Here is a 56,024-nt window from a genome sequence, read left to right on the forward strand (position 1 = left end):
TCATGAGCCGGCCGCAGATCCAGGAAGAGGCGGTGAGCCAGATCGCCAACCTGCTCGAGCAGCGGCTCAAGCCCGATGGCCTGGCGGTGGTGATGGAAGCCGACCACTACTGCATGCACTGGCGCGGAGTGAAGGACGACGGCTCGAAAATGACCAACAGCGTGATGCGCGGCAAGTTCCTCAGCGACCCGGCCCTGCGCCGCGAGTTCCTGTCGCTGCGCCACCAGCACTGAGCCACGCCTCAGCGCCGCAAACGCAAACGGCCCGCCGGAATACTTACGGCGGGCCGTTCTGATTGGTGTGTCGGCCCGGTTACAGCCCGACCATCGGCTGCATCTTGCGCGCCAGCCAGCCGTTGAACTTCAGCGGGCCATCCAGCGCGGCCACGCAGATGCAGGGCACCCCGGGCGAGACGATCGGCTGGTGCTCGATCTCGCTGTCCAGGTCGGCCATGTCGCCCGGGCCGAAGTGGCCCAGCGCATCGTCGTAGGCGCCCTGCAGGATCTGGGTCAGTTCGCTGCCTTCGTGGCTGTGCAGCGGCAGGCTCTTGCCGGGGGCAATCTTGAGCAGCACCAGCGTATCGGAGGCGATTTGCGGCGCCCGGATCATGTGTACGCCAGGCGCCACCCAGCGCCAGCGCAGCGCCTTCCAGGTGCGGCCGAAATACGGTTGCAATGGCCGCGGCAATGCCTCGGTGGAGGGGTGCGCCGGCAACGGCAGCGGTTCGCTGGGCCGCGGGGGCAACGGTTCACGCAGCCGGCCGAGGATGTCCTCGCGCAATTGCGCCTCGCGTGGCGAGGCAGCGGGTGGCTGCTGCTGCAACAGCAGCGCCCCGCCGACATGCTCGGCCTGGGTCAACAGACGGCGGCAATGCGCACAGGTATCCAGATGGGTGGCCGCCACAGCCGCCATCGCCGGGGACAATGCACCGGCGGCGTGGCTGACCAGCGTGGCCGAATCCAGGTGATGACGCGGAATCATGCGGCCCCCTGCATGCTGGACTGCAGTTGCTGGAAGGCGCGCCGGATGTGCGACTTGACCGTGCCCAGCGGCATACCGACCTCCTCGGAAATCTGCTGGTGTGACTTGGCTTCGAAATAGGACATGCGGATCAGGCGTGCTTGAAGGGCCGACAGGCGTTCGATACGTTCATTGAGGTCGGCGTGGGCCGCGTAGCTCTCTGCTGAAGAGAAGTCCGGATTCTCGGTTTCCTGCTTGAACTCCATTCCCTCATCGGCATCCATTTCCACTGCCAGCCCGGGGCTTTCACGGCGCAGACGATCGATATGCAGATTGCGTGCGACCCGGAACAGCCAGGTCGACAGCGTGCTGCGTGCCGGGTCGTAGCTCTCGGCACGTTGCCACAGCCGCAGCAGGGCTTCCTGTGCGAGCTCCTCGGCCACCATTTCCGGCGCGCCCAGTCCCCGCAGGTACAGCCGTACACGTGGTGCGAAATGGTCATAGATACGCAGGAAGCAACGCTGGTCACGCTGCACGGCGACGGCCTGCATCTGCCCGGACCAGTAACCGGGATTGCCCGGACCTGCTTCAGTGATCGACATGGCTCTGGCCGCCTCGAAGGGCGACAGATCTCCGTGATGGGCTTCCGGGCACATGGTAGGGCAGTTCGCGAAGGTACGGGATTTACCCGTTGTACGTGCACCGTTGCAGTTTGGATGCAGGCAGACGGCCCGTTCACCTGCATCCAATGCCCTGACAATACCGTACAACCCACCGAACCACGCGGATTGCCAGTAATGCCTTTGGACCACGCTCCTCCCGACATGTCGACACCTCCCCCAGCTTCCGCCCCCCTGGTACGCATCCTGCGCCTGTGGTTTGACAGCAGCGCCGCGCCGCCCCCGGACGAGGCCGATGCCGACCGCGTCGACTGGATGCGGGTGGTGCCGTTCCTGCTGCTGCACCTGGGCTGCGCGGCGGTGATCTGGGTCGGGGTCTCGCCGGTGGCACTGCTGGTGGCCGGCCTGCTGTATGCCGTGCGGATGTTCGCCATCACCGGCTTCTACCACCGTTATTTTTCCCACCGCAGCTTCCGCACCTCGCGCGTGCTGCAGTTCGTGTTTGCTTTGATCGGCGCAGCCAGCGTGCAGCGCGGGCCGCTGTGGTGGGCCGCGCACCACCGCCACCACCACCGTTACGCCGACCAGCCGCAGGACCCGCATTCGCCGCGGCACGGCTTCTGGCGCAGCCATATGGGCTGGTTCATGACCCGGGGAGCATTTGCCACCGACCTGAGCCGGGTGCAGGACCTGGCCCGCTACCCGGAGCTGCGCTGGCTGGATCGCTATGACGTGGCGGTGCCTGCGGCCATGGCCGTGGGCCTGTACGCGCTGGGCGCGCTGCTGGAGCACTTCTGGCCGGCGCTGGGTACCAGTGGCTGGCAACTGCTGGTATGGGGGTTCTTCATCTCCACCGTGGTCCTATTCCACGCCACGGTGACCATCAACTCGCTGTCACACCGCTTCGGCACCCGCCGTTTCCAGACCAACGACGACAGCCGCAACAACTTCCTGCTGGCCCTGCTCACTTTCGGCGAGGGCTGGCACAACAACCACCATTTCTATTCCAGCAGCGCCCGCCAGGGTTTCCGCTGGTGGGAAGTGGACCTGACCTGGTACGGCCTGCGCCTGCTGGCCCTGTTCGGGCTGGTACGTGACCTCAAGCCCGTGCCCGCGTGGGTGTTCAACCAGGAGCGCCACTGAGATGCGGATTGCCGTCATCGGCTCGGGCATCGCCGGGCTGGCCAGTGCCTGGCTGCTGTCACACGCACACGACGTGGTGCTGTTTGAAGCCAACGATTACCTCGGCGGGCACACCCACACCCACGACATCACCCTGGGCGGACGCACCTACGCGGTGGACACCGGCTTCATCGTCCACAACCCGGAGCACTACCCGCTGCTGACCCGGCTGTTCCAGACCTTGGGTGTGGAAACCCAGCCCACCACCATGAGCTTTTCGGTGCACAACGGCCGCAGCGGGCTGGAATACAACGCCACCTCGCTGGATGCGCTGTTCTGCCAGCGCCGCAACCTGGTCTCGCCACGCTTCCTGGGCATGGTGCGCGACCTGTTCCGTTTCTACCGCCAGGCTCACAGCCTGCTCCAGGGCGAGGGCCCCGGCCCCGGCCTAGGCGAGTGGCTGCAGGCCAATGGCTATGGCGAGGCCTTCCGTGACGATCACCTGGTGCCGATGGCCTCGGCGCTGTGGTCTTCGCCGCCGGAGCAGATCCTGCAGTTCCCGGCGCGCTATCTGGTCCAGTTCATGGCCAACCACCAGATGCTGCAGGTCAGCGACCGCCCGCAGTGGCGGGTGGTACGCGGCGGCTCGGCACGCTATGTCGACGCGCTGCGTGCACGCTGGCAGGTGGAAGAACGCCTGGCCTGCCCGGTGCAGGCGGTGCACCGCGACGGTGACGGCGTGCGCGTGGACAGCGCGGCCGGCAGCGAGCGCTTTGACCAAGTCGTACTGGCCTGCCACAGCGACCAGGCGCTGGCCCTGCTGGCCGATGCCAGTGGCGACGAGCAGGCGGTGCTCGGCGCGATCGGCTACCAGCCCAACGAGGTGGTGCTGCATACCGATGCCTCGCTGCTGCCGCGCCAGCGCAAGGCATGGGCGGCGTGGAACGCGTTCGTGCCCGGCACCCCGGATGCGCCGTGCACGGTGAGCTACTGCATGAACCTGCTGCAGGGCATCGACGCGCCCGAGCCGCTGGTGGTCACCCTCAACCGCAGCGAGGCGATCGACCCGGCCAAGGTGCTGCGCCGGCTCAACTACCACCATCCGGTCTATACCCCGCAGTCGGTGGCCGCGCAGCAGCAGCGCGGACAGATCCAGGGCGTGAACCGCACCTGGTTTGCCGGCGCCTACTGGGGCTGGGGCTTCCATGAAGACGGCATGCGCAGCGCGGTCGAAGTGGCCAGCGCGCTGGGCGAGGACTGGCCCGCTGGCCCCGCCGGGCACGGCGCATGAGCGGCCCACTGCACAGCGCGGTCTACGAGGGGGTGGTGCATCACCACCGCCACCACCCGCGCGTGCACGCCTTCGGCTACCGGATGGCCCAGCTCTACCTGGACCTGGACGAACTGGAGCAGGTGTTTGCCGGGCGCTGGCTGTGGTCGGTCGGCCGCCGCAACCTGGCCCGCTTCGAGCGCGCCGATTTCCTCGGCCCGGCCACCCGGCCGCTGAAGGAGGCGGTCAAGGACCGGGTCCAGGCCGCCACCGGCCAGCGCCCGGACGGCCCGGTGCGCCTGCTCACCCACCTGCGCTATGCCGGGCTGAGCTTCAACCCGGTCAGCTTCTACTACTGCTTCCAGGCCGACGGCCAGACCCTGCACAGCATCGTGGCCGAGATCACCAACACCCCGTGGCGCGAGCGCCATGCCTACGTGCTGCCGCTGGCCGAGGCCAGCCAGCAGGGCCGGCTGCTGCGCTGGGAGTTCGACAAGACCTTCCACGTCTCCCCGTTCATGGGCATGCAGCGCGGCTACGACTGGCGCTTCAGCCTGCCCGACGAACACCTGCTGGTGCAGATGGCGGTGTCCGAGGGCGACCGGCGCGAGTTCGATGCCCGGCTCTCCTTGCGCCGGCTGCCGTTGACCGGCGGCTCGCTGGCGCGGGTGCTGTGGCGCTACCCGCTGATGACCACCCAGGTGGTGGTCGCGATCTACTGGCATGCGCTGCGCCTGTGGCTCAAGCGCACCCCCTTCCACACCCATCCCCGAGTTTCCGGAGACACCCCTTGAACAGCATCGTGCAGACCGGCACCGCGCCCCGCTTCGGCGCCCTCGACCGCTTCCTGCGCCAGCGCATGCACCAGCAGCTGGCCGGCTTCGGCCACGGCCAGCTGGTGATCCAGGACACACTGGGAACGCTGCAGGTCGGCCAGGCCGACAGCGGCCCAAGCATCACCCTGCAGATCCACGACCCGGGCTTCTACCGTGCACTGGCCACACACGGCAGCGTCGGCGCCGGCCAGGCCTACATGGACGGGCTGTGGCAGTGCAGCGACCTGGTCGGGCTGATCCAGCTGCTGGTGCGCAACCGCGACCTGCTCGACGGCATGGAAACCGGCAGCGCGCGCCTGGGCGGGCTGGCGATGAAGGCCCTGCATGCGCTGCGCCGCAATACCCGGGAAGGCAGCCGGCGCAACATCGCCGCCCACTACGACCTGGGCAACGAGTTCTTCGGCCTCTTCCTGTCGCCGGACCTGATGTACTCCTCGGCCTGCTGGGAAGGCGCCGAGGACACGCTGGAAGCGGCCTCGACCCGCAAGCTGGACCTGATCTGCCGCAAGCTGAAGCTCGGGCCGAATGACCATGTGCTGGAGATCGGCACCGGCTGGGGGGGCTTTGCCCTGCATGCGGCACGCCACTACGGCTGCCGGGTCACCACTACCACCATCTCGCGCGAACAGCACGACCTAGCCGCCCAGCGCATCGCCGAGGCCGGGCTGGGCGCGCGCATCACCCTGCTGCAGTCGGACTACCGCGACCTCACCGGCCAGTACGACAAGCTGGTCTCGATCGAGATGATCGAGGCGGTCGGCGCCGATTTCCAGGACAGCTACTTCGGCCAGATCGGCCGCCTGCTCAAGCCCGACGGCCTGGCCCTGGTGCAGGCGATCACCATCGAGGACCACCGCTACGAGCAGGCGCTGAAGTCGGTGGACTTCATCAAGCGCCACGTGTTCCCGGGCTGTTTCATTCCTTCCGTCAACGCGATGCTGGCCTCCAAGACCCGCAGCAGCGACCTGGCGCTGATCGCGCTGGAGGATTTCGGCCTGTCCTACGCCCGCACCCTGCAGGCCTGGCGCGAGCGCTTCCTGGCCCAGCTGCCGGCGGTGCGCGCGCAGGGCTTTGACGAGCGTTTCATCCGGCTGTGGGAGTTCTACCTGGCTTACTGCGAGGGTGGCTTCCGCGAGCGTTCGATCGGCGTGTCGCACCTGGTGATGGCCAAGCCGGGCTGGCGCCCGGCCGCGGTGGAGCCGGCATGAACAACCTGGCCATCCTGCTGGTTTACCAAGCCACCTGGTTTGCCGCGGTGATCGGCGCCGGGCACGGGCTGTGGTGGCCGGGCGTGCTGTGCGCGGTGCTGTTCGCGCTGTGGCGGCTGGCGGTCTCGCCGCAGCGTGCGCTGGAGACCCGGCTGGTGCTGGCGGCGCTGGCCATCGGCCTGGTGCTGGAAAACCTGTGGACCGGCAGCGGCCTGCTGACCTATGCCGCGCCTTGGCCGTGGGCCGGCTCGCCGGCCTGGATCCTGGCGCTGTGGCTGGCCTTCGCGCTGGTGATCGTGCCGCTGCTGGGCTACCTGCACCGGCGGCTGTGGCTGGCCGCGCTGCTGGGCGCCATCGGCGGCCCGCTGGCCTACCTGGGCGCAGCACGTGGCTGGCAGGCGGTGCAGTTCAGCGAGCCGGACTGGCACGGCCTGCTCGCGCTGGGCGCCGGCTGGGCGCTGGCGATGCCACTGCTGGCGGCACTGGCCGCACGTGGCCTGGCACCTGATCAATCCGGAGGACCGACCCGATGAATCTTGCTACCCAACTGCTCTTGATCTGGGCCTTTGCCGTCGTGCTGATGTTGCTGGGCTGGCAATGGCAGCGCCGGCGCAGCAATGCCGGCATCGTCGATGTGCTGTGGGCCTTCGGCCTGGCCTGCTCGGCCCTGTGGCTGGCGTTGAGCGGCAGCGGCGCCTGGACCGCGCGCGCCCTGGTCGGTGGCCTGGCCGCTGCCTGGGGCCTGCGCCTGGCCTGGCACCTGTGGCGGCGTGTGCGCAGCGAGGCCGAGGACGGCCGTTACCTGGCCCTGCGCCAGTACTGGCACGGCGACCAGCGCAAGTTCCTGGCCTTCTTCCAGTTCCAAGCCCTGCTGGTGGTGCTGTTCTCGCTGCCGCTGGCCGCCGTGGTCGCCCACCCGGACCCGTCACCGCTGCAGCTGGCCGGCGCCGCTGCGCTGTGGCTGGTCTCGGTACTGGGCGAATCACTGGCCGATGCCCAGCTGGCCCGTTTCCGCGCCAATCCGGCCAACCGCGGCCGCACTTGTGACCGTGGCCTGTGGCGCTACTCGCGCCACCCGAACTACTTCTTCGAATGGCTGCACTGGTGCGCCTGGGCCGTGGCCGCGCTCGGCGGACCGCTGGTCTGGCTCGGCCTGCTCGGCCCGGTCCTGATGTACCTGTTCCTGCGCTTCATCAGCGGCATCCCGTTCACCGAACAACAGGCCCTGCGCACGCGGGGCGACGACTACCGGGAGTACCAGCGGCGCACGCCGATGTTCTTCCCCTGGTTCCCCAAACCCTGACCGTATTGCCGAGGACCGCGCCATGACCACCACCACCCTGGACCGCAACGAACTCTCGCCCGACCGGGCGGCCCCCGGCCTGCTCGGCCTGGCCGAACGTGGCCTGCTGCCCGATGCGCTGGTGCGCGCCGGCATCCGCCGCCTGTGCGAGCAGCGGCTGAGCGAGGAACTGGAGGGCGGCGTGGAGGCGCAGTCGCTGCGCCAGCGCCAGCGCCTGGAGGAGCTGCGCCAGAGCCCGCTGGCGATCGAGACCGAGGCAGCCAACAGCCAGCACTACGAGCTGCCGCCGGCCTTCTTCACCCACTGCCTGGGGCCGCGGCTGAAGTATTCGTGCTGCTACTACCCCAATGGCGACGAAACCCTGGCCCAGGCCGAGGAAGCGATGCTGGCGCTGTACTGCGAGCGCGCCGGGCTGGCCGATGGCCAGGACATCCTCGAGCTGGGCTGCGGCTGGGGTTCGCTGACCCTGTGGATGGCCGAGCACTACCCGAACGCGCGCATCACCGCGGTATCCAACTCCAACGGCCAGCGCGCCTTCATCGAGGCGCGTTGCCAGGAGCGCGGCCTGCACAACGTGCAGGTGCTCACCCGCGACGTGAACCACCTGGCCCTGCCCGAGGCCGCGTATGACCGCTGCGTCTCGGTGGAGATGTTCGAGCACATGCGCAACTACGACACCCTGCTTGGCCGCATCGCCAGCTGGCTGCGCCCGGGTGGCCAGCTGTTCGTGCACATCTTCGTGCACCGCACCCTGCTCTACCCGTTCGAGACCGCCGGTTCGGACAACTGGATGGGCCGCCACTTCTTCACCGGCGGGCTGATGCCCGCGGCCGATACCCTGCTGCACTTCCAGGACGCGCTGACGATCAAGCAGCAGTGGCTGGTCGAGGGCACCCACTACGAGCGCACCGCCAACCAGTGGCTGGAGCACCAGGATGCCAACCGCGAAGCGGTGATGACGATCCTGCGCCAGGCCTATGGCGAGGCTGCCGGGCTGTGGTTCCAGCGCTGGCGGATGTTCTGGATGGCCTGCGCTGAGCTGTTCGGGCATACCGACGGCCAGGAGTGGATGGTCTCGCACTACCTGTTCCAGCGCCGCTGAGTTCCGCGCCGGGATGACGTGGCGGGTATCGGCGTCTTCCAGCCACATACCCCGGGCACGCCGCCGTGACGCCTTGCGGCGGCCCACCGGATGGCCATCACCGACACCGCCGAACCGGACCGGCGGTGGGCCTAGCTGTAGGCCGCAGGCGCCACCGCACTGCGTATTTCACCGATCACCGCGGTGGGTTCTAGGGCTATCGCGTGTGTACGCCGCGTCAACGCCAACCCCGCAACTTCTATCCGATGGATTTTCCGGCTTCGATCGCGATTGGCGTGCATCCAAGCGTGTGCGTGCTGCGTATTGGAAGACGCATGACCCTGTGCACTTCCCTTTCAGCCTGGAGAGCCCCAATGAAGTCTGCCTTTGTCGTTCTCGCTGCCGGTCTGGCTGCATCCGTTACTGCCCACGCATCCGGCGTTGAAGCCGGCAAGTGGAGTTTTTCCGCCTTCGGTGGCGTTGACATGCCGACCAGCGGCGACGTGCACGGCGGTGCCACCGCGCCCGTGCCCGACCTCGGACCGCTCAACCCTGCGCTGGCAGGGGTCAGTGCCGAGCTGCGTATCCAGTCGCGCAGCCATGACCGCATCTATGGCCTGGCCGACACCTACGGCCTGGAAATGGGCTATGGCCTGAGCGACAGCGCCGAGCTGTTCGGACAGGTGCGTTACAGCTATGCCTCGCCCGGTCGCGTGCAGGTGGGCGGCGCCTTCGTGCCGGCGCTGGACACCGAGCTGCCGGTGTACGGCCGTTTCAGCGCCTACAAGAGCTACGGCGCCGAGTTCGGCTACCGCCGTTTCTTCATGCAGCCGGGCGCTGCGCGTCCTTTCCTTGCCGCCCGCATCGGCGCGACGCACACCGACGCCATCAACGCCTCGTTCGATATTCCGGATGCCGCCATTTCCATTCCGGATGCACGCTTCACCAAGAAGACCTGGTCCGCGTCCGGTGGTCTGGATGTGGGCGTGATCATTCCGGTCGGCGAGACCTTCAGCTTTACCGCGCAGGCCGGCGTTCGCTACGTCGACAAGCTCAGCGGTGATGACGCCGATATCGGTGGGCTCGGCCTGGGCAGCATCAACAACGATGCCAAGCGGATTTCGGTGCCGATGAGCGTCGCCGCCCGCTGGGACTTCTGATCCGGACGCTGTTTCAACGGCTGCACCGTTAACGCTGCCACGTGGTGCACGGACGGTGCGGTTGCCGATCGACAACAACCGCAGCCAAGGCTGCGTTTTCCCCCTGCCTCCGACCGGAGGCGATATCCATGAGGACTTGAACATGCGTATCCAGATCCAGCGTCTTGCCATCGCCGCCGGCCTCGCGCTCGCCGGTGCCACCGTTCCTTCCGCTTTCGCCGCCGGCAATCCGGCCACGGGTGGCGCAGCGATGGGTGCACAGAAGACCATCGTCGAGACCGCTTCCAACACCAGTGAACTCAGCACCCTGGTAGCTGCGTTGAAGGCCGCCGGGCTGGTGGACACGCTCGCCGGAAAGGGCCCGTTCACCGTGTTCGCTCCCACCAACGAGGCGTTCGCCAAGCTCCCGCAGGGCACGGTCGATACCCTGCTCAAGCCCGAAAACAAGGGCACGCTGACCGGCATCCTGACCTATCACGTGGTACCGGGCACGCACCCTTCCAGCCAGCTGGTCGCCGCCGCAAGCAGCCAGGGCGGCAGCAGCACCTTGAAGACGGTGCAGGGTGAGGAACTGACCGTCGAACTGAAAGACGGGAAAGTCTGGGTGGTAGATGCCAAGGGTGGCAAATCCGCGGTCACTACCGCCGATGTCATGCAGTCCAACGGCGTGGTGCACGTGGTCGACAGCGTGCTGATGCCGAAGTAAGCGCGTGGTCAACCGTGGCCTGCGACTGTCGCTGGCCACGGTTGCTGGATGCCGATCCCGGTGTCCTGCAGGGGCGAGGTTATCAGGCAGGAGATCGGACGCTGGCCGAGTAGCCGCACCGCGAAACCCGCTTGGACCTGTGCAACCCGTCGAAGACTGCAGCGTCTTTCGCAATCGCCCCCCGGTGCTGCATAAACAAAAACGCCCCAAGTCGTTGTCGACGAGGGGCGTTTTACATGCTTGGTGCCGAAGGTGGGACTCGAACCCACACGCTTTTAAGGGCGGCGGATTTTGAATCCGCTGCGTCTACCGATTCCGCCACTTCGGCTGGCTGGCCGGCGATTATAGCTGAGCTTTTCCGCTTGGGCAGCAAGATTTCACTTAAATCCTGAAAAATCTCCCGGTGACTCCTGCCTTGTCACCGTGCTGCCGCCCCGCTGTGGTGCGGGGACTGTCTGCGTGGGGAGACTCTCGGCGGCCAATCTGCTGCAATCAGCCACCGCGCCGGGCCCGGGCGAACGCATCGGCAAGCGCGTTGTTGGCAGGGGCGGAAGTGACGCCCGGACGACTTCCGGTGTTGCTTCCGCGGCCGGCTCCGCCGCGGTTGCCGTTATCGCGACGCGGGCCGGCGCCTTGCCCATCGCGGCGCGGCGCCCGCTCTTCAGGCCGGGCCGGGCCGGTGGCATCGTCCAGCCGGCGGGTCAACGCGATGCGTTTGCGCGGCACATCCACTTCCAGCACCTTGACCTTGACGATATCGCCGGCCTTGACCACATCGCGCGGATCTTTGACGAAGGTGTCCGACAGTGCGGAGATATGGATCAACCCATCCTGGTGCACGCCGATGTCGACGAATGCGCCAAACGCGGCGACATTGCTGACCACGCCTTCCAGAATCATGCCCTCACGCAGGTCCTTGATGTCTTCCACGCCCTCGGCAAAGCGCGCCGCCTTGAATTCCGGACGCGGATCGCGGCCGGGCTTTTCCAGTTCCCTGAGGATGTCGCGCACGGTTGGCACACCGAATTTGTCGTCGGTGAACTGCTCGGGTTTCAGGCTGCGCAGATAGCTGCCATCACCAAGCAGGGCCTTGATCGGCCGGTCAGCGGCGGAGACGATGCGCTCGACCACCGGATAGGCTTCCGGATGCACCGCCGACGCATCCAGCGGTTCATCACCATCGGCGATACGCAGGAATCCAGCGCACTGTTCGAACGTCTTGTCGCCCAGGCGCGGCACCTTGAGCAGTTCCTTGCGGCGCTTGAACGGGCCATTTTCGTCACGATGGCGCACGATATTTTCCGCCACGCTGGGCGACAGGCCCGACACACGCGACAGCAATGCCGCCGAGGCGGTGTTGACGAATACGCCCACGGCATTCACGCAGTCTTCCACCCGTGCATCCAGTGCCTTGGCCAGCCGGTACTGGTCCACGTCATGCTGGTACTGGCCCACGCCAATGGCCTTGGGCTCGATCTTGACCAGTTCGGCCAACGGATCCTGCAGGCGCCGGGCGATGGAAACGGCGCCGCGCAGCGACACGTCCAGCTCAGGGAACTCCTTGGCGGCGAACTCCGACGCCGAATAGACCGATGCACCGGCTTCGCTGACCACCACCTTCTGCAGTCTGGGATTGGCACAGGCCGCGATGACCTCACCCGCGAGCTTGTCGGTTTCGCGGCTGGCGGTACCGTTGCCGATCGCGATCAGCTCGACGTTGTGCTTGGCGCACAGGTGCTTGAGCGTCTGCAGCGACTGCTCCCACTGCCGGCGCGGCTCGTGCGGATAGATGGTCTCGGTCGCGACCAGCTTGCCGGTGGCATCGACCACGGCGATCTTGCAGCCGGTACGGATGCCGGGGTCAAGCCCCAGGACTGTCTTGGGTCCGGCCGGAGCGGCCAGCAGCAGATCCTTGAGGTTGTCACCGAACACCGCGATTGCTTCCGCTTCGGCCTTCTCGCGCGCCTGGTTGAACAGATCCAGCAGCAGGTGCATGTGCAGCTTGGCGCGCCAGGTCAGGCGACAGGCGTCGAGCAGCCAGCGATCGGCAGCCCGCCCCTTGTCGGCGATGCCGGCGTTGTAGGCCACGCGTCCTTCGGCGTACTGGTGCCCGGCTTCGGCATCGCCGCCCGGGTCCAGTTCGAGAAACAGGAATTCCTCGCGGCGCGCGCGGAACAGCGCCAGCAGGCGATGCGAGGGAATCTTCGCCAGCGATTCGGCATGGTCGAAGTAGTCACGGTATTTGGCGCCGTCGGCCTCCTTGCCCTCGACCACGCGGGCGCGGATGACGCCGGTTTCAGCCAGCCACTGGCGCAATTCACCGACCAGTGCCGCATCCTCGCCCCACCGTTCCATCAGGATGGCGCGTGCGCCTTCCAGCGCCGCCTTGGTATCGGCCACCCCCTTGTCGGCATCAACGAATCCAGCGGCGAAAACCTGTGGGTCCAGTGCAGGATCGGACAGCAGGCCATCGGCCAGTGGCTCCAGCCCGGCTTCGCGGGCGATCTGGGCACGGGTGCGGCGCTTGGGCTTGTACGGCAGATACAGGTCTTCCAGTCGGGACTTGGTATCGGCCCCGGCAATCTCGCTGCGCAACTCGTCGGTCAGCTTGCCTTGTTCCTGGATGCTGGCCAGCACCGCGGCACGACGATCCTCCAGCTCGCGCAGATAGGTCAGGCGTACTTCCAGATTGCGCAGCTGTGTGTCATCCAGGCCACCGGTAGCTTCCTTGCGGTAGCGCGCGATGAACGGAACGCTCGCCCCCTCGTCCAGCAGGGCGATGGCGGCCTTGGCCTGTGACGGATCTGCGCCGATCTCGGCAGCGATGGTCTGCGCAATGTGCTGCGCGAGCTTGATGTCTTGCATTGCTTGATGCGGAAACCACGATGACAGGTGAGCCATTCTGGCAACGCATGGCTGTCAGCGGAAGCCGTTGACAGCAGGCTCCGGACCTGTTGCCCGGCGCGCGGCAAGCTCACTCACCCCAGGTACTGGCTCAGCCGTTGGATGGCGATTTCGTCGCGCAGATCCTCCAGCACCATCACACGCACCCGCCCTCTACCGTTCACATCCATCATCCGCTCCACATAGAACTCCGGACCTTGCTCCGTGTCCGCGCGGGTCTTGCTGAAACCGTAGGGCACCACGCCCTTGTCGCCATCCTTGCTGCCACCGATATAAAGAACAACCGCCATGGTGGTTGGTACTCCTCCAGAAACCAGAACCCAGCCACCTTACTCGGCGGCACGTTAGAAGGATGTACAGATCGCGTTGACGCTTCATGACCGTGGTGTTGCCGTATCAAAACAGGGCGAACCTTCACATAAGTTCAGTGACGCCCCGGCCACCAGCCGCGGCCGCTGAGTGCATAGCGATCCGCCGCACGTTCGAAAGGATTGCGCACACTGACACCACCGCAAAGCAGATAGAGCGGCAGGAACAGCGGCCCCAGCACCATGTACTGGAATACATGTGCACGTTCATGGTCTCCCAGTCGCACGCGGGGATGCTCGCAGTGTCCGGCCCGATGTTCATAGGTCGCGCACAGCCCGTCGAGATTGTCACCGGTATGCAGGATCACCATGCCGAAGGTGATTGCACCCCCCGGCCCCCAGGGCCAGTGGCTGAACACCAGTGCACAGTCGCGCGGACTCCAGTAGGCGCGCGCGCCGGCAACGCATCCGGCCAGGCCCGCAGCCAGGCCGAGAAGGGAATTAGGGAGCGTCCACAACGCGCCAAGCCCCTGCAAGGCACGCAATCCCCACCGCAAGGACGGCGTGTGACCGGTCATCACGCCCTCGCCCCGCAATCACCGCGCGCCCGAATGCCGGCCATCAGGGTGACGGTGCGCGCAACTGCCGCAGCGTGTGCTGGAACCATGCCGCCGCGTCCTGCTCGGGAGCATCCGGACACGCAACCCGGTAAGGCCGGCCACTCAGGCTGCTGCGGCTGGCCGCGCGTTCGATGAACTGCTCGCTACTGCCCACCAGGTCACGTTTGAGCAGGTAGTCGTATTTGCGCTGCAGATGCGCGCGTGCCTCGCCGGGGCCATACCAGCTGCCATTGCGTTGGAAGCGGCAGCCGGAATTTTCCAGCGCCTGCATCAGTCCTGCGATTTCGCGTTGCGTGGTTGCAGTGGGGGCGGCCTGCGCGCGCATTGGCGTGGCCATCAGGACCGCGCATATCCACAGCACCGTCCAACGGTTCATGCGCGTTCGCTCAGCCATTGATGGATCGCGCCAGGAACCTCGCGTTGTGCCCGGCCTGACACATAGATGCCGATATGCCCCCCGCGAAACCCCAGTTCCGTGTAGTCGCGGCTACCCACCCGATCCCGCATCGCCCGTGATGCGGCGGGCGGCACCAGATGGTCCTGCTCGGCATAGATGTTCAGCAACGGCATCTGCAGCTGGGCCAGGTCCACCGCTTCCTCGCCGATGAGGATGCTTCCTTCCATCAATCCATTGGCCTGGTAGAACTGTTTGACGAACTGGCGGAACGCTTCGCCGGCAAGGTCCGGTGAATCGAAGATCCATTTTTCCATGCGCAGGAAATCCTCCAGCGCCTGCTTGTCGTCCAGGATGTCCATCAGCCCCACGTACTTCTGCACGTTCAGGCGGAAGGGCTTGAGCATCAGGTAGCTGGCATTCATCAGATCTGCCGGGATGTTGCCCAGCGTATCGACGAAAAGATCCACATCCACGTGGCGCGCCCAATGCGACAGCATGTTGTCGGGCGTATGGAAATCCACCGGCGTCACCATCGTGATCAGATTGCGCACTTTGTGCGGCCGCAGCGCGCTGTAACACAGCGAGAACACGCCACCCTGACAGATGCCGAGCAGGTTCACCGGCGCGCCGCGCTGCTGCGCGCGAAGGTGATCCACCGCGCCGTCGATGTAGCGCAGCAGGTAATCTTCTAAGGTGAGAAAACGTTCGGAGCGGTCCGGGTACCCCCAGTCCAGCACATAGACGTCCTGCCCCAAGGCGAGCAGCTTCTGCACCAGCGAACGGCCATCCTGCAGATCGACCATGTACGGGCGATTGACCAGGGCATAGACGATCAGCAGCGGGGGCAGGTCCCCTTTGGGGTGTTCTCCCAGGAACCGGTACAGTTTGACCTTGCCGTCACTCCATACTTCCTGGCGCTCGGTGACACCGTAATTGACGTCTTCCACCTGTGGCAGCAGCTTCAGGCCATCCAGCAGTTTGCGCTGCCATTGCAGGGTCTCCTGCAGCAGGTCATCGCTGCCAAATCCCAGTGGCCCTTTCATGCCTTGCCCTCACCGCGGGCCGGCGGCTGTTTCCTGGTCGCGCCCACCTTCTCCCGCGGTTTGGCCTGCGGCGATTCGACCTTTGCCGGCGTTGCTTTTGCTGCCGCTTTTTTGGAGGCTTTCGGGGCTTTCGGTGCGGCCTTCGCTGCGGATGTGCTGCGCGATCGGGCTGCCGGTGCCACCGAAGCCGGGGCCTCAGTGGTACGCGCGGTTGCCTCCAGCAAACGCCGGAGCTGGCGCTCCAGCTCGGTGATGCGGCGGTGCGCGGTATCCATCTCGCTGCGCGTGGGCACGCCCATCGCCTCGCAGGCGCGCTCAAGTTCGCTTTGCGATGCCGCACGCAGGCGCATTTGCGCGTTGGCCAGTTCCCCGTAAATACGCTGGAACTCTTCCGACAGCGCCATTTTTGCGTACGCGTCCTCGGCGGCATCGATCCACAGATCGAACATCGCCCGGGCGCTGGTCAGCTGGCTTCCGGAAGATTCGTGCTCGGCGAGCTTGGCCTCGAAGCGCTTGAATGCGTCGTCCAGAACCGTGCGGATCAAATCGATATAAGCCTCGGCCCGCGCCTGATAGTCCTGCTGGATTTTCAGCAGCGCCTGCCAGCGCGCCTGGTGCTCGCGGGCCGGGCCGAACAAGGGAGAATTGAGCCATTCGCCACCGAAGCCGGTTTGCGCCGCGCGCGCGAACTCGCGAACCCATGGCTGGTCGTTGAGTGCGCTGCCTCCCCGGGCGGCCTCCAGCATCCAGCGCAGCAGATCATCGCCCTGCCCTTGCACCGCGTCGCGCCAGGCGCCAGCCACCTCGGCGGCACTGGTATCACGGCCGGCGAAGCGTGCCGCCACCTGCTGCATCGCCGCCAGCCAGTCACCAGCCTGGTGCTGGAAACGCGCACCCAGTTCCTGGACCTCCGCCGGAGTGTCAGTGGTAACCAGCCGGGTCCACTGCTCGATGCTTTCGCGCCACGGGAAGTCGGCGGTGGCTGCGGCGCCCTGGCCCTGCATGGCCTGGGTCCAGGCCTCCCAATGGCGGCGCATACCCTCCTCGAAACCCTTGCTGTCGTTGTTGCCTGGCGCTGCCATCGATCCACTCCCGGAGTATCCGGGGATCATAACAATGCCACCCGGCGGCCGTGTCAGGGCTTGGGGATACGCAGTGTCTTGCTGATCATCAGCGAACCCGACAGCGCGAACAGCAGCACCAGAGGATGCAGCTGCCACGGCCCCAGCTGCCAGCTGCCGCCCCAGAGCGCCGGGCCGATGGCCTGGAAGTGCGCGGCAACCGCCAGCAAGATCACCAGAGCCAGACTGGTGGGAATCGGCGTACCTTCGAAATAAGGGACCTTGTCCGAATCCCCGGACAAGGCCTCGGCGGTGACGTTGTAGCGGGCCAGCCGGCTGACACCGCAACAGACGAAATAGCTCAGCACCATCCAGTCCCAGCCGCCCTGCATGCCGCAGGCATAAGCCAGTGCGGCCGGTGCGACGCCGAAGGAGATGACATCAGCCAGCGAATCCAGTTCGCGCCCGAGCGTGGACGAGGACTGGCGCCAGCGGGCCACGCGTCCATCCAAGGCGTCGAAGATGAAAGCCAGCGGAATCAGCGCCATGCCGAACATCAAAAAGCCACGCTGCCCGTCCTGCAAGAAGCGCATCGCGGCGAACACCGCGCCAGTGCCGCAGAAGGCATTGCCGAGCGTGAACCAATCGGCGAGCTGGAATTCACGGAGCATCGAAAAGTGGCGCTTCATATCGGATCTTTTGGCCGGAACCGCATCAGCCTAACGCGAATTTCGCGAATTTCGCGAATGCGCGCTTCGCTATTTGCACGAACAGTCGTCATGGACCGCGGCGCTGCCACTCAAAGCCGGGTGTAGTTCCATGACTGCATACGTCCATCGCGGTAGGGCATCACGCCATGGAATGGGCGCGGGTCAGTATCGAACACCAGTGGCAGGAAGTGGCGGTCGCCCTCCCACAGCGGCAGCGATTCGAGCTGGTCGACCGGCACCCATTCCAGCGTGCCTTCCGGATTGGCGTCCAGCGGCGTACCGGTGTAATCGTCGATGACGAAAATGAAAGCAAACCAGTCCTCACCCTGCTTGCCGAAGCCCGGCCAGCTGATGGTCCCGCGCAGGCGCGTGGTGCCGCACTCGATACCCGCTTCCTCGCGGATCTCACGGTGCATGCAGGCCAGGATGTCCTCATCAGGCTCCATCTTGCCGCCCAGCCCGTTGTACTTGCCCAGGTGGATGTCGCCGGGGCGCGTGTTGCGATGGATCATCAATGCCTGGCGGCCATCTGCCGACAGCACATAACCAAGCGTGGCGAGAATCGGGGTGTAAGGCATCAGCAGAGTCACGACCGGCAGGGTCGACCATTATGACCGATCCACTCCCGCGACTCAGCGGTGCTGCAGAGCGTGGCTGGATCGCGCGCCGCGTGCGGGGTGCCGGGGAAGCATTGCAACGTCGCCACCCCATGACCGCGCTCGGCCAGGTACTCCAGCCATTTGCCCAGAAAGGTGTTCATGCGCAGGCGATGGCTGATCAGCTCATCGGCTGGCGGATACATCCCCATCACGTCCTGCCAGCGACGGCCAACATAGCAATGCGTGGTCTCGGCCTGGCGCGCGTCCCGATACAGCCGCAGATAGGCCGAAGGATCGGGCTCGCCGGTCAGCGGGTCGCAGATGTCATAGGTCATGCGCAGCTCGACCGTATAGCGGTGGCACTCGATGACATCCAGCCGCACATCCAGCCCATCGCCAATGGATGACACATGGCAGCCGGGCTGCAGGTGATCCGGTGCAAACAGGCGCATCAGGTGGACATAGTTTTCCGCATACAGCCCCATCAGCCAGCCAAGACGGCTCAGCTTGGGAATGCGGTCGATGCGGGACAGTGCGCGGGTCATGTTTCGATCCTACACGCTGTGCCGCGAACCGGGCAGCATGGCGCTGCCCGGCGGGGGCTTCAGAACATTTCCCGTTGCAGTCCCAGCGTGCCCAGCACTTTGCTGGAGATTTCCTCGATCGAGGTATGGGTGGTGCTCAACGTCGGAATCCGTTCGGCGCGGAACATCTTCTCGGCCATGGCGACCTCGCGTTTGCACGTCTCCGCACTGGCATACCGCGAATTGGGCCGGCGCTCCTGGCGGATCTGCTGCAGCCGTTCCGGATCGATGGTCAGGCCGAACAACTTGCTGCGATAAGGACGCAGCCGCGGTGGCAGCCGGTCATGCTCCAGATCCTCGTCGGTCAACGGGTAGTTCGCCGCCCGGATGCCGTAGTGCATTGCCAGATAGATGCAGGTCGGCGTCTTGCCGGCGCGCGATACCGCCACCAGGATCACGTCGGCCTCATCGTAGTTCACCGCGATGCCATCGTCGTGGCTGAGCGCGTAGTTCATCGCGTTGATACGCCGGTGGTAGGTGTCGAAATCGACCATGCCGTGCGCCTGTCCCACCCGCGAATGGCGGGTGGCGTCGAGCTCGCTTTCCAGCAGGCCGATAAAGGGCGCAAACACATCCAGCACCAGCGCGCCGCTCTCGTTCAGGATCGCGCCGAGGTCGGAATCCACGCAGGAACTGATCACGATCGGCCGCACCTGGTAGCGCTCTCCCGCGGCCCGGATGCGCGCGGCGGCGTCGTGCGCCTTGTCGACATCGTCGACGAACGACATGCGATCCGTGACGAAACTGAAGCCTGTGAACTGGGTCAACAGACTGTGCCCCACCGTCTCGGCGGTGATGCCGGTGCCGTCGGAAACATAGAAAACCGGCCGAATCGCCGCCATATCCGCTCCTCAAAGTTGTGATGATGACCCCGGGTCAGGCCGGCAGCCATCGCCTGTCCCGGAAAAGACAAGCACAAGACAAAGCGCTGTCACAAGCTTGTGCCGCCCAGGTGTGCGCTGCATCATATTGGCTTCTTCCTACGGACGTGGCCATCCAAGCCCGCCTCGGGCGATGGCCTCAACGGAGCATCGCGCTTGAACGAGAATATCCTGTGGTTGCATGAGCTGCGCCTGGCCGACCTGGCCCGCGTGGGTGGCAAGAATTCCTCGCTCGGCGAGATGATCGGCAACCTGGCCGGCTTGGGTGTCTCGGTGCCCGGTGGTTATGCCACGACGTCCGAAGCGTTCAAGGACTTCATCGCCCATAACGACCTGTCCAAGCGCATCTTCGACAAGCTGGCAACGCTGGACGTCGAGGATGTCAATGCGCTGACCGCCGCCGGCAAGGAGATCCGCGGCTGGGTCATCGATGCCCCGCTGCAGCCGCAGCTGGACACCGACATCCGCGACGCCTACGCCAAACTGTGCGCCGACAACGGCGGCGGTGAGGTGGCCGTGGCCGTGCGCTCCTCGGCCACCGCCGAAGACCTGCCCGACGCGTCCTTCGCCGGCCAACAGGAAACCTTCCTGAACGTGACCGGGGCCGACGACGTCGTGCACAAGGTCAAGGAAGTGTTCGCCTCGCTGTACAACGACCGCGCCATCGCCTACCGCGTCCACCACGGCTTCAAGCACGAGGACGTGTTCCTCTCCGCCGGTGTGCAGCTGATGGTGCGCTCGGGCGTTGGCGCTTCCGGCGTGCTGTTCACCCTGGACACCGAGTCCGGTTTCCGTGACGTGGTGTTTGTGACCTCGTCCTTCGGTCTGGGTGAAATGGTCGTGCAAGGCGCGGTCAACCCGGACGAGTTCTACGTCTACAAGCCCACCCTGACGGCCGGCAAGCCGGCGATCCTGCGCCGCTCGCTGGGCTCCAAGGCCATCCGCATGGTTTATTCGGACGTCCCGGGCGAGCGCGTCAAGATCGAGGACACCCCGGCCGAACTGCGCGGCACGTTCTCGATCAGCGATGAAGATGTCCAGGAGCTGTCCAAGCAGGCACTGGTCATCGAAAAGCACTACGGCCGCCCGATGGATATCGAGTGGGCCAAGGACGGGGTATCCGGCAAGCTGTTCATCGTCCAGGCCCGCCCGGAAACCGTGAAATCGCGTGCCAAGGCCACCCAGATGGAGCGTTATGCGCTGCAGGCCAAGGGTGAGGTGATTGCTGAAGGCCGTGCCATCGGCCAGAAGATCGGCGCCGGCGTCGCCCGCGTGGTCCGTTCGCTGGATGACATGAACCGCGTGCAGCCCGGCGACGTACTGGTCGCCGACATGACCGACCCCGACTGGGAGCCGGTGATGAAGCGCGCCTCGGCCATCGTCACCAACCGCGGCGGCCGCACCTGCCATGCGGCGATCATCGCCCGCGAGCTGGGCGTTCCGGCCGTGGTCGGGACCGGCAATGCGCTGAGCCTGATCCAGGACGGCCAGGAAGTGACGGTGAGCTGCGCCGAAGGCGATACCGGCTTCATCTACGCCGGCAAGCTGGCCTTCGAGCGCACCACCACCGACCTTGAGAACATGCCGCCGGCACCGCTCAAGATCATGATGAACGTGGCCAACCCGGAACGGGCCTTCGACTTCGGTCAGCTGCCCAATGCCGGCATCGGCCTGGCCCGCCTGGAAATGATCATCGCCAGCCACATCGGCATCCACCCGAATGCGCTGCTGGAATACGACCGTCAGGATGCGGCCACCCGCAAGAAGATCGACGAGAAGATTGCCGGCTACAAGGATCCGGTGAGCTTCTATGTGGACCGCCTGGCCGAGGGTATCGCTACCCTCACCGCCTCGGTCGCACCGAATCCAGTGATCGTGCGCCTGTCGGACTTCAAGTCCAACGAGTACGCCAACCTGATCGGCGGCAGCAACTACGAGCCGCACGAAGAGAACCCGATGATCGGCTTCCGCGGCGCCAGCCGCTACGTCGACCCGAGCTTCTCCAAGGCCTTCGCGCTGGAATGCCAGGCCGTGTTGCGCGTGCGCAACGAGATGGGCCTGGAGAACCTGTGGGTGATGATCCCGTTCGTGCGCACCCTGGAAGAAGGCCGCAAGGTGGTGGAAGTGCTCGCCGCCAATGGCCTGAAGCAGGGCGAGAACGGCCTGAAGATCATCATGATGTGCGAAGTGCCGTCCAACGCGCTGCTGGCCGATGAATTCCTGGAGATCTTCGACGGCTTCTCGATCGGCTCCAATGACCTGACCCAGCTCACCCTGGGCCTGGACCGCGATTCCTCGATCGTCGCCCACCTGTTCGACGAGCGGAACCCGGCGGTCAAGAAGCTGCTGTCGATGGCCATCAAGAGCGCACGCGCCAAGGGCAAGTACGTCGGCATCTGCGGCCAGGGGCCGTCCGACCATCCGGATCTGGCCGAATGGCTGATGCAGGAAGGCATCGAGTCGGTGTCGCTGAACCCGGACACGGTGGTCGACACCTGGTTGCGCCTGGCCAAGCTCAAGGCCAACAGCTGACCTCCCCGGCCCTGACAGACAAAACCCCGCTCCGGCGGGGTTTTGTTTTGGCCTGCCGTCCGCCGATGCGGTGTTGCAGGGGCGCCATTTTCCAGTACCGGCTGCCAATGCAGGCCTGTATTGCCGGCTTCAGCCCGTCATGTAACCAGCCAGCGCCTGATAGCTCAGCCGTACCGGTTCAAAACCGTATTCGCGCTCCAGCCGCCTGACGATGAAGTGGCCGCGCGCCATATCCTGGTAGTAACTGGTGAACATGGTGTTCAAGGTCGCGCCAGCGACCGCGCCGATGATCGGCACCGCCTGTGCGGCGAATTTCTCCGTGACCACAACCCCGAAACGGGTGGCGATCTTCTCCACGATCTTTGCCAGCCACTTGCCCGCCTCCTTCGGAGCGAGGCCGAGGATTACACCGTGGCCGCCGCCAACCGCCGTGCCGGCAAGCTCCGCCGACAGATGCCGCATCACTTCGGTGGTGAAGCCGCGCGCCAGGTAATAGCCGGTTTCGCTGGCGTCATCCCTGCCGGTATTGCCGCCCAATGCGAACACCTCCAGACAGGCCTGACGGGTGGCGAAATCGTTCAGGTCGAACCCTTCGCTGCGGGCGATATCGGCCACCGCACGCATGATGATCGTCGTCGACAGGGGCAATTCCACCGCCAATGCAGGCAGCCCGCCCAATCCCCCCAACGCGCCGGACGCAGCGGCCGCCAGTTTGTGCAGGCGCGGCGATGCCGTTTTTCCCGGTTGCTCGCGATCCATGCTCCACAGCGCCGTTTGCGCGGCTTTGTACAGGGCCGCCTCGGTGACACTGTGGATCCGGGAAGACACCGATGCCGGCAGCTTGCGTACGGCAAATTCCAACGGCGAGCCTACCAGATTGGCCACCTTGGCCGTCAGGGTGGGCGCTTCCAGCAACGCCACCGCACGCTGCAGGTCGGCCCAGTCGTGGACGTCATCCTGCAGGCGGATCGCGGGGACATTCATGCCAATCAGCCTGCGGCCGGCAACCCCGCCAGCGCGCCCATGAACTGCCGGTAGTGGCGCAGCTCGGCGATGGAGTCCTTCACATCACTCAGCGCGGTATGGCTGGAGGTCTTGCTCACCCCGGCGGCCACTGCAGGGGCCCAGCGCTTGGCGAGCTCCTTGATCGTGGACACATCCAGATTACGGTAGTGGAAATATTTCTCCAGTCGCGGCATCTGCCGGTGCAGGAAGCGCCGGTCCTGGCAGATCGAGTTGCCACACATCGGGGAAGCACCGGCCTTGATCCACTCCTGCAGGAACACGATGGTCTGCGCCTCGGCCTGTCCCAGGGTCAGGGTGCTGTCCAGTACGCGTTGCCACAGGCCCGAGCGCTGGTGCTGGTTGCGGTTCCACTCGTCCATCGCTTCCAGCGTCGCCAGCGGGTGCGAGATGGCGAACTCCGGCCCTTCAGCCAGCACATTCAACTGGGCGTCGGTGACGACGGTGGCGATCTCGATGATCGAATCGTTGTCGGTATCGAGCCCGGTCATTTCCAGATCAATCCAGATCAACCGGTCGTTGCCTGCGCTGTTGTCCGCCATGTAATACCTCGTGCAGTGGGCCGGACAATATCTTTGCCGGGCCGGAATATCCAGGCGCACATGATACGCCGGCCGCCACGCACCGCTGCGTCAAATATCGTCCGGCGACAGCAACGGACGCCCGCGCTTGGCGCGGAAATAATTGGTCAGGCGCAAGCTGGCGTCTTTGGCCAGAACCCCGCCGCAGACCTGTACGCGATGGTTGTGGCGCGGATCGGCGACCAGGTCGAACACGCTGCCGCACGCGCCCGTCTTCGGGTCGGTGGCCGCGAACACCACGCGCGCGACCCGTGCATGCACCAGCGCCATCGCACACATCGCGCATGGCTCGAGCGTGACGTAAAGGGTGCAGCCAATCAGACGGTGATTGCCCAGCCGCTTGCCGGCCTCGCGCATGGCCATGATCTCGGCGTGGGCGCTGGGGTCGTGATTGATGATGTTGAGGTTCCAGCCCTCGCCCAGCAGCTGGCCATCACTGCCGACCAGCACCGCGCCCACCGGGATCTCATCGAACTCGCGTTGCGCACGATCCGCCAGCGCCAGCGCATGGCGCATCCAGTGCTCGTCCACCGGGGCGGTGCTGAGATCGTCGGTCATCGCAGAAGTCACGGTGCCTGGCTCCGGACGCCAGAGGGTCCGAACCCCGCAAGAAACGGAGGGCGGGAAGGTTATGGCGGGCAGAGTGGGATTCGAACCCACGGAAGGTTTGACCCTTCGCCGGTTTTCAAGACCGGTGCCTTAAACCGCTCGGCCATCTGCCCGTGTCGTCCGGCGCGATCCAGCCGCGCCGATCCGGGTGCGCATTCTCGCATGCCTGCACCGTTTTTGTTCAACCCGCGTCCACGGCGAGCGCGCCGATTGTCGAGGCGCGGATCTTTTCCTTGGCCCGCTCGCAGGCGCCACCGCAATCCAGCCGCGAGGCCTCCAGTTCCGGCGGCAGGTGTTCGGCGAGGAAGTCGATGAACACGCGCACTGCCGGCAGCAGGCCGCGGCGCGAGGCGAACACCGCATGGCAGATGCCCTGCGGCAGCGACCAGTCCGGCAGCACCACCTCCAGCTCGCCGTTGCGCACGGCCTCGGCGCACACGGTTTCCGGCAGCATGGTGATTCCGAAGCCGTCTTTCACCATCGACTGCAGCAGCGGGAAATCAAAGCCGGCCACCCGCGGCTGCAGGTCCACGCGGCTGACCGCCCCGTTGGGGCCATGCAGTTCCCAGCGTTGGCGCGCCTCGTCCTCGCTGATGCTCAGGGTGACATGGCTGGCCAGCTCCTCCGGGGTGGCCGGGCGACCGGCGCGATCCAGATAGGCGGGACTTGCGACCAGCAGCTCCTGCACCTGGCCGAAGCTGCGCATCACCAGGCTGCCATCGTCATCCAGCCGCGAACGCACGCGCAGGGCGACGTCATAGCCCTCGTTGATGATGTCCACCCGGCGGTTGCTGATATTGAGCTGCAGTCGCACCTTCGGGTATTGCTCGAGGAATCTAGGCAGCAGGCGCGGCAGTTGCATCTGCGCCAGCGACACCGGAACGCTGGCACGGACCAGCCCGCGCGGCTCGGCACTGAGCCGATCCACCACCTCGCGTGCGGCCTGCGCCTCGGCCAGCATGGTCTGCGCATGGCGATGCACGCTCATGCCGACATCGGTGACGGCGAAGCGGCGGGTGGAGCGCTGCAGCAGGCGCACGCCCAGTTCGGTTTCCAGCTGGCTGATGCGCCGGCTCAGGCGGGATTTGGGGATACCCAACGCGCGCTCCGCCGCGGCGAAACCGCCGTGGTCCACGACCATCGCGAAGTAGTAGAGGTCGTTGAGATCCTGCATGGGGTAATTCCACAAATAGAACGAGTGGTGGAATTCAAACACCTTTGTCCCGAATCTGCAAATCAATCCTCAAACGGTCCTGTATTTGGCGGATTGACCGCCATCCTCCAGCGAGTGGTCTCGAGCCCGAAGCTGGCGGTCACAAAAAAGCCCGCATCACGGCGGGCTCTTTGTTAATTCGGGCCGATACGGCGGGCTCAGCCGATGCGCTCGATTCCGCCCATGTACGCACGCAGCACGTCCGGAACCGTGATGGAGCCGTCCGCGTTCTGGTAGTTCTCCATCACCGCGATCATCGCCCGCCCCACCGCCACACCCGAGCCGTTCAGGGTGTGTGCCAGCTCCGGCTTGCCGGCGGCATTGCGCCAGCGTGCCTGCATGCGGCGGGCCTGGAAATCACCGCAGTTGGAGCACGAGGAAATCTCGCGATAGGTCTGCTGCGACGGCAGCCAGACTTCCAGGTCATAGGTCTTGATCGCCGAGAAACCCATGTCGCCGGTGCACAGCAGCACCTTGCGGTACGGCAAGCCCAGCTGCTGCAGCACGGCTTCGGCGCACCCGGTCATGCGCTGGTGTTCGGCTTCGCTGTCTTCGGGCTTGCAGATGCTGACCAGTTCGACCTTCTCGAACTGGTGCTGGCGGATCATGCCGCGCACGTCGCGACCGCCGCTGCCGGCCTCGGAACGGAAGCACATCGAATGGGCGGTCATGCGCAGCGGCAGGCGCTCGCCATCGATGATCTCGTCGCGGACGATGTTGCTCAGCGGCACTTCGGAGGTCGGAATCAGATAGCGGGTGGATTCGCCCAGCGTGGTCTTGAACAGATCCTCCTCGAACTTGGGCAGCTGGCCGGTACCGCGCAGCGAATCGGCATTGACCAGCACCGGCACGTTGGTTTCCTCGTAGCCGTGGGCATTGACGTGCAGATCCAGCATGAACTGCCCCAGTGCACGGTGCAGGCGCGCGACCTGGCCACGCAGCACGGTGAAGCGCGCCCCGGAGAGCTTGGCAGCGGTTTCCGCGTCCAGCCCGTGGTTGCGCGCGCCGAGCTCGACATGGTCCAGCACCGGAAAGTCGAACGCGCGCGGCGTGCCCCAGCGCAGCTGCTCCACGTTCTCGCTTTCATCCTTGCCAAGCGGTACGTCGTCGGCCGGCACATTGGGAATGCCCAGCGACAGTGCTTCGATCTTCTCGCGCAGCTCGTCCAGCTGGATTTCCGAAGCCTTCAGCTCATCGGCAAACGCCGCCACCTCGGCCATGATCGCCGAGACGTCTTCCCCCTTGGCCTTGGCATGGCCGATCGCCTTGGAGCGGCTGTTGCGCAGGCTCTGCAGTTCCTGGGTGCGCACTTGGATACGCTTGCGATCAGCCTCGAGGGCTTCAAACGCCGCCACATCCAGATCGTAGCCGCGTGTGACACGCAGGCGTTCGGCAAGTTCGGCGGGCTGCTGGCGAAGAAGGGCGGGATCAAGCATGGAGGCGGCACTGTGTACGGGTGTGGAGTGCGATTATCGCCCGAACCGCCATTCTCTGCCGCGCGATTCATTGTTCCTGTGCAAGAATCGGCCACTTGAAACGGGCCCAGTCCATGTCAGCACACAGTTCCCGCTCCGGGCAGAATGTCACCTTCCAGCTGCCGCGCAGCAGCCTGAAAATCGCCGGCATCGCTTTTTGCGCAGGCCTCCTGCTGTTTTTCGTGGTCTGGCTCAACGCACGCAGGAACAATGATTTCTACCGTGCAGGCCCCGCCCAGCCGCAAACGGAGGTTGCCGAGCCCGCTCCGCTGCCCGCGCCACTTCCTGCCGGTGCCGGCGCCAGCGACATGCCCGAATCGCGTCCGGAGGCGGCCGGAGAAGCGCCGCAGCTGGTGGAAACCGCACCGCCCCCGTCACCGCAACCCATCGTCGAAGCCGAACCGGCTCCGCCACCGGCCCAGACGGCCCCTGCCCCAGTCGCGGACACGCCGACCGACCGGCCCGTGCCGCTGCCGGATCAGAGTCCAGCCCCGACCTACCCGCCCGCAGCGCTGCGTCGCGGCGACAGCGGGACGGTCGTGGTGCAGGCGTTGGTCGATACGCGCGGTGTGCCGCTGGATGTGAAGATCATCCAGCGCAGCGGCTCGCGTGATCTGGATCGCGCCGCCTTGGACGCCGTGCGCAACTGGCGTTTCCAGCCGGCGCAGAGCAACGGGCAGCCGATGCAGGGAACCCTGGAGATTCCCTTCGATTTCAAGCCCGCGCAGTAAGCGGGACTCCGTAGATTCGCCAACCCGGCGGATGCCGCTCCGGGGATGCACCCGGGTTCGGCTTGCGCCCGGGCCGCACCGTTGCCAGTGCGGCCCGGATTCCGGATGACTTCAGGACAGGACGCTGAGCCCGAAGCCGGCACCGCTGGCAAGCTCGTCAAAACCCGGGAAAGAGGTCGCCACGTTGGCTACATCGTTGATCCGTACCTCCCCGGTACTGAGCTGGCCGGCGATGGCAAAGGCCATCGAGATGCGGTGATCGCCGTGGCTTTCGATAGTGCCACTGCCCACCGGGCCACCGTGGATCGTGGCGCCATCCTCGGTTTCATCCACGCGCAGGCCCAGTGAGCGCAGGCCGGTGGCCATCGCCGCCAGACGGTCCGACTCCTTGACCCGCAGCTCGGCGGCACCCCGCACCACGGTCTGGCCAGAAGCTGCTGCAGCGGCGACAAACAGCGCCGGGAACTCGTCGATCATGTCCGGCACCACCGACTCGGGAATCTCCGCGCCCTGCAGCGGCGCGTAACGCACCACCAGATCCGCCACCGGCTCGCCGCCATGCTCGGCATGGTTCTCCTCGGTGATGTCCGCGCCCATCAGGCGCAACGCGGTCAGCAGACCGGTACGGCGCGGATTGAGTCCGACCGAGCGCAGCCGCACCTGGGAGCCCGGAATAATGCTGGCGGCGACGATGAAGAACGCCGAGGAGGAGAAGTCCGCCGGGACCGCGATATCGGTCGCGCGCAACCGCTGACCGCCGCGCAGGCGCGCCCTGCCCGGGGAGAACGCGATCTCGACGCCGAACGCGCGCAGCATGCGCTCGGTGTAGTCGCGGGTGGGATGCGGCTCGACCACCGAGGTCTCGCCCTGTGCATACAGCCCGGCCAGCAGCACCGCCGACTTCACCTGGGCGCTGGCCACCGGCAGCTCGTAGTCGATGCCGTGCAGAGTCTGCCCGCCATGGATGTGCAGCGGCGGCGTGCCATCGGCCTGGGTATCGATACGTGCGCCCATCTTTGCCAGCGGCCCGGTCACCCGACGCATCGGCCGCTTGGACAGCGACGCATCGCCCACCAGCGTGGTGTCGAACGGCTGCCCGGCCAGCAGACCCGCCAGCAGGCGCATGCCGGTGCCGGCGTTGCCGCAATCCAGCTCACCCTGGGGCGCCTTCAGGCCATCCACGCCCACGCCATGCACGATGCGCTGCGAGGGCGACGGGGTTTCAAAACGCACCCCCATCTGCGCAAAGATCGAGGCGGTGGCGCGGGTGTCCTCGCCTTCGAGAAAGCCATCGATATGCGAGACACCGTCCGCCAATGCGGCAAACATCACCGCCCGGTGCGAGACCGACTTGTCGCCGGGAATATCCAGCGTGCCCTGCAGGGCCGAGCCTTTGCGTGCAATCCAGTACAGAGAATCGGTCATGCTGCTTCCTGTGGTAGCCGCCCGCGCCAGTGCGCGGGCCAATCAAAGCCGGAATTCCCGGCCATCAGAACGAAAGGGAGGGCGGCATAGCTGCCGGCGGAGCTGCCGCCAGCAGGGCGCCACCGATGGCATCGGTCAGGGCACGGCCACCGGATAGGAGCCGAGCACCTTGATCTGCGCCGAATGGGTCTGCAGCTCCGCCAGCGCGGCCTGCATCGCCGGATCCTCGACATGGCCGGCCAGGTCGATGAAGAAGCCGTACTCCCACTTGGCCTGATGCGAGGGCCGCGATTCGATGCGGTTCATGCTGATGCCGTGGCGGGCGAACGGGCTGAGCACATCGAACAGCGCGCCGGGCTTGTCGTGGATGTAGACCAGCACCGAGGTACGGTCGTGGCCGGAGGACGGGAAGATCTGGCGGCCGATCACCAGGAACCGGGTGGTGTTGTCGGCATCGTTCTGGATCGGTTTGGTGACGACCTTCTTCAGTCCATAGGCATGGATGGCGCTCTCGCCACCGATTGCCGCGGCGTCATCGGCGTTGCGCGCACGGCGCGCGCCCTCGGCGTTGCTCGACACCGGCAGCTTTTCCACCTTCGGCAGATTGGCGCGCAACCACGACGAGGTCTGCATGAACGCCTGCGGGTGGGCATAGATGCGCTCGATATCCTCCAGCCGGCCCGTGCGCGACATCAGGTACTGCTGCACGCGCAGCTCGACCTCGCCACAGATCTTCAGGTTGGATGTCAGGAACATGTCCAGGGTGATCTGGATGGTGCCCTGCCCGGAGTTCTCCACCGGCACAACGCCAAAGTCGGCATTTCCGGCCTCCACTTCCTGGAACACCTCCTCGATGCTCGACAACGGCAGGCCCAGGGCCGAGCGGCCGAAATGCTTGAGCATCGCCTGCTGGGTGAACGTGCCTTCCGGCCCGAGGTAACCGACCTTCAGCGGCTCCTGCTGGGCAAGGCAGGCCGACATGATCTCGCGATAGACATGCACCAGCACCTCGTCGCTGAGCGGGCCTTCGTTGCGGTCCACCACCATGCGCAGCACCTGCGCCTCGCGCTCGGGCCGGTAGTAGTCCACGGCCGCGGCCAGCTTGCCCTTGGCCTTGCCGACCTGGTGGGCGAACTGTGCACGCTCGGCGATCAGCGCCTGGATGCTGCGGTCGATGTGGTCGATCTTGGCGCGCACATCCGACAGTACCGGCGCGGCGATGGCCGGCTGCGTGTCCTTCTTCAGTGCTTTGGGCTTCTTGCTGACAACAGCTTTCTTGGTCTTGGTGCTGCGCGGTGCAGAGTCTGCTGCCGGTTTACGGGGCTTTGAAGCCATGGAATCACCGTCTGTTACGAGCCGGCGCCTGTGCGCCCGGCGGAATGGGAAAAATCAGCCGTTGCGCTGCTGGAAGTCGCGCATGAACGCCGCCAGCGCCTGCGCGCCTTCCAGCGGCATGGCGTTGTACAGCGAGGCGCGGATGCCGCCGACCGCGTTGTGACCTTTCAGCGCGAGCAATCCGGCGCGCTTGGACTCGCTGACGAAACGCGCATTGAGTTCGTCATCGGGCAGGAAGAACGGGATGTTCATCCGCGAGCGCACGGCCGCGACGACGTCGTTGCGGTAGAAGCCGCCGGAGTTGTCGATCGCCTCGTACACCAGCGCCGATTTGGCCTGGCTGAGGCGGGCGAACGCCTCCACCCCGCCCTGCGCCAGCATCCACTTGAACATCAGCCCCGCCAGGTACCAGTTCCAGGTCGGCGGCGTGTTGAGCATCGAGTCGCGGGCCACGTGCGAGCGGTAGTCGAAGATGTCCGCGCGCGGCTGGCCGGCGCGCTCGAGCAGGTCGCGACGGATGATGACCACCGTGATCCCGACCGGCCCCAGGTTCTTCTGCGCACCGGCATAGATCACCCCGTAACGCGACACGTCGATCGGCTCGGAGGCGATCGAGGAACTGAAATCGGCGATCAGCGGCACCCCGCCCACGTCCGGAACGTCGCGGAATTCGACGCCGTGGATGGTTTCATTGGCGGTGATGTGCACGTAGGCCGCATCGTTGGACAGCTGCCACTGCGCCGGCGCCGGAATGTCACGGAAGCCGCCGGCCTCACTGCTGGCGGCGATGTGCACATCCACGTAGGGCCGGGCCTGCTTCACCGCGGTCTTGCCCCAGTGGCCGGTAAGCACATAGTCCACGCGCTGGCCGGGCGCGGCGAAATTCAACGGCAGCAACGCCTGCTGGGTGGTGGCGCCGCCGCCCAGAAACAGCACGGCATAGTCATCGGGAATGCCGATCAGCGTGCGCAGGTCGGCATCTGCCTGGGCCGCGACGGCCATGAAATCGGCGCTGCGGTGACTGATCTCGACAATGGACGCGCCCACGCCGTTCCATTCCAACATTTCCGCCTGCGCCTGGCGCAGAACCGTTTCGGGCAACGTCGCGGGGCCGGCACTGAAATTGAATGCGCGCGTCATATCACACCTGCTGGGCTGAAGACCTAGTATGCCGCAGCGCAGCAGGCTTGGGGGACGCTAAAAAAGTTGCATTTGCATGCATCTGCAGCGGCGATCCGGATCGCCCCGGCGATGCAGCTCACGCACCGCCAGCCCGCCTAATCAGCGGGCGCCGAACAGCAGCAGCGCGCTGATCGCGGCACCCAGCAACAGCGCACTGAGCAGCAGCCACGGCCAGCGCCGCGGGCGCCGCTCCGGCATCGACGCATCAGCCGGCTCGGCCGTCTCGCGCTCCTCGCTTTGCGGAAAGTGGCTTGCCGGAATGCGCGGGTTCAACGGCACTTCAAGCACAAACCGGTGGTTGCCTTCGAACACCAGCTGATCGCCGGCCTGCAGCCAGCAATGCCGCACAGTCACCCCGTTGACCTGGGTTCCCTCGGCCGAGCCCAGATCACGCAACAGCACTTTCTCGCCGTGGCGCTCCAGCCGCGCATGACTATCGGCGAAAGCCGGCTCATCGATGAGGATATCGCTGTGCGGATCGCTGCCGATCGTGCGCGGCTGGTCTAGCGTGAAGCAGCGGCCGTGATAGCGCCCGCCCACACCGCGCAGCAGCACGCGCATGTCCTCGTCGCTGGCGGCCTGTGGCGCGGGCGGGTGTGTCACCGGCTCGCATTCCCCGCGCAACAGCATCTCGGCACCGTCGGCATAGACCGCATCCCCGGCCCGCAGCAACGCCATGCGCCGGACCGGCCGGCCGTTGACATGGATGCCGCGGGTGCCACTGGCCACCTGTAGCCAGACCCCGCGCTGGTCCACGCAGAACTGCGCGAGCAACAGAGGGCCGACACGGTCATCCCCGAGGCCGACCTGGCCGGTCGCGTGCCGGACGATACGCTGCACGCCCGGCTTCAGAGGCTGATCGGGTTGCTGACGGTTGCTGAAGTGGACTTGCAGTGTGCGCACTGTCGCAGATTATCAGTTCACCCGGACATGCAGAAGATGGCCGCGGGACTTGGACTGCGTCGCCACAGTCCGCACAATGCCGCACCTTGTCTTTATCGCCGGTCTGCCGGGAGCCTCTCCATGTCTACCATTGATATCCGTCACCCCCATTCCCTGTCCGACGAAGGCGCGCGCACCGCCATCGCAGAAGTCGCCCAGAAGCTGGAAGAACGTTTTGAAGTGACCGCCCGCTGGGAGGGCCAGACCCTGTATTTCGTCCGCTCCGGGGTTGATGGCGCCATCGAACTGCTGCCGGGCGCGGTGCGGGTGAAAGCCGAGCTGGGCTTTCTGCTGTCGGCCATGAAGGGCATGGTGGAATCGGAGATCCAACGGGTGCTGGCGGAAAAACTCGGCTGAACCCGGCGCCCTCACGCAATGCACGCACGGCCATCGCTACGGTAGGAACCTGATCTGTTTCCCCTGCCGAGGAGCAATGCCGTGAGTGTTTACGAACCTCGCCCTGATGAAAATGACACCCCCGAGCAGCACGAACCTGCCGAACGTTTGACCCGCCGCGTTACCGAATCGGCCCAGCAGATATGGCTGGCCGGTCTGGGCGCCTTGTCGCGCGCGCAGAATGAAGGCAAAAGCCTGTTCGATTCACTGGTCAAGGAAGGCGAGTCGATGGAGGAGCGGTCGCGCCAGCAATCGGACCGTGGCGAAACCCTGCGTGACAGCGTCGAGACCACACTGAACCAGGCACGCGAGCGCGCCGCCGGCACCTGGGACCGGGTCGAGCGGAGTTTCGAAGACCGCGTCCAGCGCGTGCTGCGGCGCATGGATATTCCCAGCCGTTCGGATATCGAGACGCTCAACGACCGCCTGGACGCACTGAACCGCCGGCTGACGCGGGCCGAAAGCCAGTCTTCGCGATCGGAAGCGGATCCTGAATCACACTGATGTTGCAAAGCAGCAAAAGCTGCGCAAGAATCAACCCGACCCGCCAGCAGTACCGCGCCGTATGTCTCCCTCCCCACACGGCTCCGGATGGCGGGTTTTTTGTGCCTGCCGTTCGCGCAGGTCGCTCCTGCCCGGCCTTTTCCGGCGATTGCCGCGATAATGGGCCGCCCAGATCCGCTGCATTCGGCGTCGTGCCGCGCAGCCGCCGCAGGAGGCCGCCATTGAACACCCCAGGTCCGGACCCCTCGTCCAGCCCCCCTACCCGTCACGACCTGCATGGCCGTTACCGCACCGCCGAAACCGTGGAGGATTTCCGCCACAACTTGGCCGCGGTCCAGTCGCGCATCGCCGCCGCCTGCCAGCGTGCCGGACGCGATGTGGCAAGCGTGCGCCTGCTGCCGGTCAGTAAGACCATCGATGAAGCCCACATCCGCCGCGCCTATGCCGCCGGTTGCCGTTTCCTGGGCGAGAACAAGGTGCAGGAAGCCCGTCACAAATGGGAGGCGATGCAGGATCTGGCCGATCTGCGCTGGTCGGTGATCGGCCACCTGCAGACCAACAAGGCCAAGCTGGTGGCCCGGTTCGCCAGCGAGTTCCAGGCGCTGGACAGCCTGCGCCTGGCCGAGACGCTGGACCGTCGCCTGCAACAGGAAGGTCGCAGCCTGGATGTCTTCATCCAGGTCAACAGCTCCGATGAGGACAGCAAGTACGGCCTGCCGCCCGAGCAGGTGGACGGGTTCCTGCAGACGATGCCGCAGTTCGGTGCGCTGCGCGTGCGCGGGCTGATGACGCTGGCGATGTTCTCGGCCGAGGCGGCGCAGGTCCGCGGCTGTTTCATCCGCCTGCGCGAACTGCGTGACCGCCTGCGGCAGACCGCTCCGGCCGGGGTGGAGCTGGACGGGCTGTCGATGGGCATGTCCGGGGATTTCGAGATCGCCATCGAGGAAGGCGCCACCGTGGTGCGGGTCGGCCAGGCCATCTTCGGCGCACGCGCGGTGCCTGACAGCCACTATTGGCCCGGTCTGGAGCCACATGGCTGAACCGCCACGCCGGGCACGGTCCGGGCGCACGATTACGGCAACAAACATCTATAAACTGCGGCTCTGTCCGTGTCGTCGCTGGGTGTGTTGATGTTTTCGTGGATTCTGGCTCTGGTACTCGCACTGGTTCTCTGGGGTCTGGCCGTGCTCTATCTGTGGCTGGTCCGGCGCAGGAAGATCGAGACAAACCATGGCCTGGCCGCATTGGCGGGTATGCGCTGGCGCGAGTTCTCGCGGATCGTGCGGGATGCGATGGCCGAACAGCGCAGCATGCAGGACGCGATTGCCGAAGAAGCCAGCGATGCCGGCACCAGCAGCGACTTTCTGATGACCCGCAACGGTGAACGCTGGCTGGTGTCGTGCAAGCATGGCCGCGCCTACCGTATCGGCGCCGGCGCGATCAACGAACTGGGCGCTGCGCTGCGCCTGACCGGCGCCCGTGGCGCCGTGCTGATCACCGAGGGCCATGTGGAGCGCGACGGCCTTGCCGCCGCCGCGGAGCAGTCCATCGAAGTGGTCGATGACCGCAACCTGTGGCAGATGCTCAAGTCCTATGTGCCCGAGGAGATGCTCCAGAGTGTGGTCGGCATCGCCCGCCGTGAGGCGATCCGCCACACCGGGATCGCCGCGCTGGCGGCGCTGACCCTCGGCCTGCTGGCGGGCATGGGCTACAACACTGTTCACGACGACGCCGGCCCAGCCCCGGTCGCACCGGTCATCGCCGCGGCCAGCAACACGCCGGCGGCGGCCAGCGTCGCCCGCGACGATACGCCCGCCGCGGACGTTGTCCCCGAGCCCAGCGCCGGCATGGCCGCCGAGGACCTGCTTGAAGATCCCGATCCGGAAACGCTGCTGCGCTACCAGCAGTCGGTTTCCAAGGCGCTGGCGCGCACGCCGGGGGTCATCAGCGGCATCTGGCTGACCCGCCTGACCCTGTCGGTGGAGCGCTCGGCCGATGACAAGACCGTATGGCCTCTGATCTGCCGCGAAGTGGAGCGCTACCCGGCGCTGCGCACGGTGCGCATCCAGCTCAACCCGCGCCCGGGTGTCGATGAACCCGTGCGCTGGCGCCAGTGCAGCACCATCTGAGCGCACAAGGAAAAAGGCGCCAAACGGCGCCTTTTCCATAGCGGCAATCCGCCCGGCGGGAACTCAGCGCGCCCCGGGTGCGAAGCGGGCTATCAGGTCGTAGGCATCGCCGAGGAACATCTGCCGCACCCAGGTGATCTGCAGTTCGCCGCGCCAGGTCTGGCGGTCGATCACCAGGCAGGCGGTCCCGGCCGGCACCTGCAGCAACGCGGCCTCGGCGGCGGTCGCTGCGACTGCGCTGATGCGGTGCTCGCCGCGTGTCCACGACACGTTCTGCAGCAGCCAGCTGCCCGGGGCGTGCTCGGAAAAATCCACGCCCAGCGTCTCCGGCACCGTTTCGGGATTGATCAGGCGGCGCTCCAGCGCCAGCGGCTTGCCGTCGGCCAAGTGCAGACAACGGATCGCCAGCAGCTGCCCGGCGGCGGCCAGCTGCACTTCTTCGGGCACGCCGCGGTGGGCGCTGCGCAGTTGCCGGTCCAGCAGCTGGAAGCCGTAGGCATGGCCCCGTTCGGTCACTGCCACTTCGATATCGGGAATTTCCAGTGCCACCTGCTCCAGGTGAGGTGGCTGCCGGGCGACAAACGAGCCGGCCCGCCGGCGTCGCTCGATCATGCCGCTTTCGGCCAGCGTGGTCAGCACCTTGTTCACCGTCATCCGAGAGCAGCCGTACTGTTCCATCAGCTCGTGTTCGAACGGGATGCGGAAACCGGGGGCCCACTCGCCACTGAGGATGCGGCTTTCGATATCGCTGCGGATGCGGTGATTGAGGGTGGGAGCTTTTTTGCTCTTCACTCGGGGTTCCTGAAAAGATCGGCGGGCCGGGCGTTGCGGGTCAGGCCAGAATCCGGTCCAGCGCGGCACGGTAGCGCGTCTGGATCGCGTCGCGATTGAGATGCCGTCCCTCACGGACCAGCTGGCGGCCATTTCGCCAGACCGCGCGAACGGCGCCATTACGTGCGGCGAACAACGCGCTGTCAAGCAGACTGTCGCCGCTGCGGCCATGCAGCGAGACGTGGTCCGGATCCAGTTCGAGCAGGTCCGCCGGCGCACCGACCGCCAGTCCGGCGCGCACTCCCAGGGCCTGCCCCGCTCCCTCGAGGGCCTGCTGGTACAGCCAGCGACCGGTGGAGAGATTGGCCGGCGAAAGCACGTTGCGACCGCGCAGGGTCAGCCGCTGGCCGTATTCAAGCAGGCGCAATTCCTCGGCCGCATCGATCAGCACATTGGAATCAGAGCCGACGCCGAAGCGGCCACCGGCGGCGATGTACTCGCGCATCGGGAACAGCCCGTCGCCCAGATTGGCCTCGGTGATCGGGCACAGGCCGACCACCGCGCCACTGCCGGCCATCAGCCGCACCTCCTCCGGGGTGACATGGGTGGCGTGGACCAGGCACCAGCGCTCATCCACCGCCGCGTGCGCATACAGCCACTGCACCGGCCGCTGCCCGCTCCACGCCAGACAGGCCTCGACCTCACGGACCTGCTCGGCGATATGGATATGGATCGGCCCGCGCGTCATGCCGGCCAACGCCTGCAACTGCGCTTCGGTGGTCGCGCGCAGGCTGTGCGGCGCCAGCCCGAGCACCGCGTCGGGCAGATCGGCCAGCGCCTGCGCGCTGCCTTCCAGCAAGCGCGCGAAGCCGTCAATGTCGTGCAGGAAACGCCGCTGCGCCGGCACCGGCGCCACTCCGCCGAAATCGGCGTGGGCATAGAACACCGGCAGCAGGGTCAGCCCCAGCCCGGTGTTGGCGGCCGCGGCGGCCACGCGCGCGGCCATCTCGGCCGGGTTGGCGTAACGGCTGCCGTCCTGGCTGTGATGCAGATAGTGGAACTCGCCCACGCGGGTGAAGCCGGCCTCCAGCATTTCCATATAGGCCTGCTCGGCGATGGCCTGGAAGCTGTCCGGGTCCAGCCGGTCCAGGAAGCGGTACATCAGCTCGCGCCAGCTCCAGAAGCTGTCGCCACGGGTTCCGCCCACTTCGGTCAGGCCGGCCATCGCCCGCTGGAAGGCATGGCTGTGCAGGTTGCCCAGCCCCGGCAGCACCGTCCACAGGGCGTGGTCGCCGTCCTGGCGCGGCGCCTCCGCCGTGATCGAGGTGATCCGCCCCTGCACGCACTCGATGCGCACATCGCGCGCCCAGCCGGCGGGCAGCAGCGCCTGCGCGGCGTGGAAACAGACGGTCTGGGGGGCGGCGCTGGCAATCACTGGACACTCTCCGGTTACCGCAATTATTGTATATACAAATAACGTTGGAAGCTGCACATGCGCTGCGACACGCTCTGGCACAACGCCCACCTGATGACCCTGGACGGTGCCACCGGTGGGCTCGGCATTGTCCGTGACGGGGTGCTCGCCGCGCTGGACGGCAAGCTCATCCACGCCGGCCCGGCCGCCACCGCGCCGGAGTTCGCCGCCGGCGAGCGCATCGATTGCGGCGGGCGCTGGATCAGCCCGGGCCTGATCGACTGCCATACCCATCTGGTCTACGCCGGCAACCGCGCCGGCGAGTTCGAGCAGCGCCTGCAGGGCGTGAGCTATGCCGACATCGCCCGCGCCGGCGGTGGCATCGTCTCCACCGTGCGCGCCACCCGCGCCGCCGACGAGGCCGCGCTGCTCGCCGCCTCGCTGCCGCGGCTGGACGCGATGCTGGCCGAAGGCGTCACCACCCTCGAGATCAAATCCGGCTACGGCCTGAGCCTGGCCGATGAATCCCGCCAGCTGCGCGTGGCCCGCCAGCTGGGCCAGCTGCGACAGGTCGAGGTGGTGCCCACCTTCCTCGGCGCCCATGCGGTGCCGCCCGGCCACGAGGCGCAGGCCTATATCAACGAGGTCTGCGCGGTGATGATCCCGGCCATCGCCGCCGAAGGCCTGGCCGAAGCGGTCGATGTGTTCTGCGAGAACATCGGCTTCTCCGCCGCCCAGGCGCAGCAGGTGTTCGAGGCCGCGCAGCGCCACGGGCTGGCGGTGAAGATCCACGCCGAGCAGCTGTCCAACCAGCACGGCGCCGAACTGGCCGCCGGCTTCGGCGCGCTCTCGGCCGACCATATCGAACATCTGGACGAGGCCGGCATCGCCGCGATGCGCGCGGCCGGCACCGTCGCCGTACTGCTGCCCGGCGCGTTCTATTTCACCCGCGATACCACCGTGCCGCCGATCGCCCAGCTGCGCGCCGCCGGCGTGCCGATGGCGCTGGCCACCGACTGCAACCCCGGCACTTCGCCGCTGACCAGCCCGCTGCTGACCATGAACATGGCCGCCACGCTGTTCCGCATGACCGTGACCGAGTGCATCGCCGGCTTCACCCGCGAGGCGGCGCGTGCGCTCGGCCGCCACGACCGGCTCGGCCAGCTGGCCGCAGGCTTCGATTGCGATCTGGCGATCTGGGACATCGAGGCCCCGGCCGATCTGGTCTATCGCATCGGCTTCAATCCGCTGCACGCGCGCGTCTGGCGCGGCCAGCACGCATAAACAAGTACGACTCCGGAGAACACATGAGCACGACCCTGACCCTTCGCCCCGGCCACGTGCCGCTTTCGCAGTGGCGGCAGATCTACCTAGGCGCGCGCGTCCAGCTGGACCCGGCCGCACAGGCCGCGGTGCTGCGCAGCGCGCAGGTGGTCGAGGCCATCGTCGCCAAGGGCGCGCCGGTCTACGGCATCAACACCGGCTTCGGCAAGCTGGCCAGCGTGCGTATCGAGCGCGAGGACCTGGAAACCCTGCAGCGCAATATCGTGCTGTCCCATGCCGCCGGTGTGGGCGAGCCGATGCCGGCCAACGTGGTGCGGCTGATGATGGCGCTCAAGCTCACCAGCCTGGCCCAGGGCGCTTCGGGCATCCAGCCCAAAACGCTGGCACTGCTGGAAACATTCCTGCAGCACGACTTCATTCCGGTCATTCCATGCCAGGGCTCGGTCGGCGCTTCCGGCGACCTGGCCCCGCTGTCGCATCTGGCCACGGTGATGATCGGCGTGGGCGAGGCCTTCGTCGATGGCGTGCGGATGCCGGCCACCGAAGCACTGGCCCGCATCGGCCAGGCCGCGCTCACGCTCGGCGCCAAGGAGGGTCTGGCCCTGCTCAACGGCACCCAGTATTCGACCGCCTACGCGCTGGCCGGCCTGTTCGAGATCGAAACCGTCTTCCAGGCCGCGCTGGTTACCGGCGCGCTGTCGGTGGAAGCGGCCAAGGGCTCGGACACTCCGTTCGATCCGCGCATCCACGCCATCCGTGGCCAGCGCGGGCAGATCGCCACCGCCGCCAGCCTGCGCCAGCTGATGAGCGGCTCGGCCATCCGCGAATCCCACCGCGACAACGATGTGCGCGTGCAGGATCCGTACTGCCTGCGCTGCCAGCCGCAGGTCATGGGCGCCGCGTTCGACGTGATGCGCCAGGCCGCGACCACGCTGGAGATCGAGGCCAACGGCGTGTCCGACAACCCGCTGGTGTTCACCGACACCGGCGAGGCGCTGAGCGGCGGCAACTTCCACGCCGAGCCGGTGGCCTTCGCCGCCGACATGCTGGCCATGGCGATCTGCGAGATCGGCTCGATCAGCGAGCGCCGCACCGCGATGCTGGTGGATCCGGCGCTGTCCGGCCTGCCGGCCTTCCTCACCCCCAAGCCCGGCCTCAACTCCGGCTTCATGATTCCGCAGGTCACCGCCGCGGCGCTGGTGTCGGAGAACAAGCAGCGAGCCTATCCGGCCAGCGTCGATTCGATCCCGACCTCGGCCAACCAGGAAGACCATGTCTCGATGGCCGCACATGGCGCGCGCCGCCTGCTGGCGATGGCCGAGAACGCCGCCAACGTGGTCGGCATCGAACTGCTGGCCGCCGCGCAGGGCTGCGACTTCCATGCCCCGCTGACCTCCAGCCCGGCGCTGGAGGCCGTGCGCGCCACGCTGCGCGCACAGGTGCCGACGCTGCAGGACGACCGCTATTTCCATCCGGATATGGTCGCCGCCACTGAACTGGTGCGTAGCGGCGCCCTCGCCCACGGCCTGGACGCGGTGCTGCCGCATGTGGAGCCCGTGTCATGAGCGCCGCGCCGGCGTGGTTGCAGATCCATCGCGGCACCGCGCCGCTGATCGTCAGCTTCCCCCATACCGGCACCGGACTGCCCGCCGAACTGGCCGGGCAGTTCGTCTCGCCGTGGCTCGCGCGTCGTGATGCCGACTGGTGGGTGCACACGCTGTACGCCTTCGCCCGCGAGCTGGGCGCCACCACGGTGCGCACCGCCATCTCGCGCTCGGTGATCGACGTCAACCGTGATCCCTCCGGGGTGAGCCTGTATCCGGGGCAGAACACCACCGGCCTGTGCCCGCTGACCACCTTCGACAACCAGCCGCTGTACCGCGACGGCTGCGAACCGGACGCGGCCGAGATCGCCCGTCGCCGCGACACATATTTCATGCCGTACCACGCCGCGCTGGAAGCCGAGATCGCGCGCCTGCACGCCGACCACGGCACCGTGGTGGTGTACGACGCGCACTCGATCCGCTCGAACATCCCGCACCTGTTCGACGGCCAGCTGCCGCAGTTCAACCTCGGCACCGCCGGCCCCACCGGCGAGCCGGACACGGCCTGCGACAACGCGCTGGCCGATGTGGTCGAGAACCTGTGCGCGCTGAGCGGCCTGGGCCATGTGCGCAACGGCCGCTTCAAGGGCGGCTGGATCACCCGCCACTACAGCAACGTGCCCGCCGGCGTGCACACCTTGCAGATGGAGCTGGCCTGCCGCGGCTACATGCACGAGCCGGCGCCGGGCGATGTGGAAGTACACAGCTGGCCCACGCCCTACGCCCCTGCCCGCGCCACCGCGGTGCGCGACACCCTGCAACAGGTGCTGCGCGCCTGCCTGAACTTTGCTTCCCGGAGAGATTGATGACGACCCGCCACGACCCTTCCCGCAGCCCGCGCGCGCCGCGCGGCGCCACACTCAACTGCAAGTCCTGGCAGACCGAAGCGCCGTTCCGCATGCTGCAGAACAACCTCGACGCCGAAGTGGCCGAAGACCCGGCCTCGCTGGTGGTCTACGGCGGCATCGGCCGCGCCGCGCGCGACTGGGAGAGCTACGACAGGATCCTGGAAACCCTCAAGCGGCTGGACGACAACCAGACTCTGCTGGTGCAGTCGGGCAAGCCGGTCGGCGTGTTCCCCACCCACCCCGATGCCCCGCGCGTGCTGATCGCCAACTCTAACCTGGTGCCGCACTGGGCCAACTGGGAGCACTTCAACGCGCTCGATAAGAAAGGCTTGATGATGTACGGGCAGATGACCGCCGGCAGCTGGATCTACATCGGCAGTCAGGGCATCGTCCAGGGCACCTACGAGACCTTCGTCGAGATGGGCCGCCAGCACTACGGCGGCAGCCTGACCGGCAAGTGGATCCTCACCGCCGGGCTGGGCGGCATGGGCGGTGCGCAGCCGCTGGCTGCCTCGCTGGCCGGCGCCTGCTCGCTGACCATCGAATGCCGCCAGAGCAGCATCGATTTCCGCCTGCGTACCCGTTACGTGGACGAGCAGGCCACCGACATCGACGATGCGCTGACGCGTATCGCCAGGTACACCGCCAGCGGCGAAGCCAAATCCATCGCGCTGCTCGGCAACGCCGCCGAGATCCTGCCCGAGCTGGTACGCCGCGGCGTGCGTCCGGACGCCGTCACCGACCAGACCAGCGCGCACGATCCGGTGCACGGCTACCTGCCGATCGGCTGGACCGTCGAGCAGTGGCTCACCGAACAGCAGGCCAACCCTTCGATGGTTCGTGACGCCGCCAAGGCGGCGATGCGCGTGCACGTGGAGGCAATGCTGGCTTTCCACGCCGCCGGCGTCCCGACCGTGGACTACGGCAACAACATCCGCCAGATGGCCTTCGACGAGGGCCTGAAGAACGCCTTCGACTTCCCCGGTTTCGTGCCGGCCTACGTGCGCCCGCTGTTCTGCCGCGGCGTCGGCCCGTTCCGCTGGGTCGCGCTGTCCGGCGACCCGGAAGACATCTACAAGACCGATGCCAAGGTCAAGGAGATCATCGCCGATGATCCGCACCTGCACCGCTGGCTGGACATGGCGCGCGAGCGCATCGCCTTCCAGGGCCTGCCGGCGCGCATCTGCTGGGTCGGTCTGGGCCTGCGCCACAAGCTGGGCCTGGCCTTCAACGAGATGGTCCGCAACGGGGAGCTGAGCGCGCCGGTAGTGATCGGCCGCGACCATCTGGACAGCGGCAGCGTCGCCTCGCCCAACCGCGAGACCGAAGCGATGAAGGACGGCTCCGACGCCGTCTCCGACTGGCCGCTGCTCAACGCCATGCTCAACGTCGCCGGCGGCGCCACGTGGGTGAGCCTGCACCACGGCGGTGGCGTCGGCATGGGCTACTCGCAGCATTCCGGCGTGGTCATCGTCTGCGACGGCAGCGAGGAAGCGGACAAGCGCATCGCCCGCGTGCTGTGGAACGACCCCGGCACCGGCGTGATGCGCCACGCCGATGCGGGTTATGAGATCGCCATCGAGTGTGCGAAGGAAAAGGGGTTGGACCTGCCGGGGATTCTTGGCTGATTTGACCACGGGGAGGTTGTGCAATCACCTCCCCATAATCGGATATCCCATAAAGGGCAGCCTCCGGGCTGCCCTTTTGTCTGGCGCTCTTTTATCCATAGAGCCGTAGGCTGGGGTGGCCTTATCAACCCAGCTTCGTTCCAGCGCGAACGGAAGATCAAGATCAAAGGCGTTCCGTTTGCTGTCGCAACCGGGTGACTTTTGACGCGGCAAAAGTCACCAAAACCGCTTACGCCGGACGCATGCCGATGCGATGAAGCCGCATCGGTGCCCTGCGCTTCTCGCGGATCGGGGCGGCGCGGAACTCGCTGCGCTCAGACACCCGCGCCTTTCTCCCCCGATCCGCTGCGATGCTCGGCATGCTTTCACGGCTGGGGAAAGTCAAAAGCGCCAGCACAACATTGCTGCGCCCTACCCTCCCCGGCGTTGCTGTTGCCGATCTTTTGCGCTACCGGCGTCCACTTACGCCCTAGGCCGAGGCAATTAGATACGTTTTCAGAACAATCGACCAATAATCGCTCGACTGCGACCAGAAAATGGTCGGCGTCGACCAAAAATCGGGCGTGAGCGAGCGAAAAATGGTCGTGCACGAGCAGAAATCGGTCGGCGTTGACCATATATCGCTCGACGTCGAGCAGAAAATGGTCGCGCGCGAGCAAAACCGGTCGTCGCCGACCGGAAAACGGCCGCCACTGGCCGTTGACGGGTCATGACCGGAAGGAACCGGCCGGGTGCGGTCCGGCCAATCGCCCCTCACCGCCCGCCCCCCTGGCGCCATGCGGCCACAGTGGTGGCTCCGGGGACAGCTGCCACGCCCGGCGGATCAAGGCATGGACCGGAACAGTCCACGGAATCGCACGCTGTCGCCGGCTCAGCGCACTTTAGAAAATCTGTCTGCGGTCGAAAACATGGCGGTCGGACATCCCTTTCCGGGATGCACTACGCCAGCCGGTTCGAGCGCGAACGTGCCGGAAAACATGCCCCCATCGTGCGATGTCGAACCTGATGAAGCCTCCCTTCAAATTCCGCTCGGGCTTGCTGATCTGCAGCTTGGCGCTGGCGCCATTCGCCCAAGCCGGAGCGCCCCGCGACAGTCTGGGGGTGTCGCTGGTGCTGGTGGATCACTGCCAGACCCGCACCGATCCGGACGCCCGGCCCGTGGACTTCGGCGTACCGGGCTTCGGCGGCGCGCACACCACCGTCCCATCCGGCCACGCCGGCGAAGCGCTGGCGATCCGCTGCTCCTTTGGCCACTACCCGTCCGTCACCCTGCTGCGCGGCACCCACGATGGTCTCGCCCCCGGCGGTCGGCATGCGCTGCTCAGCACCGGCGGCAACGTGCTGGCCTACGACCTGTATGCCGATAGCGGGCGCAGCCGCCCACTGGACGCGCGCGACACCATCGCGCTGCTCCCCGGGGCCGGCGAAGACGGCAGCCGCAGCCTGCGTCTGTATGCCAAGGCGGTCGATGCACCGCTGCCGGGGGCCGGCACCTACACCGATACGGTGGTCGTGCAACTGACGTTCTGAACGGTCCCGGGTGCCCCGGCGCCGTCAGTAGTACAGGGTCACCAGCACCGTGTCCGAGTACAGCCCGCGTTCCACCCCGGTCTGTACCGGCACCTCGCCGTATACCGTCAGCGAGATCACATTGCCGGTGACATCGGTGGTCCCCATCGCCATTTCGTCCGGGGTCTGTCCCCAGGGCGCGGTGAGGCCGGCATCCCGGAACAGCAGATAGCGAACGAAACCGCTGCCACCGGCCATGCGGCGATTGCTGCCGTCGAAGTGGCGGCCGGTGTCCAGGCTGATCCGCCAGGCCGTCTGCGGCGGGCACTGCATGCGGATCGTGGTCTGCGCGTGCAGCGGGCGCTGCGGGGGCGCTGCGCTGCCGAAGTTCAGGTCGTCGGCGACGATCCAGCAGCTGTTCTCGACACTGGCGTAGACCCCCGACGAGCCGATGCTGACACTGCCGCCGCCACTGCCGACACTGCTGCAGTCCGTACTGGCGGGCAGCTCGCCGCGGGAATAGCGGTAGCGCAGCACGCCGTTGATGCCCTGCTCCTGGAAGATCGCCGTGGCGTTGACCGACTGGCCCGGATACACCCGGCCATAGATCGGGGCGTGACCGCTGCGTGGTGCTCCCGGTGGCACGGTCAGGTCCAGCTGATACACCGGCAGGCTACCCTCGGCGCCGATCAGCCGGGTCCGGGCCGGATCGGAGAACAGGTCGTAGGACAGAAAGTCGCCGTTGTAGTTGCCCAGCCGCCGGGTCGGCTGGCCGGCGCTCCACTGCCCCGGGCCAAGCGACAGGCACAGGCGGTAGTGCAGCGTGGCCCCGGCTCCGGAGTAGTCCGGGGCGCAGGTGTAGGTCAGCTGCGAATGGGCATCCTTGCCGCGCTCGTTGACCTCGCCGAAGTTCAGCCCGAACGCCCCGCTGACAAAGCATTGCTGGGCGTGCGCCGCCATCGGCCCGGCCAGCAGCAGGGCCAGCATCCACCGCCACCGGGTCCGTTTCACCGCAGCTGGCATGTCCGCTCCCCCAGCTGGATCCAGCCCCGGCCCGGCAGCACCTGCGGCAGCGGCAGCACGCAGCGGCCCTGCTCGAGCATCAGTTCCACCTGCGCGGCGGGCGCCGGGTTTTCCAGATACAGCACGCCGTCATAGCCCACCGTGGTGGAGCCGGCGCCGTCGCCGCCGGTCAGCCTGGCCGGCGTACCGGCCGGTACCCATTGACCGTCCGGGCCGCGCACGGCCAGTTGCACCATCACCGAGGCCAGCATCGGGAAGCGCACGAACATGCCGGCACCGGTGGAAGGCACCGCCTCGGTGCGGGTACGCGTGACGCTGACATCCTCCGGCAGCACCAGTGGATCGATCGAGACACTGTTGTTTTCCCATGCGTTGAGCCGGGTCAGCAGCAGATAGCCGTTCTCGTCGGTGTTGCCGATGGGGCGGTTTTCCAGCAGCACTGGCACTCCGGCGATGCCGTCGGTGGAGACCAGGGCGAAGGCGTCGTAGGTGTGGCGGATCGGGAACAGGCGCCGCTTCATCAGCAGCAGGCCACCGCTGCCGGACAGGTAATAGGTGTTGTCGATGTCACCGGCGTAGCGCTGGCGGAACACGCCGGCCTGCCACAGGCCGTGGCGGCCCAGATAGCTGACCTCTCCCTGGCTGCTGGCGGTGCTGCCGCGGCTGAGCTGCGTGCGCCACCCCCAGCCATCGGCGTCGTCGGGCAAGGCACGCATGGCCCCCAGCGCGACCACATTGTCCCCGTCGCGCCGCTGGACGCCGCTCCAGGCGTGATGCTGGTTGGCCAGCGAGAGCGACCAGTACAGATACGCGCTGGTGCCCGCCTTTCCTTCCAGGTCGCGGTTGATGCTCAGGTGCAGGTCACCGTAGCGCCCCAGCCCTTGGGCGGCAGTCACGCTGGCATAGCGGATGCGCGCCACATCCACCGGCTCCTGGCGCACGTAGCTGGCTCCCAGTTGCCCGGTACCGATGTTCAGGCCGACAAACAGCTGCTCGGTCCGGCGCGGCAGCGGCGAACCTTCCAGGCTGGCCAGATCGCGGAAACCGGCGCTGCGGCGCTGGCTCAGGGCGCTCAGGCTCAAGCGCCGCCCCTGGTACTCGTAGCCCCAGCTGTACTGGTGCCCCGCCTCGTCGTGGAAGCGGCTGCGGGCATAGGACGTACTGACCACCCCGCCGGCGCGTCCCAGCCGCAGCAACGCACCAGCACCGGCCATGGCCAGCGCCCCCATGCGCTCGATATGCGCCTCGGCGGTCAGAGCGTTGCTCATGCCATGGCGGAAGCTGCCGCTGACGGCCGGATCGTGGCTGTAGGCGAACGACTCCACGCCGTATCCGCGGCGCAGGTAACCGGCCCGCAGCGACCAGTCACTGAGCCCGGCCTGCAACATCTGCCGGTCGTTGTAGATCGAAAAATCGACCACCCGCTGCTGTCCGGTGATGTCGGTAATCACCACCTGGGCGCGGCCGCTGCCGATCATGATCGGTGCGCTGTCGACCTGGAACCGCCCCGGCGCGACCTGCTGCTGTGCCTCACGGATGCCGTTGATGTACAGGTCCACGGTCGAAGGCAACGCGGTCTCGCCCACATACGAGGCCAGGGGCACGGTGACCCGGTACGGCTGCAGGCTGAAATTGCGCGAGACGTGCACCCCGCCCATACGGCTGCTGCGGGTCCAGCCCAGGCTCCCGCTGACGGCATCGCCCACCACCACGGTGGTCATCGCGTCGGGGAAATCCAGCTGCCAGGACGAATCCAGCCGCACCGAGCGCTGCACGTTGTCGTAGCTGCCGCTGGTGGCATGCACCACCGCGCTGCTGCGCCAGATGCCCGGGGTCACCCCGAACAGGCGCAGCTCGCCCCAGCCGCTGCCGCTGCGGTAGTCGCGGTTGCCCAGCCCGTACAGCTCGTAGTTGAGCAGCAGGCCGCCGGCGCGGGTCTGTGGATCCAGGGCTGGTGGCGGCGGCGGGCGGTAGCCCACCTGCGACACCGGGCGCGCCAGCAGCGCCACCGGCACCTGCAGGCTTAGGCGCTGCTCGGCAACGTGGTACCGGCTGACCAGCCCGGGCAACGTGTCCAACCCGACCAGCGCGCTGCCGCCGGCTCCTTCCACCTTCAATCCCAGTGTGGCCAGGTCCGCCGCCGCGGCGTATAAGCGGCCTTCGCGGCGCAGAAAGCGCACCAGCTGGCCGCTGTCGACCTGGTTCACCTCGACCTCGAGAAACAGTTCCTCCTCGGTGGCCGGGGCGGTGGTCGTCGGGACGGGAGCCACAGCGGCAGCGGGCACCGGCGGCGGAGCGCAATCGCCCTGCCCCGGCATTGCGCCGCCACTGGATACCGCCAGCAGCCTAGCGGTCAGCGCCAGCCAGCGGGATCGGCCGCGCGTCCCGGTCGTCATTGAACCGCACCTTCAGAAGGGTGCCCGCCGGGAGAGGCAGCGGGATCGCCACCGGCCACTGCATCTGCTGGCCGGCCAGCACATAGCCGACCAAGCCCGCGCTCACCGCGCTTTTGCCGCCGTCCGGCCGGGCCAGGCTGAGGTGGGTCAGCCGCACATGCCGCTTGCCATCATTGGCCACGTGCAGCGCGGTACGCCCGTCGGCGCCCCGGGCCAGCCAGGCGCGGATGCCGGACAGGTCGGTCTGTGGCAGCTGCTGCGCCGCAGCCTGCTGCTCCTGGGTTTTGATCGTCGCGCTGCCGGCGGCATGGATGAACACCGGAATGGAATAGCGCAGCAGTACCGTCACGCCGCTGCCAGGGGTGGTGACCGGTGCCTGCGGCAACTCGTCGACCAGCACCCGGTAGCTTTTCTCGGTCTCCGGGGCGCGGGTATCGCGACGCACCAGCCGCACCGTCTGTCGCTCTCCCGGCGCGATTTTGACGATCGACGGGCTGGCGACGATATCGTCGGCCGGACTGAGCTGATCCAGCCCGTCCTTCTGGCTCCAGTGCTGGATGCGGACCTGGGCGTCGAGCGTGCGCTGGCCACTGTTGACCAGGTACAGCGCCTGCGCGTTCTGGCCCGGATCGAACGCGACGGTGATCGGGGTGACCTGCAGCGTGGCCGCCTGCACGGCCAGCGGCAGTGGCGCCAGAACGGCCAGCACCAGTGCGGCAAGCGCCCCCAGCGAAACCGGACGGATCTGCGAAAACATGGATGCGCTCCTTGGGATCAGTAGGTCAGCGTGGCGGTTACCGTGTCCGAATAGACGCCGGCCGGCTCCTGCCCGCTCAGCGTGGCGCGGGCATAGACCGGCACACTGACCGCATCGCTGCCGCCCAGACCGGTCCCGGTGCCGACAAACCAGCTGCCGCTGCTGTTGCCCCAGTTGTTTCCGTCAAAGGCGTCGTAGGACAGCGTGTAGGGAATCTTGACCGCAGCCTCGCCACCACTGGGCAGATTGGTCATGGCCCGGTTGTTCACATCCTGGTTGGTGGTGCCACCGTCGAGCCCCAGCTGGAACTCGGTGCCGCGGGTACACCAGACGTTGATGTTGCCGGTCTGGTCGATCGGCCCGGGGGTGGAGAAGCGGGTGCCGAAGTTGATGTCATCGGCGACCACCACCGTGCAGGTGGCCTGGATGGAGATCATCACCTCGAAGGAATCGGTCTTCGGCGCGCCCAGCTCCGCGGACTGCGCGAATACCTGTCCGATCGAGGCCGAGTACAGCAACAGGCATGCACTGACGTAAGGTCTCATCGTAGCTCCGGGAAAATCACGGGCGAGGAAGACACCCGCATGGCGGGAAGGGAATCAGCACCGGACGCGCCCTGCCGGCGCGTCCGGTGAGGGTACGAGCGGCACCGGTGAAACGGCTGTGACGGCCCTGCGCCTCCAGCGTGGAGGAGCGGCGTCCGGTGCCACCGCCGCTCATGGCATTGCCCGTTGCGGAGGGGAGCCAGGACGTGGGGCGACAGTGGGCGAACTCCCTCGCCCCCTGTCCGGCCGCATGGCCCGGCGTGACGTCGACCGGCGTATACGCCGGCCGGTCGCTTCGGCGACGGTTGGGGAGGGGTATCGCCATGGACCGGATCGTCCCCTCTGGCCTGCCGGTGGCCGCCCTGCCCTCAGCCGCGTCGCGCCGCCTCGATTGTGGCGATGTCGATCTTGCCCATGGTCATCATCGCGGCGAACACCCGCCGGGCGACTCCCGGATCGGGATCGGTGATCCCGGCCGTCAACGCACGCGGGGTGATCTGCCAGAACAGCCCCCATTTGTCCTGGCACCAGCAGCATTCACTGGCCCGGCCACCGTTGCCGATGATGGCATCCCAGTAGCGGTCGGTTTCGGCCTGGTCGTCGGTGGCGACCTGGAACGAGAACGCATTGCTGTGGGGCACGCCCGGACCGCCATTCAGGCCCAGACAGGCCACCCCCAGCACCGTGAACTCCACCGTCAGCACATCGCCGCGCATGCCGGCCGGGTAGTCGTCGGGAGCGCGATGGACGGCTGTGACGCGGCTGTCGGGAAAGGTCGCCGCATAGAAGCTGGCCGCCTCCAGGGCGGCGTGGTCGTACCACAGGCAGATCGTGTTCTTGCCGGGCATCGGGCGTCTCCCGTTCGGATGGACAGGACGATCGCCACCCGAGGCAGCGATTGCGCTCGGGCAATGGTTTATCACTGCGGTTGTAAGCAGGCGGTCATGGCCAGCCTTCTGCGCACGGCAGCTGCACTCCAGTGCCACCCCGCTTCATGACGCCCCAGCCCCATGCCGCTGCTGTTGCGAATCTTGAAGTTGCTGACCCTCAGCGCCTTTCCCTTGGCCGGCACGCAACAGCTGGGCCTGACGTTTGACGATGGCTTGAACCCCGACACCGAACCCCACGCGGCGCGGTGGAATGCACAGATCCTCGACGGCCTGCGTCAAGCCGAGCTCACCGCCATGGCATTTCCCTCGCTCGCCCGCACCGGGGAGGGCCAAAGACTGGCGCTGATCCGGCAATGGGCCGAGGCCGGCCACGCCATCGGCAACCACACCGCCTCGCACCGCAGCCTGTCCTCACCTTCGATCACCCTGGCCGGATTCATCGCCGATGTGGAACGGGCCGACGCGGTGTTAGGGAGTTATCCGAACCGGGTGCCGCTGTTGCGCTTTCCCTATCTGAAAGAAGGCAACACCGTCGAGCGCCGCGACGGCATGCGCGCCTGGATGCAGGCCCACGGCTACCGCGCCGCACCGGTTTCCATCGACGCCAGCGACGGGTACTACGACCAGGTGTATGCGGCGCACATTGCCAAGGGCGACACTGACAGGGCCAGCCGGGTGAAGCGCGCCTATATCCAGCACCTGCTGGACCGCGCCAGCTACTACGAGGCGCTGGCCGTCACCACGCTGGTGCGCAGCCCGGCGCATGTGCTGCGGTTGCATACCAACCAGATCAATGCCGACGCGCTGGGCGAGATCGTGGCCGCGTTCCGGGCCCGCGACTGGACGCTGGTGGACCCGCGTATCGCGTTCGATGATCCGCTCTATGCGCGCCAGCCCGAGACGCTGCCGGCCGGTGAAACCATCGTGTGGGCGCTGGCCAGGTAGGCCGGCCATGCCGGTTTGCGCTATCCGGCCGAGGACTCCACCGATGAGGCGCCGGTACTGCGCGCGCAGGGCCTGCTGCCGTAAACACCGACGCGGCCCGGAGGCGGCGTCGGTGAGGGTGTCTCAGCCGGCGTCCAGCTGCGCACCGGCCGGCAACGGCTCGCGGCGTGCCGGTTTGCTGGGGAAGGCGTGGCGCAGGATGCGCCACATCACCTGGCCGAACTGGCGTGGCATCGAACCGGTGTTGTAGTGCTGGCCATAGCGGGCGCAGATGTCCTTCACTTCCACCGCCATCGCCGCATAGCGGTTGGCGGGGATGTCCGGATAGAAATGGTGTTCGATCTGGTGGCTGAGGTTGCCGGTCATCACGTCCATCCACTTGCCGCCGGTCAGGTTGGACGAGCCGCGCAGCTGGCGCAGGTACCAGTGGCCGCGGCTTTCATTGCGCACGCATTCCTTGGGGAAGGTTTCGGCATCGGCGGTGAAGTGGCCGCAGAAGATCACCACATAGGTCCACACGTTGCGGATGAGGTTGGCCGCCACGTTGCCCAGCAGCACCGGCAGGAAGAACGGGCCGGCCAGCGCGGGGAACAGCACATAGTCCTTGAGCATCTGCTTGCTGATCTTGCGGCCGACCGGGCGCGCCTGCCGCCACAGCTGCTTCAGGGTCATCTTGCCGGCCAGCACCCGGCCGATGCGCAGGTCCTGGATGGCGATGCCCCATTCGAACAGCAACGCGAACACCACCGCCACGAACGGCTGGGTCAGGAAGAACGGGTGCCAGCGCTGCTCGGGGAAGATGCGCAGCAGGCCATAGCCGATGTCGTCATCGAGTCCGCGCACGTTGGTATAGGTGTGGTGGCGGAAGTTGTGGGTCTTGCGCCAGTTCTCCGAGGTGCCGACGATGTCCCATTCGTAGGTCTTGCCCTGCAGCGCAGGATCGCCCATCCAGTCGTACTGGCCATGGATGACGTTGTGTGCCAGCTCCATGTTTTCCAGGATCTTGGACAGTGCCAGCAGCAGCACGCCGGCGATCCACGCCGGGACCAGCACGCTGTGCACGAAGGCGCCGAGGAACAGCAACGCGCGGCCGGCCACGCCGGTCCAGCGCACCGCGGCCACCACCTTGCGGATATAGCGCGCGTCGCTGCCGCCGAGGGTGGCGAAGTGGCGCGCACGCAGCGCATCCAGTTCGTCACCGAAGGCCTGCAGCTCGCGCGACGAGAGTGCACGGTTTTTCACGGAGGACATCGCTTAAAGCTCCAGGATCAGATCGGTGCTGGCGCTGCTCACGCACAGCTTCAGCGGAACGGACGGCTCGCCGGCGTACTCGCCGGTCAACGTATGACGGGTGACGCCGGCGACCTTGCCGCAGACGCAGGTATTGCAGATCCCCATGCGGCAGCCGCTGGCCGGCTGGATGCCCTGCGCTTCCAGGGCCTGCAGCAGCGGGGTGCCGCGCGCCACGGTAAGCGTGCGGCCGCTGTGGCGCAGTTCCACCTGCACCGTGCCCTGCTCCACCTCGGGCAGGACCGGCAGGCTGAACGCCTCGCTTTCAAACCTGGCCACCTGGTCGTGCAGGCGCATGCGCGCCGCCTCGACAAAGCCGGCCGGGCCACAGGCCAGTACCCGGGCGTTGCCCAGATCCTCGATGCCGGCGAACGACCACTGGTCCACGCGCGCGGCTGGCGCGGCAGGGTCGCGGGTCAGCGCCAGATGCAGGCCGAAGTCCGGATGCCGGGCCGCCAGCGCCTGGAGTTCATCGACAAAGCAAAGCTCTTCCCTGCGCCGGGCCCAGTACACCAGGTCCACCGGGGCCGGCATGCCGGCATCGGCCAGCTGGCGCAGCAACGCCCGCATCGGGGTGATACCACTGCCGGCGGCCAGCAGCAGCAGGCGCTGGCCGGGAGTGGCCGGGACGGTCATCTCGCCGAACGCCTGGCCGAGGCTGAAAACCTCGCCCAGTGCGGCCTCACGGGCCAGGTGCTGGCTGACTTTGCCTCCGGGGATCGCCTTGACGGTAATCGCCAGCCGGCCATTGGACAGCGGCGTCGGACTGTAGCTGCGGGTGAGCAGGCGCCCGTCCACTTCCACGCCCAGATTGACGTGCTGGCCGGGCAGCAGACCGCCGAAGTGGCGATTGGGCTGCAATTCCAGCGTTACCGCATCGGCGCTGGCGGCGGTACGCCCGACCAGACGCGCCAGCGGACGCCGCAGCGTCCACAGCGGATGCACGCGGGTGGACCAGAAATCGAAGAAGCCTTCACTGAACCAGTGAATCGGCGGCGGCGCGGCATTGCGGTAGACGGCACTCATGACTCAACTATACGGATGAGCGCACACCTGTGTATACAGGTGTATACCCTCCATACCGGCTATGATTCATTGTCCTGACCGGCCCGAGCCTGATGACCACCCACGACCTGCCCCTGCCGACCGCCGATGACGCGCACACCCCGCGCAAAGCCTCCATCTCGCGTGACGACCTGCTGGCGGCGGCCCTGTCCCTGGTCGGGCCGCATCGCAGCGTCTCCACGCTGAGCCTGCGCGAGGTCGCGCGCGAAGCCGGCATCGCCCCCAATTCGTTCTATCGCCAGTTCCGTGACATGGACGAACTGACCGTGGCGCTGATCGATCTGGCCGGCCGTTCGCTGCGCACGATCATCGGCCAGGCACGTCTGCGCGCGGCAGACAGCAACCGCGGGGTGATCCGGCTGTCGGTGGAAACCTTCATGGAACAGCTGCGCGCCGATGACCGGCTGATGCATGTGCTGCTGCGTGAAGGCACGGCCGGCACGGATGCGTTCAAGCATGCGGTGGACCGCGAGCTGGGTTACTTCGAAGACGAGCTGCGGGTGGATCTGGTGCGGCTGGCCGCGCTGGACGGTGCCAGCCTCTATGAGCCGGCGCTGGCAGCCAAGGCCATCACCCGGCTGATCTTCGCCATGGGCGGCACGGCGATGGACCTGCCGGCGGAAAAAGATCCCGAGCTGATCGAACAGATGAGCCAGATGATCCGCATGATCATCACCGGCTCGCGCGCCCTGGCGCGCCACCCTCCCAACACCTGAACCCTGGCGGTTGCCCGCCTGGCAGCGGCGGCAGCGCTGTTGCGCGCTTCAACGTTGCCGGCGCTGGCTTCAGCCAGTGCGAACACCTTGGCATGCAACGCGCGGTCACTGAACTGCAAGCGGTCGCCCTGTTCCAGCGCACGGCGGATCGTGTGGTTATCCATTCCCAGCTGCGGTGCCAGGCGGCGCAACGCGCGCTCGGTCTGACGGGCTCGTCCAGGGGCGCGCCAGAATCGAGCTGATCGCCATCCAACGCCAGCGCGCTGCCACTGGCCAGGGCCACCGCCTTCTGGAACGCGGCATTTCGACTGGCATACCAGCCAGCGTTGGAGTCGGCGAAGCGACGCACTTTCTGCGTATATGGGGTCGTGTAGCCAAGCAGGTGCAGGGCGCCGAACTACAGCCCGCCGCGGCGGGTGAACACCACGTCGCGGATGCTCCCGGGGAGCGGCCACGGATAGCTGCGCGCCTGGCGTTCGGCGAATGGGATACCCACCTGCATCGCACCACGCCACCGCTGCGCCGACCATCGCATGCGCCCAGCCTGCCCATATACTTCGCCCCCGCCTGTCCCAATCGCCGAACGTGGCTTGACCCTTGAGCGCCACCGCTGAACAGTACTTCCCGCTCGTGGTCCCCGCCACCTCCCTGCTGCTCGGGTTGGCGCTGCTGGCAGGTTGGCGCTCTGTGCGCGGACACCGTTATCTGTTGTGGTTGGCCGCTGGCTACATGGTCACTGCCGTTCCGCTCGCCGCCCAGATCCTGATGGACACCCCGCAGCTGGCGACCTGGTCGGTACTCACCGGTGCCTTGTACTGTGCAGGCAGCTGGGCCACCGCGCAGGGTTTCGCGCTCAGATCCGGCGGCAGGGTGTCGGCGCGCGCGGCGCTGGCCATCAGCCTCGGCACGTTACTTGCGCTGTTGTGCTTCTCGCGATTGAACGACGTGCTGGGCGCGCGCATCGTCTTCCTCAACCTTGGCATGGGACTGCTGCTGGCATTGGCACTGCCGGTGCTGTTCGGCCGCGACCGGGCGGACACCCTGTTCGAACGCCTGCTGCGCCGGACCTATCTGCTGCTGGTGGTGTACGCGCTCCTGCGCCCGCTGCTGGCCGGAACACTGGCCGGCTGGTTCAGCAGCAGTGGCATGCCACGCTCAGGCCTGTGGCTGTGGATGCTGGCTTTCAATCTGCTGCTCAATCTGTGGCTGTTGTTTCTGTTACTGGGCAGCGTGGCCCAGCAATTGATGGGGGAACTGCGCTACGAGCGCAACCACGACCCGCTCACCCTGCTGCTCAACCGCCGCGCTTTCTTCGAGATCGCCCAACAGCGCCTGCAGCACGGCACCGCCGCCCATTGGGCACTGCTCGCCTGCGACGTCGATCACTTCAAACAGGTCAACGACACCTGGGGCCATGCCGCTGGCGACAACGTGCTGCGGCAAGTCGGTGCACTGCTGCAGGAGATGACGCGCCCGGATGATCTGGTCGCGCGTTTCGGCGGAGAGGAATTCGTAGTGCTGCTGCGCTGCGATGACCTGCCAACGGCCACCCGGATCGCCGAGCGGATCCGGAACGGCCTCAGCCAGATGCCCTGCTCCCCGGCGAAACACACCCTGACCGCCAGCTTCGGCGTCACTTTGGTAGCGGGCGCGGAGGACCTGGAAAGCGCACTGGAGCGCGCAGACCAAGCGGTATACCGGGCCAAGCACGAAGGCCGGAACCGCGTGGTCGCCAGCCCATCACCTGGCGCAGCCGGCAACATCTGCCCGACCCCGTCTACAGCGGTTGTCGCTCAACCTGATGACGCCGAGCGCAAAGCAACCCGATAGCCACCAGCCTTCGCCAGCAGGGGACGCGATCCGGTGGCGGACATGGATCTGCCCTCCTC

General features: G+C 66.7%; 55 protein-coding genes, 2 tRNA genes and 1 pseudogene (1 of these 58 cut by a window edge). 25 read left to right on the forward strand and 33 right to left on the reverse strand.

Features of this window, described 5'->3' with window-relative positions; all coding sequences use genetic code 11:
* Positions 1–233 carry the end of a GTP cyclohydrolase I gene (gene folE / locus ACVOMC_RS10445; protein ID WP_481523879.1) on the forward strand. Its footprint begins 478 nt before the window's first position, so only the last 233 of its 711 coding nucleotides appear in the window; its start codon lies off the left edge, out of view; it ends in the stop codon at positions 231–233.
* A 79-nt stretch (positions 234–312) separates the two neighbouring features.
* Here folE and ACVOMC_RS10450 read toward each other — a convergent pair whose 3' ends face one another.
* Together ACVOMC_RS10450 and ACVOMC_RS10455 are read right to left on the reverse strand one after the other, a co-directional pair.
* Positions 313–981, reverse strand: coding sequence for a ChrR family anti-sigma-E factor (locus ACVOMC_RS10450; RefSeq protein ID WP_481523880.1), 669 nt, complete (start codon positions 979–981; stop codon positions 313–315).
* Positions 978–1,562, reverse strand: a complete 585-nt coding sequence (locus ACVOMC_RS10455; protein ID WP_481523881.1) for a sigma-70 family RNA polymerase sigma factor — start codon at positions 1,560–1,562, stop codon at positions 978–980. Before ACVOMC_RS10455 ends, ACVOMC_RS10450 begins: the two co-directional genes overlap by 4 nt.
* A 195-nt stretch (positions 1,563–1,757) precedes the next feature.
* Between ACVOMC_RS10455 and ACVOMC_RS10460 the strand changes: the two genes are divergently transcribed.
* The 9 genes from ACVOMC_RS10460 to ACVOMC_RS10500 all read left to right on the forward strand — a co-directional run bounded on the left by ACVOMC_RS10460 (position 1,758) and on the right by ACVOMC_RS10500 (position 10,266).
* Positions 1,758–2,723 (forward strand): acyl-CoA desaturase, encoded by a 966-nt coding sequence (locus ACVOMC_RS10460; protein WP_481523882.1) that lies wholly within the window; start codon positions 1,758–1,760, stop codon positions 2,721–2,723.
* A gap of 1 nt (position 2,724) precedes the next feature.
* Positions 2,725–3,993, forward strand: a complete 1,269-nt coding sequence (locus ACVOMC_RS10465; protein ID WP_481523883.1) for an NAD(P)/FAD-dependent oxidoreductase — start codon at positions 2,725–2,727, stop codon at positions 3,991–3,993.
* The gene (locus tag ACVOMC_RS10470; protein WP_481523884.1) at positions 3,990–4,766 is read left to right on the forward strand and encodes a DUF1365 domain-containing protein; all 777 of its coding nucleotides are present in this window, start codon (positions 3,990–3,992) and stop codon (positions 4,764–4,766) included. Before ACVOMC_RS10465 ends, ACVOMC_RS10470 begins: the two co-directional genes overlap by 4 nt.
* Positions 4,763–6,016 (forward strand): class I SAM-dependent methyltransferase, encoded by a 1,254-nt coding sequence (locus ACVOMC_RS10475; protein WP_481523885.1) that lies wholly within the window; start codon positions 4,763–4,765, stop codon positions 6,014–6,016. The genes ACVOMC_RS10470 and ACVOMC_RS10475 overlap by 4 nt, the downstream gene beginning before the upstream one ends.
* A complete protein-coding gene (locus ACVOMC_RS10480) occupies positions 6,013–6,549 on the forward strand; it encodes a DUF2878 domain-containing protein (protein ID WP_481523886.1) in 537 nt (178 codons plus the stop codon). The genes ACVOMC_RS10475 and ACVOMC_RS10480 overlap by 4 nt, the downstream gene beginning before the upstream one ends.
* A complete protein-coding gene (locus ACVOMC_RS10485; protein ID WP_481523887.1) occupies positions 6,546–7,319 on the forward strand; it encodes a DUF1295 domain-containing protein in 774 nt (257 codons plus the stop codon). The genes ACVOMC_RS10480 and ACVOMC_RS10485 overlap by 4 nt, the downstream gene beginning before the upstream one ends.
* Positions 7,320–7,341: 22 nt before the next feature.
* Positions 7,342–8,421, forward strand: a complete 1,080-nt coding sequence (locus ACVOMC_RS10490) for an SAM-dependent methyltransferase (RefSeq protein WP_481523888.1) — start codon at positions 7,342–7,344, stop codon at positions 8,419–8,421.
* 353 nt (positions 8,422–8,774) lie between these two features.
* Positions 8,775–9,560, forward strand: coding sequence for a hypothetical protein (locus ACVOMC_RS10495; RefSeq protein ID WP_481523889.1), 786 nt, complete (start codon positions 8,775–8,777; stop codon positions 9,558–9,560).
* Between the two features lie 142 nt (positions 9,561–9,702).
* Entirely contained in the window at positions 9,703–10,266 is a 564-nt protein-coding gene (locus ACVOMC_RS10500) for a fasciclin domain-containing protein (RefSeq protein ID WP_481523890.1), read from the forward strand.
* A gap of 241 nt (positions 10,267–10,507) precedes the next feature.
* On the opposite strand, the gene ACVOMC_RS10505 is transcribed toward ACVOMC_RS10500, so the two are convergent.
* From ACVOMC_RS10505 to ppsR, 11 genes are all read right to left on the reverse strand, one after another.
* Positions 10,508–10,594: transfer RNA gene (locus ACVOMC_RS10505), tRNA-Leu, on the reverse strand.
* A 164-nt stretch (positions 10,595–10,758) separates the two neighbouring features.
* Entirely contained in the window at positions 10,759–13,131 is a 2,373-nt protein-coding gene (locus ACVOMC_RS10510) for a Tex family protein (RefSeq protein ID WP_481523891.1), read from the reverse strand.
* A gap of 113 nt (positions 13,132–13,244) precedes the next feature.
* Positions 13,245–13,460, reverse strand: coding sequence for a hypothetical protein (locus ACVOMC_RS10515; protein ID WP_481523892.1), 216 nt, complete (start codon positions 13,458–13,460; stop codon positions 13,245–13,247).
* 134 nt (positions 13,461–13,594) lie between these two features.
* Positions 13,595–14,056, reverse strand: a complete 462-nt coding sequence (locus ACVOMC_RS10520) for a hypothetical protein (protein ID WP_481523893.1) — start codon at positions 14,054–14,056, stop codon at positions 13,595–13,597.
* A 43-nt stretch (positions 14,057–14,099) separates the two neighbouring features.
* Positions 14,100–14,474, reverse strand: a complete 375-nt coding sequence (locus ACVOMC_RS10525) for a YfeK family protein (RefSeq protein ID WP_481523894.1) — start codon at positions 14,472–14,474, stop codon at positions 14,100–14,102.
* Positions 14,471–15,538, reverse strand: a complete 1,068-nt coding sequence (locus ACVOMC_RS10530; protein ID WP_481523895.1) for a class III poly(R)-hydroxyalkanoic acid synthase subunit PhaC — start codon at positions 15,536–15,538, stop codon at positions 14,471–14,473. The genes ACVOMC_RS10525 and ACVOMC_RS10530 overlap by 4 nt, the downstream gene beginning before the upstream one ends.
* The gene (gene phaE, locus ACVOMC_RS10535; RefSeq protein WP_481523896.1) at positions 15,535–16,758 is read right to left on the reverse strand and encodes a class III poly(R)-hydroxyalkanoic acid synthase subunit PhaE; all 1,224 of its coding nucleotides are present in this window, start codon (positions 16,756–16,758) and stop codon (positions 15,535–15,537) included. Before phaE ends, ACVOMC_RS10530 begins: the two co-directional genes overlap by 4 nt.
* Positions 16,674–17,288 (reverse strand): CDP-alcohol phosphatidyltransferase family protein, encoded by a 615-nt coding sequence (locus ACVOMC_RS10540; RefSeq protein WP_481523897.1) that lies wholly within the window; start codon positions 17,286–17,288, stop codon positions 16,674–16,676. Before ACVOMC_RS10540 ends, phaE begins: the two co-directional genes overlap by 85 nt.
* 110 nt (positions 17,289–17,398) lie before the next feature.
* Positions 17,399–17,887 (reverse strand): NUDIX hydrolase, encoded by a 489-nt coding sequence (locus ACVOMC_RS10545; RefSeq protein ID WP_481523898.1) that lies wholly within the window; start codon positions 17,885–17,887, stop codon positions 17,399–17,401.
* A gap of 8 nt (positions 17,888–17,895) precedes the next feature.
* Entirely contained in the window at positions 17,896–18,453 is a 558-nt protein-coding gene (locus ACVOMC_RS10550; protein ID WP_481523899.1) for a DUF1249 domain-containing protein, read from the reverse strand.
* Between the two features lie 59 nt (positions 18,454–18,512).
* On the reverse strand, positions 18,513–19,334 hold the full coding sequence (ppsR, locus tag ACVOMC_RS10555; protein ID WP_054657634.1) for a posphoenolpyruvate synthetase regulatory kinase/phosphorylase PpsR: 822 nt from the start codon (positions 19,332–19,334) through the stop codon (positions 18,513–18,515).
* A 195-nt stretch (positions 19,335–19,529) separates the two neighbouring features.
* Here ppsR and ppsA point away from each other — a divergent pair, with 195 nt between their 5' ends.
* Positions 19,530–21,905: a phosphoenolpyruvate synthase gene (gene ppsA, locus ACVOMC_RS10560; RefSeq protein ID WP_481523900.1), complete on the forward strand. Its 2,376-nt coding sequence runs from the start codon at positions 19,530–19,532 to the stop codon at positions 21,903–21,905.
* Positions 21,906–22,034: 129 nt separating this feature from the next.
* Here the strand turns inward: ppsA and ACVOMC_RS10565 are convergent, their stop codons facing one another.
* The 6 genes from ACVOMC_RS10565 to serS all read right to left on the reverse strand — a co-directional run bounded on the left by ACVOMC_RS10565 (position 22,035) and on the right by serS (position 26,767).
* Positions 22,035–22,889: an EcsC family protein gene (locus tag ACVOMC_RS10565; protein ID WP_481523901.1), complete on the reverse strand. Its 855-nt coding sequence runs from the start codon at positions 22,887–22,889 to the stop codon at positions 22,035–22,037.
* Between the two features lie 5 nt (positions 22,890–22,894).
* Positions 22,895–23,470, reverse strand: a complete 576-nt coding sequence (gene orn, locus ACVOMC_RS10570; RefSeq protein ID WP_481523902.1) for an oligoribonuclease — start codon at positions 23,468–23,470, stop codon at positions 22,895–22,897.
* A gap of 90 nt (positions 23,471–23,560) precedes the next feature.
* Positions 23,561–24,067: a tRNA adenosine(34) deaminase TadA gene (gene tadA / locus ACVOMC_RS10575; RefSeq protein WP_054657629.1), complete on the reverse strand. Its 507-nt coding sequence runs from the start codon at positions 24,065–24,067 to the stop codon at positions 23,561–23,563.
* Positions 24,068–24,141: 74 nt separating this feature from the next.
* Positions 24,142–24,231 (reverse strand) — tRNA-Ser (locus tag ACVOMC_RS10580).
* Positions 24,232–24,299: 68 nt separating this feature from the next.
* Positions 24,300–25,292: a LysR substrate-binding domain-containing protein gene (locus tag ACVOMC_RS10585; RefSeq protein ID WP_481523903.1), complete on the reverse strand. Its 993-nt coding sequence runs from the start codon at positions 25,290–25,292 to the stop codon at positions 24,300–24,302.
* 197 nt (positions 25,293–25,489) lie between these two features.
* Positions 25,490–26,767: a serine--tRNA ligase gene (gene serS / locus ACVOMC_RS10590; protein WP_481523904.1), complete on the reverse strand. Its 1,278-nt coding sequence runs from the start codon at positions 26,765–26,767 to the stop codon at positions 25,490–25,492.
* Positions 26,768–26,880: 113 nt separating this feature from the next.
* Here serS and ACVOMC_RS10595 point away from each other — a divergent pair, with 113 nt between their 5' ends.
* Entirely contained in the window at positions 26,881–27,537 is a 657-nt protein-coding gene (locus tag ACVOMC_RS10595) for an energy transducer TonB (RefSeq protein WP_481523943.1), read from the forward strand.
* A gap of 111 nt (positions 27,538–27,648) precedes the next feature.
* Here ACVOMC_RS10595 and aroA read toward each other — a convergent pair whose 3' ends face one another.
* The 4 genes from aroA to ACVOMC_RS10615 all read right to left on the reverse strand — a co-directional run bounded on the left by aroA (position 27,649) and on the right by ACVOMC_RS10615 (position 32,382).
* Positions 27,649–28,962, reverse strand: coding sequence for a 3-phosphoshikimate 1-carboxyvinyltransferase (gene aroA, locus ACVOMC_RS10600; protein WP_481523905.1), 1,314 nt, complete (start codon positions 28,960–28,962; stop codon positions 27,649–27,651).
* 135 nt (positions 28,963–29,097) lie between these two features.
* Positions 29,098–30,297: a prephenate dehydratase gene (gene pheA, locus ACVOMC_RS10605; RefSeq protein ID WP_481523906.1), complete on the reverse strand. Its 1,200-nt coding sequence runs from the start codon at positions 30,295–30,297 to the stop codon at positions 29,098–29,100.
* A 54-nt stretch (positions 30,298–30,351) separates the two neighbouring features.
* On the reverse strand, positions 30,352–31,437 hold the full coding sequence (gene serC / locus ACVOMC_RS10610) for a 3-phosphoserine/phosphohydroxythreonine transaminase (protein ID WP_481523907.1): 1,086 nt from the start codon (positions 31,435–31,437) through the stop codon (positions 30,352–30,354).
* 141 nt (positions 31,438–31,578) lie between these two features.
* Entirely contained in the window at positions 31,579–32,382 is an 804-nt protein-coding gene (locus tag ACVOMC_RS10615; protein ID WP_057506412.1) for an FHA domain-containing protein, read from the reverse strand.
* A gap of 120 nt (positions 32,383–32,502) precedes the next feature.
* On the opposite strand from ACVOMC_RS10615, the gene ACVOMC_RS10620 reads away from it, so the two are divergent.
* From ACVOMC_RS10620 to ACVOMC_RS10635, 4 genes are all read left to right on the forward strand, one after another.
* Positions 32,503–32,778 carry a polyhydroxyalkanoic acid system family protein gene (locus tag ACVOMC_RS10620; protein WP_054658898.1) on the forward strand — a complete coding sequence of 92 codons (276 nt, stop codon included), beginning with the start codon at positions 32,503–32,505 and terminating at the stop codon, positions 32,776–32,778.
* A gap of 81 nt (positions 32,779–32,859) precedes the next feature.
* On the forward strand, positions 32,860–33,321 hold the full coding sequence (locus tag ACVOMC_RS10625) for a phasin family protein (RefSeq protein WP_481523908.1): 462 nt from the start codon (positions 32,860–32,862) through the stop codon (positions 33,319–33,321).
* 272 nt (positions 33,322–33,593) lie between these two features.
* Positions 33,594–34,361: a YggS family pyridoxal phosphate-dependent enzyme gene (locus ACVOMC_RS10630; RefSeq protein WP_481523944.1), complete on the forward strand. Its 768-nt coding sequence runs from the start codon at positions 33,594–33,596 to the stop codon at positions 34,359–34,361.
* A 90-nt stretch (positions 34,362–34,451) separates the two neighbouring features.
* Positions 34,452–35,450, forward strand: a complete 999-nt coding sequence (locus tag ACVOMC_RS10635; protein WP_481523909.1) for a restriction endonuclease — start codon at positions 34,452–34,454, stop codon at positions 35,448–35,450.
* A gap of 63 nt (positions 35,451–35,513) precedes the next feature.
* On the opposite strand, the gene hutC is transcribed toward ACVOMC_RS10635, so the two are convergent.
* Both hutC and ACVOMC_RS10645 read right to left on the reverse strand, forming a co-directional pair.
* Positions 35,514–36,242, reverse strand: a complete 729-nt coding sequence (gene hutC, locus ACVOMC_RS10640) for a histidine utilization repressor (protein ID WP_054660247.1) — start codon at positions 36,240–36,242, stop codon at positions 35,514–35,516.
* A 40-nt stretch (positions 36,243–36,282) separates the two neighbouring features.
* Positions 36,283–37,653, reverse strand: a complete 1,371-nt coding sequence (locus ACVOMC_RS10645) for a formimidoylglutamate deiminase (protein ID WP_481523945.1) — start codon at positions 37,651–37,653, stop codon at positions 36,283–36,285.
* A gap of 60 nt (positions 37,654–37,713) precedes the next feature.
* Here ACVOMC_RS10645 and hutI point away from each other — a divergent pair, with 60 nt between their 5' ends.
* The 6 genes from hutI to ACVOMC_RS10675 all read left to right on the forward strand — a co-directional run bounded on the left by hutI (position 37,714) and on the right by ACVOMC_RS10675 (position 44,529).
* Complete coding sequence (gene hutI, locus ACVOMC_RS10650) at positions 37,714–38,919, forward strand: imidazolonepropionase (RefSeq protein ID WP_481523910.1); 1,206 nt, start codon at positions 37,714–37,716, stop codon at positions 38,917–38,919.
* Between the two features lie 23 nt (positions 38,920–38,942).
* Positions 38,943–40,484 carry a histidine ammonia-lyase gene (gene hutH / locus ACVOMC_RS10655; RefSeq protein ID WP_481523911.1) on the forward strand — a complete coding sequence of 514 codons (1,542 nt, stop codon included), beginning with the start codon at positions 38,943–38,945 and terminating at the stop codon, positions 40,482–40,484.
* Entirely contained in the window at positions 40,481–41,329 is an 849-nt protein-coding gene (hutG, locus tag ACVOMC_RS10660) for an N-formylglutamate deformylase (protein WP_057506415.1), read from the forward strand. The genes hutH and hutG overlap by 4 nt, the downstream gene beginning before the upstream one ends.
* Positions 41,329–42,999: a urocanate hydratase gene (gene hutU, locus ACVOMC_RS10665; RefSeq protein WP_481523912.1), complete on the forward strand. Its 1,671-nt coding sequence runs from the start codon at positions 41,329–41,331 to the stop codon at positions 42,997–42,999. The genes hutG and hutU overlap by 1 nt, the downstream gene beginning before the upstream one ends.
* A 536-nt stretch (positions 43,000–43,535) precedes the next feature.
* Positions 43,536–43,712, forward strand: coding sequence for a hypothetical protein (locus tag ACVOMC_RS10670; RefSeq protein ID WP_481523913.1), 177 nt, complete (start codon positions 43,536–43,538; stop codon positions 43,710–43,712).
* 292 nt (positions 43,713–44,004) lie between these two features.
* Positions 44,005–44,529: a Csu type fimbrial protein gene (locus ACVOMC_RS10675; protein ID WP_481523914.1), complete on the forward strand. Its 525-nt coding sequence runs from the start codon at positions 44,005–44,007 to the stop codon at positions 44,527–44,529.
* Positions 44,530–44,553: 24 nt separating this feature from the next.
* On the opposite strand, the gene ACVOMC_RS10680 is transcribed toward ACVOMC_RS10675, so the two are convergent.
* The 5 genes from ACVOMC_RS10680 to ACVOMC_RS10700 form a co-directional block, all read right to left on the reverse strand.
* On the reverse strand, positions 44,554–45,495 hold the full coding sequence (locus ACVOMC_RS10680) for a Csu type fimbrial protein (protein ID WP_481523915.1): 942 nt from the start codon (positions 45,493–45,495) through the stop codon (positions 44,554–44,556).
* Positions 45,496–45,515: 20 nt separating this feature from the next.
* Positions 45,516–47,801 (reverse strand): fimbria/pilus outer membrane usher protein, encoded by a 2,286-nt coding sequence (locus ACVOMC_RS10685; RefSeq protein ID WP_481523916.1) that lies wholly within the window; start codon positions 47,799–47,801, stop codon positions 45,516–45,518.
* Positions 47,802–47,877: 76 nt separating this feature from the next.
* Positions 47,878–48,684, reverse strand: coding sequence for a fimbrial biogenesis chaperone (locus ACVOMC_RS10690; protein ID WP_481523917.1), 807 nt, complete (start codon positions 48,682–48,684; stop codon positions 47,878–47,880).
* Positions 48,685–48,701: 17 nt separating this feature from the next.
* Entirely contained in the window at positions 48,702–49,229 is a 528-nt protein-coding gene (locus ACVOMC_RS10695) for a Csu type fimbrial protein (protein ID WP_481523918.1), read from the reverse strand.
* Positions 49,230–49,597: 368 nt separating this feature from the next.
* The gene (locus tag ACVOMC_RS10700; protein ID WP_481523919.1) at positions 49,598–50,077 is read right to left on the reverse strand and encodes a VOC family protein; all 480 of its coding nucleotides are present in this window, start codon (positions 50,075–50,077) and stop codon (positions 49,598–49,600) included.
* Positions 50,078–50,260: 183 nt separating this feature from the next.
* On the opposite strand from ACVOMC_RS10700, the gene ACVOMC_RS10705 reads away from it, so the two are divergent.
* The gene (locus ACVOMC_RS10705; RefSeq protein ID WP_481523920.1) at positions 50,261–51,064 is read left to right on the forward strand and encodes a polysaccharide deacetylase family protein; all 804 of its coding nucleotides are present in this window, start codon (positions 50,261–50,263) and stop codon (positions 51,062–51,064) included.
* A 123-nt stretch (positions 51,065–51,187) separates the two neighbouring features.
* On the opposite strand, the gene ACVOMC_RS10710 is transcribed toward ACVOMC_RS10705, so the two are convergent.
* Both ACVOMC_RS10710 and ACVOMC_RS10715 read right to left on the reverse strand, forming a co-directional pair.
* A complete protein-coding gene (locus ACVOMC_RS10710) occupies positions 51,188–52,315 on the reverse strand; it encodes a fatty acid desaturase family protein (protein ID WP_054657024.1) in 1,128 nt (375 codons plus the stop codon).
* 3 nt (positions 52,316–52,318) lie between these two features.
* A complete protein-coding gene (locus tag ACVOMC_RS10715; RefSeq protein WP_481523921.1) occupies positions 52,319–53,380 on the reverse strand; it encodes a ferredoxin reductase in 1,062 nt (353 codons plus the stop codon).
* A 92-nt stretch (positions 53,381–53,472) separates the two neighbouring features.
* Here ACVOMC_RS10715 and fabR point away from each other — a divergent pair, with 92 nt between their 5' ends.
* Positions 53,473–54,135, forward strand: coding sequence for an HTH-type transcriptional repressor FabR (fabR, locus tag ACVOMC_RS10720; RefSeq protein WP_054657029.1), 663 nt, complete (start codon positions 53,473–53,475; stop codon positions 54,133–54,135).
* Between the two features lie 56 nt (positions 54,136–54,191).
* On the opposite strand, the pseudogene ACVOMC_RS10725 reads toward fabR, so the two are convergent.
* Positions 54,192–54,643, reverse strand: a pseudogene (locus tag ACVOMC_RS10725) (DUF1615 family protein); the annotation flags it as partial.
* 89 nt (positions 54,644–54,732) lie between these two features.
* Here ACVOMC_RS10725 and ACVOMC_RS10730 point away from each other — a divergent pair.
* Positions 54,733–55,965 carry a GGDEF domain-containing protein gene (locus tag ACVOMC_RS10730; RefSeq protein ID WP_481523922.1) on the forward strand — a complete coding sequence of 411 codons (1,233 nt, stop codon included), beginning with the start codon at positions 54,733–54,735 and terminating at the stop codon, positions 55,963–55,965.
* Positions 55,966–56,024: the final 59 nt, after the last annotated feature.

It is taken from the genome of Stenotrophomonas sp. STEN014 (genome assembly GCF_056760315.1).

Excerpts from the sequence above, each read along its gene's own strand:
- ACVOMC_RS10450 (WP_481523880.1), bottom strand. The coding sequence starts at position 981 with ATGATTCCGCGTCATCACCTGGATTCGGCCACGCTGGTCAGCCACGCC.
- ACVOMC_RS10455 (WP_481523881.1), bottom strand. The coding sequence starts at position 1,562 with ATGTCGATCACTGAAGCAGGTCCGGGCAATCCCGGTTACTGGTCCGGG.
- ACVOMC_RS10460 (WP_481523882.1), top strand. The coding sequence starts at position 1,758 with ATGCCTTTGGACCACGCTCCTCCCGACATGTCGACACCTCCCCCAGCT.
- ACVOMC_RS10465 (WP_481523883.1), top strand. The coding sequence starts at position 2,725 with ATGCGGATTGCCGTCATCGGCTCGGGCATCGCCGGGCTGGCCAGTGCC.
- ACVOMC_RS10470 (WP_481523884.1), top strand. The coding sequence starts at position 3,990 with ATGAGCGGCCCACTGCACAGCGCGGTCTACGAGGGGGTGGTGCATCAC.
- ACVOMC_RS10480 (WP_481523886.1), top strand. The coding sequence starts at position 6,013 with ATGAACAACCTGGCCATCCTGCTGGTTTACCAAGCCACCTGGTTTGCC.
- ACVOMC_RS10485 (WP_481523887.1), top strand. The coding sequence starts at position 6,546 with ATGAATCTTGCTACCCAACTGCTCTTGATCTGGGCCTTTGCCGTCGTG.
- ACVOMC_RS10490 (WP_481523888.1), top strand. The coding sequence starts at position 7,342 with ATGACCACCACCACCCTGGACCGCAACGAACTCTCGCCCGACCGGGCG.
- ACVOMC_RS10495 (WP_481523889.1), top strand. The coding sequence starts at position 8,775 with ATGAAGTCTGCCTTTGTCGTTCTCGCTGCCGGTCTGGCTGCATCCGTT.
- ACVOMC_RS10500 (WP_481523890.1), top strand. The coding sequence starts at position 9,703 with ATGCGTATCCAGATCCAGCGTCTTGCCATCGCCGCCGGCCTCGCGCTC.
- ACVOMC_RS10510 (WP_481523891.1), bottom strand. The coding sequence starts at position 13,131 with ATGCAAGACATCAAGCTCGCGCAGCACATTGCGCAGACCATCGCTGCC.
- ACVOMC_RS10515 (WP_481523892.1), bottom strand. The coding sequence starts at position 13,460 with ATGGCGGTTGTTCTTTATATCGGTGGCAGCAAGGATGGCGACAAGGGC.
- ACVOMC_RS10520 (WP_481523893.1), bottom strand. The coding sequence starts at position 14,056 with ATGACCGGTCACACGCCGTCCTTGCGGTGGGGATTGCGTGCCTTGCAG.
- ACVOMC_RS10525 (WP_481523894.1), bottom strand. The coding sequence starts at position 14,474 with ATGAACCGTTGGACGGTGCTGTGGATATGCGCGGTCCTGATGGCCACG.
- ACVOMC_RS10530 (WP_481523895.1), bottom strand. The coding sequence starts at position 15,538 with ATGAAAGGGCCACTGGGATTTGGCAGCGATGACCTGCTGCAGGAGACC.
- ACVOMC_RS10540 (WP_481523897.1), bottom strand. The coding sequence starts at position 17,288 with ATGAAGCGCCACTTTTCGATGCTCCGTGAATTCCAGCTCGCCGATTGG.
- ACVOMC_RS10545 (WP_481523898.1), bottom strand. The coding sequence starts at position 17,887 with ATGCCTTACACCCCGATTCTCGCCACGCTTGGTTATGTGCTGTCGGCA.
- ACVOMC_RS10550 (WP_481523899.1), bottom strand. The coding sequence starts at position 18,453 with ATGACCCGCGCACTGTCCCGCATCGACCGCATTCCCAAGCTGAGCCGT.
- ppsR (WP_054657634.1), bottom strand. The coding sequence starts at position 19,334 with ATGGCGGCGATTCGGCCGGTTTTCTATGTTTCCGACGGCACCGGCATC.
- ACVOMC_RS10565 (WP_481523901.1), bottom strand. The coding sequence starts at position 22,889 with ATGAATGTCCCCGCGATCCGCCTGCAGGATGACGTCCACGACTGGGCC.
- orn (WP_481523902.1), bottom strand. The coding sequence starts at position 23,470 with ATGGCGGACAACAGCGCAGGCAACGACCGGTTGATCTGGATTGATCTG.
- tadA (WP_054657629.1), bottom strand. The coding sequence starts at position 24,067 with ATGACCGACGATCTCAGCACCGCCCCGGTGGACGAGCACTGGATGCGC.
- ACVOMC_RS10585 (WP_481523903.1), bottom strand. The coding sequence starts at position 25,292 with ATGCAGGATCTCAACGACCTCTACTACTTCGCGATGGTCGTGGACCAC.
- serS (WP_481523904.1), bottom strand. The coding sequence starts at position 26,767 with ATGCTTGATCCCGCCCTTCTTCGCCAGCAGCCCGCCGAACTTGCCGAA.
- ACVOMC_RS10595 (WP_481523943.1), top strand. The coding sequence starts at position 26,881 with ATGTCAGCACACAGTTCCCGCTCCGGGCAGAATGTCACCTTCCAGCTG.
- aroA (WP_481523905.1), bottom strand. The coding sequence starts at position 28,962 with ATGACCGATTCTCTGTACTGGATTGCACGCAAAGGCTCGGCCCTGCAG.
- pheA (WP_481523906.1), bottom strand. The coding sequence starts at position 30,297 with ATGGCTTCAAAGCCCCGTAAACCGGCAGCAGACTCTGCACCGCGCAGC.
- serC (WP_481523907.1), bottom strand. The coding sequence starts at position 31,437 with ATGACGCGCGCATTCAATTTCAGTGCCGGCCCCGCGACGTTGCCCGAA.
- ACVOMC_RS10620 (WP_054658898.1), top strand. The coding sequence starts at position 32,503 with ATGTCTACCATTGATATCCGTCACCCCCATTCCCTGTCCGACGAAGGC.
- ACVOMC_RS10635 (WP_481523909.1), top strand. The coding sequence starts at position 34,452 with ATGTTTTCGTGGATTCTGGCTCTGGTACTCGCACTGGTTCTCTGGGGT.
- hutI (WP_481523910.1), top strand. The coding sequence starts at position 37,714 with ATGCGCTGCGACACGCTCTGGCACAACGCCCACCTGATGACCCTGGAC.
- hutH (WP_481523911.1), top strand. The coding sequence starts at position 38,943 with ATGAGCACGACCCTGACCCTTCGCCCCGGCCACGTGCCGCTTTCGCAG.
- hutG (WP_057506415.1), top strand. The coding sequence starts at position 40,481 with ATGAGCGCCGCGCCGGCGTGGTTGCAGATCCATCGCGGCACCGCGCCG.
- hutU (WP_481523912.1), top strand. The coding sequence starts at position 41,329 with ATGACGACCCGCCACGACCCTTCCCGCAGCCCGCGCGCGCCGCGCGGC.
- ACVOMC_RS10670 (WP_481523913.1), top strand. The coding sequence starts at position 43,536 with ATGGTCGGCGTCGACCAAAAATCGGGCGTGAGCGAGCGAAAAATGGTC.
- ACVOMC_RS10675 (WP_481523914.1), top strand. The coding sequence starts at position 44,005 with ATGAAGCCTCCCTTCAAATTCCGCTCGGGCTTGCTGATCTGCAGCTTG.
- ACVOMC_RS10680 (WP_481523915.1), bottom strand. The coding sequence starts at position 45,495 with ATGCTGGCCCTGCTGCTGGCCGGGCCGATGGCGGCGCACGCCCAGCAA.
- ACVOMC_RS10690 (WP_481523917.1), bottom strand. The coding sequence starts at position 48,684 with ATGTTTTCGCAGATCCGTCCGGTTTCGCTGGGGGCGCTTGCCGCACTG.
- ACVOMC_RS10695 (WP_481523918.1), bottom strand. The coding sequence starts at position 49,229 with ATGAGACCTTACGTCAGTGCATGCCTGTTGCTGTACTCGGCCTCGATC.
- ACVOMC_RS10700 (WP_481523919.1), bottom strand. The coding sequence starts at position 50,077 with ATGCCCGGCAAGAACACGATCTGCCTGTGGTACGACCACGCCGCCCTG.
- ACVOMC_RS10710 (WP_054657024.1), bottom strand. The coding sequence starts at position 52,315 with ATGTCCTCCGTGAAAAACCGTGCACTCTCGTCGCGCGAGCTGCAGGCC.
- ACVOMC_RS10715 (WP_481523921.1), bottom strand. The coding sequence starts at position 53,380 with ATGAGTGCCGTCTACCGCAATGCCGCGCCGCCGCCGATTCACTGGTTC.
- fabR (WP_054657029.1), top strand. The coding sequence starts at position 53,473 with ATGACCACCCACGACCTGCCCCTGCCGACCGCCGATGACGCGCACACC.